The 57,671-nt window shown below is 34.0% G+C and carries 46 protein-coding genes (2 of these 46 only partly in view); 35 read left to right on the plus strand and 11 right to left on the minus strand.

What is annotated here, in order from left to right:
- The 7 genes from SOM12_RS05285 to argH all read left to right on the plus strand — a co-directional run.
- On the plus strand, window positions 1-871 hold the 3' portion of the coding sequence (locus tag SOM12_RS05285) for an aspartate aminotransferase family protein (RefSeq protein WP_320492659.1). The gene continues 269 nt to the left of window position 1, outside the view; only the last 871 of its 1,140 coding nucleotides appear in the window; its start codon lies beyond the left edge, outside the window; it ends in the stop codon at window positions 869-871.
- Window positions 872-956: 85 nt separating this feature from the next.
- Window positions 957-2,150, plus strand: coding sequence for a glutamate-5-semialdehyde dehydrogenase (locus SOM12_RS05290; protein WP_320492660.1), 1,194 nt, complete (start codon window positions 957-959; stop codon window positions 2,148-2,150).
- Window positions 2,151-2,248: 98 nt separating this feature from the next.
- Window positions 2,249-3,010 carry a glutamate 5-kinase gene (proB, locus tag SOM12_RS05295; protein WP_320492661.1) on the plus strand — a complete coding sequence of 254 codons (762 nt, stop codon included), beginning with the start codon at window positions 2,249-2,251 and terminating at the stop codon, window positions 3,008-3,010.
- 84 nt (window positions 3,011-3,094) lie between these two features.
- On the plus strand, window positions 3,095-4,042 hold the full coding sequence (locus SOM12_RS05300) for an N-acetylornithine carbamoyltransferase (protein WP_320492662.1): 948 nt from the start codon (window positions 3,095-3,097) through the stop codon (window positions 4,040-4,042).
- Between the two features lie 96 nt (window positions 4,043-4,138).
- A complete protein-coding gene (argB, locus tag SOM12_RS05305) occupies window positions 4,139-4,912 on the plus strand; it encodes an acetylglutamate kinase (protein WP_320492663.1) in 774 nt (257 codons plus the stop codon).
- Window positions 4,913-5,197: 285 nt separating this feature from the next.
- Window positions 5,198-6,268, plus strand: a complete 1,071-nt coding sequence (locus tag SOM12_RS05310; RefSeq protein ID WP_320492664.1) for a M20 family metallo-hydrolase — start codon at window positions 5,198-5,200, stop codon at window positions 6,266-6,268.
- 91 nt (window positions 6,269-6,359) lie between these two features.
- Window positions 6,360-7,640, plus strand: coding sequence for an argininosuccinate lyase (gene argH / locus SOM12_RS05315; RefSeq protein ID WP_320492665.1), 1,281 nt, complete (start codon window positions 6,360-6,362; stop codon window positions 7,638-7,640).
- Between the two features lie 85 nt (window positions 7,641-7,725).
- On the opposite strand, the gene SOM12_RS05320 is transcribed toward argH, so the two are convergent.
- Window positions 7,726-9,042, minus strand: a complete 1,317-nt coding sequence (locus SOM12_RS05320; RefSeq protein ID WP_320492666.1) for a T9SS type A sorting domain-containing protein — start codon at window positions 9,040-9,042, stop codon at window positions 7,726-7,728.
- Between the two features lie 257 nt (window positions 9,043-9,299).
- Between SOM12_RS05320 and SOM12_RS05325 the strand changes: the two genes are divergently transcribed.
- Complete coding sequence (locus SOM12_RS05325) at window positions 9,300-10,301, plus strand: DUF2157 domain-containing protein (RefSeq protein WP_320492667.1); 1,002 nt, start codon at window positions 9,300-9,302, stop codon at window positions 10,299-10,301.
- Window positions 10,298-11,461, plus strand: a complete 1,164-nt coding sequence (locus tag SOM12_RS05330) for a hypothetical protein (RefSeq protein ID WP_320492668.1) — start codon at window positions 10,298-10,300, stop codon at window positions 11,459-11,461. Before SOM12_RS05325 ends, SOM12_RS05330 begins: the two co-directional genes overlap by 4 nt.
- Window positions 11,462-11,593: 132 nt before the next feature.
- Here SOM12_RS05330 and ytxJ read toward each other — a convergent pair whose 3' ends face one another.
- Entirely contained in the window at window positions 11,594-11,983 is a 390-nt protein-coding gene (gene ytxJ / locus SOM12_RS05335) for a bacillithiol system redox-active protein YtxJ (RefSeq protein ID WP_250835720.1), read from the minus strand.
- 203 nt (window positions 11,984-12,186) lie between these two features.
- On the opposite strand from ytxJ, the gene clpB reads away from it, so the two are divergent.
- From clpB to SOM12_RS05355, 4 genes are all read left to right on the plus strand, one after another.
- Entirely contained in the window at window positions 12,187-14,784 is a 2,598-nt protein-coding gene (gene clpB, locus SOM12_RS05340; RefSeq protein WP_320492669.1) for an ATP-dependent chaperone ClpB, read from the plus strand.
- A 397-nt stretch (window positions 14,785-15,181) separates the two neighbouring features.
- Window positions 15,182-16,066, plus strand: a complete 885-nt coding sequence (locus SOM12_RS05345; RefSeq protein WP_320492670.1) for a DUF808 domain-containing protein — start codon at window positions 15,182-15,184, stop codon at window positions 16,064-16,066.
- A 353-nt stretch (window positions 16,067-16,419) separates the two neighbouring features.
- Window positions 16,420-16,830, plus strand: a complete 411-nt coding sequence (locus SOM12_RS05350) for a hypothetical protein (protein ID WP_320492671.1) — start codon at window positions 16,420-16,422, stop codon at window positions 16,828-16,830.
- Between the two features lie 233 nt (window positions 16,831-17,063).
- On the plus strand, window positions 17,064-17,954 hold the full coding sequence (locus SOM12_RS05355) for a carbon-nitrogen hydrolase (protein WP_095927649.1): 891 nt from the start codon (window positions 17,064-17,066) through the stop codon (window positions 17,952-17,954).
- Window positions 17,955-18,233: 279 nt separating this feature from the next.
- Here SOM12_RS05355 and SOM12_RS05360 read toward each other — a convergent pair whose 3' ends face one another.
- Together SOM12_RS05360 and SOM12_RS05365 are read right to left on the minus strand one after the other, a co-directional pair.
- Window positions 18,234-19,493 carry an OmpA family protein gene (locus SOM12_RS05360; protein WP_320492672.1) on the minus strand — a complete coding sequence of 420 codons (1,260 nt, stop codon included), beginning with the start codon at window positions 19,491-19,493 and terminating at the stop codon, window positions 18,234-18,236.
- 201 nt (window positions 19,494-19,694) lie between these two features.
- Window positions 19,695-21,212, minus strand: a complete 1,518-nt coding sequence (locus tag SOM12_RS05365; RefSeq protein WP_320492673.1) for a choice-of-anchor I family protein — start codon at window positions 21,210-21,212, stop codon at window positions 19,695-19,697.
- Between the two features lie 184 nt (window positions 21,213-21,396).
- Between SOM12_RS05365 and SOM12_RS05370 the strand changes: the two genes are divergently transcribed.
- Window positions 21,397-22,437, plus strand: coding sequence for an agmatine deiminase family protein (locus tag SOM12_RS05370; RefSeq protein ID WP_320492674.1), 1,041 nt, complete (start codon window positions 21,397-21,399; stop codon window positions 22,435-22,437).
- Between the two features lie 214 nt (window positions 22,438-22,651).
- The gene (locus SOM12_RS05375; RefSeq protein WP_320492675.1) at window positions 22,652-23,836 is read left to right on the plus strand and encodes an endonuclease/exonuclease/phosphatase family protein; all 1,185 of its coding nucleotides are present in this window, start codon (window positions 22,652-22,654) and stop codon (window positions 23,834-23,836) included.
- Between the two features lie 104 nt (window positions 23,837-23,940).
- On the opposite strand, the gene fahA is transcribed toward SOM12_RS05375, so the two are convergent.
- On the minus strand, window positions 23,941-25,227 hold the full coding sequence (gene fahA, locus SOM12_RS05380; protein WP_320492676.1) for a fumarylacetoacetase: 1,287 nt from the start codon (window positions 25,225-25,227) through the stop codon (window positions 23,941-23,943).
- A 109-nt stretch (window positions 25,228-25,336) separates the two neighbouring features.
- Between fahA and glyA the strand changes: the two genes are divergently transcribed.
- The 6 genes from glyA (at window position 25,337) to SOM12_RS05410 (ending at window position 31,174) form a co-directional block, all read left to right on the plus strand.
- The gene (gene glyA, locus SOM12_RS05385; protein WP_248726427.1) at window positions 25,337-26,611 is read left to right on the plus strand and encodes a serine hydroxymethyltransferase; all 1,275 of its coding nucleotides are present in this window, start codon (window positions 25,337-25,339) and stop codon (window positions 26,609-26,611) included.
- Between the two features lie 137 nt (window positions 26,612-26,748).
- On the plus strand, window positions 26,749-27,342 hold the full coding sequence (locus SOM12_RS05390) for a tRNA-(ms[2]io[6]A)-hydroxylase (protein ID WP_095927642.1): 594 nt from the start codon (window positions 26,749-26,751) through the stop codon (window positions 27,340-27,342).
- Between the two features lie 171 nt (window positions 27,343-27,513).
- Window positions 27,514-28,554: a GMP reductase gene (locus tag SOM12_RS05395; RefSeq protein WP_320492679.1), complete on the plus strand. Its 1,041-nt coding sequence runs from the start codon at window positions 27,514-27,516 to the stop codon at window positions 28,552-28,554.
- Window positions 28,555-28,556: 2 nt separating this feature from the next.
- Window positions 28,557-29,054, plus strand: coding sequence for a GNAT family N-acetyltransferase (locus SOM12_RS05400; protein ID WP_320492680.1), 498 nt, complete (start codon window positions 28,557-28,559; stop codon window positions 29,052-29,054).
- 106 nt (window positions 29,055-29,160) lie between these two features.
- Window positions 29,161-29,727 carry a TetR/AcrR family transcriptional regulator gene (locus SOM12_RS05405; protein ID WP_320492681.1) on the plus strand — a complete coding sequence of 189 codons (567 nt, stop codon included), beginning with the start codon at window positions 29,161-29,163 and terminating at the stop codon, window positions 29,725-29,727.
- A gap of 40 nt (window positions 29,728-29,767) precedes the next feature.
- Window positions 29,768-31,174, plus strand: coding sequence for an MFS transporter (locus tag SOM12_RS05410; RefSeq protein ID WP_320492682.1), 1,407 nt, complete (start codon window positions 29,768-29,770; stop codon window positions 31,172-31,174).
- 22 nt (window positions 31,175-31,196) lie between these two features.
- Here the strand turns inward: SOM12_RS05410 and SOM12_RS05415 are convergent, their stop codons facing one another.
- Window positions 31,197-31,775: a pentapeptide repeat-containing protein gene (locus tag SOM12_RS05415; protein ID WP_320492683.1), complete on the minus strand. Its 579-nt coding sequence runs from the start codon at window positions 31,773-31,775 to the stop codon at window positions 31,197-31,199.
- 158 nt (window positions 31,776-31,933) lie between these two features.
- Between SOM12_RS05415 and aspA the strand changes: the two genes are divergently transcribed.
- From aspA to SOM12_RS05445, 6 genes are all read left to right on the plus strand, one after another.
- Window positions 31,934-33,343, plus strand: coding sequence for an aspartate ammonia-lyase (aspA, locus tag SOM12_RS05420; protein ID WP_320492684.1), 1,410 nt, complete (start codon window positions 31,934-31,936; stop codon window positions 33,341-33,343).
- Window positions 33,344-33,499: 156 nt separating this feature from the next.
- Window positions 33,500-34,786 carry a BamA/TamA family outer membrane protein gene (locus SOM12_RS05425; RefSeq protein WP_095927635.1) on the plus strand — a complete coding sequence of 429 codons (1,287 nt, stop codon included), beginning with the start codon at window positions 33,500-33,502 and terminating at the stop codon, window positions 34,784-34,786.
- A gap of 164 nt (window positions 34,787-34,950) precedes the next feature.
- Window positions 34,951-35,625, plus strand: a complete 675-nt coding sequence (locus tag SOM12_RS05430) for a response regulator transcription factor (RefSeq protein ID WP_250835739.1) — start codon at window positions 34,951-34,953, stop codon at window positions 35,623-35,625.
- A 1-nt stretch (window position 35,626) separates the two neighbouring features.
- Complete coding sequence (locus tag SOM12_RS05435) at window positions 35,627-37,009, plus strand: HAMP domain-containing sensor histidine kinase (RefSeq protein WP_320492685.1); 1,383 nt, start codon at window positions 35,627-35,629, stop codon at window positions 37,007-37,009.
- 82 nt (window positions 37,010-37,091) lie between these two features.
- Window positions 37,092-37,814, plus strand: a complete 723-nt coding sequence (locus SOM12_RS05440) for a hypothetical protein (RefSeq protein ID WP_095927632.1) — start codon at window positions 37,092-37,094, stop codon at window positions 37,812-37,814.
- A gap of 117 nt (window positions 37,815-37,931) precedes the next feature.
- Window positions 37,932-38,879 (plus strand): bestrophin family protein, encoded by a 948-nt coding sequence (locus SOM12_RS05445; protein WP_095927631.1) that lies wholly within the window; start codon window positions 37,932-37,934, stop codon window positions 38,877-38,879.
- Between the two features lie 280 nt (window positions 38,880-39,159).
- On the opposite strand, the gene SOM12_RS05450 is transcribed toward SOM12_RS05445, so the two are convergent.
- A complete protein-coding gene (locus SOM12_RS05450; protein ID WP_320492686.1) occupies window positions 39,160-40,581 on the minus strand; it encodes a PLP-dependent aminotransferase family protein in 1,422 nt (473 codons plus the stop codon).
- A 107-nt stretch (window positions 40,582-40,688) separates the two neighbouring features.
- On the opposite strand from SOM12_RS05450, the gene SOM12_RS05455 reads away from it, so the two are divergent.
- The 6 genes from SOM12_RS05455 (at window position 40,689) to SOM12_RS05480 (ending at window position 50,520) form a co-directional block, all read left to right on the plus strand.
- Window positions 40,689-41,603: an EamA family transporter gene (locus SOM12_RS05455; protein ID WP_320492687.1), complete on the plus strand. Its 915-nt coding sequence runs from the start codon at window positions 40,689-40,691 to the stop codon at window positions 41,601-41,603.
- 333 nt (window positions 41,604-41,936) lie between these two features.
- Window positions 41,937-44,195 (plus strand): acyl-CoA dehydrogenase, encoded by a 2,259-nt coding sequence (locus SOM12_RS05460; RefSeq protein ID WP_320492688.1) that lies wholly within the window; start codon window positions 41,937-41,939, stop codon window positions 44,193-44,195.
- Between the two features lie 219 nt (window positions 44,196-44,414).
- Window positions 44,415-46,055: a DUF6377 domain-containing protein gene (locus tag SOM12_RS05465; protein WP_095927630.1), complete on the plus strand. Its 1,641-nt coding sequence runs from the start codon at window positions 44,415-44,417 to the stop codon at window positions 46,053-46,055.
- A 204-nt stretch (window positions 46,056-46,259) separates the two neighbouring features.
- On the plus strand, window positions 46,260-48,476 hold the full coding sequence (locus SOM12_RS05470; protein WP_095927629.1) for a glycoside hydrolase family 3 C-terminal domain-containing protein: 2,217 nt from the start codon (window positions 46,260-46,262) through the stop codon (window positions 48,474-48,476).
- A gap of 134 nt (window positions 48,477-48,610) precedes the next feature.
- Window positions 48,611-49,258 (plus strand): DUF1349 domain-containing protein, encoded by a 648-nt coding sequence (locus SOM12_RS05475; protein ID WP_095927628.1) that lies wholly within the window; start codon window positions 48,611-48,613, stop codon window positions 49,256-49,258.
- Window positions 49,259-49,377: 119 nt separating this feature from the next.
- A complete protein-coding gene (locus tag SOM12_RS05480; protein WP_095927627.1) occupies window positions 49,378-50,520 on the plus strand; it encodes an acyltransferase family protein in 1,143 nt (380 codons plus the stop codon).
- Between the two features lie 104 nt (window positions 50,521-50,624).
- On the opposite strand, the gene tyrS is transcribed toward SOM12_RS05480, so the two are convergent.
- The 3 genes from tyrS to SOM12_RS05495 all read right to left on the minus strand — a co-directional run bounded on the left by tyrS (window position 50,625) and on the right by SOM12_RS05495 (window position 53,634).
- On the minus strand, window positions 50,625-51,827 hold the full coding sequence (gene tyrS, locus SOM12_RS05485; protein ID WP_320492689.1) for a tyrosine--tRNA ligase: 1,203 nt from the start codon (window positions 51,825-51,827) through the stop codon (window positions 50,625-50,627).
- 390 nt (window positions 51,828-52,217) lie between these two features.
- On the minus strand, window positions 52,218-53,324 hold the full coding sequence (locus tag SOM12_RS05490) for an NADH:flavin oxidoreductase (RefSeq protein WP_320492690.1): 1,107 nt from the start codon (window positions 53,322-53,324) through the stop codon (window positions 52,218-52,220).
- A 7-nt stretch (window positions 53,325-53,331) separates the two neighbouring features.
- On the minus strand, window positions 53,332-53,634 hold the full coding sequence (locus tag SOM12_RS05495) for an ArsR/SmtB family transcription factor (RefSeq protein ID WP_091496855.1): 303 nt from the start codon (window positions 53,632-53,634) through the stop codon (window positions 53,332-53,334).
- A 307-nt stretch (window positions 53,635-53,941) separates the two neighbouring features.
- Here SOM12_RS05495 and SOM12_RS05500 point away from each other — a divergent pair, with 307 nt between their 5' ends.
- Window positions 53,942-54,436 (plus strand): TlpA disulfide reductase family protein, encoded by a 495-nt coding sequence (locus SOM12_RS05500; RefSeq protein WP_320492691.1) that lies wholly within the window; start codon window positions 53,942-53,944, stop codon window positions 54,434-54,436.
- A gap of 197 nt (window positions 54,437-54,633) precedes the next feature.
- Here the strand turns inward: SOM12_RS05500 and SOM12_RS05505 are convergent, their stop codons facing one another.
- Complete coding sequence (locus SOM12_RS05505) at window positions 54,634-55,014, minus strand: hypothetical protein (protein WP_095927623.1); 381 nt, start codon at window positions 55,012-55,014, stop codon at window positions 54,634-54,636.
- Between the two features lie 213 nt (window positions 55,015-55,227).
- Here SOM12_RS05505 and galA point away from each other — a divergent pair, with 213 nt between their 5' ends.
- Window positions 55,228-57,671, plus strand: the 5' portion of a protein-coding gene (galA, locus tag SOM12_RS05510; RefSeq protein ID WP_320492692.1) for a beta-galactosidase GalA. It continues 379 nt past the right edge of the window; the window shows 2,444 of its 2,823 coding nt (coding positions 1-2,444); it begins with the start codon at window positions 55,228-55,230; its stop codon lies off the right edge, out of view.

A 57,671-nucleotide genomic window follows, 5' to 3' on the forward strand; every position in this document is an offset into this window, starting at 1 on the left:
GTTTTTATGCAGTTCTGGTGCTGAAGCCAATGAAAATGCTTTAAAACTAGCTTCTTTCCACAACGGAAAATCGAGAGTTGTGGCTTTTGATAATTCTTTCCACGGAAGAACTTCTGCAGCAGTTGCGGTTACTGATAATAAGAAAATTGTTGCGCCAATAAATGCCCAGCAAGTTGTTACTTTTTTACCTCTTAATCAAATCGAATTAGTTGAAGCTGAATTGGCTAAAGGAGATGTTACAGCAGTGATTATTGAAGGAATTCAAGGAGTTGGAGGTTTAGACCAAGGAACGACTGAGTTTTTTCAGGCTTTAGAAAAAGCTTGTAAAAAACACGATGTTGTTTTAATTTTAGATGAAGTGCAGTCAGGATACGGAAGAAGCGGGAAATTCTTCGCTTTTCAACATCACGGAATTAACGCTGATATTATTTCAGTAGCAAAAGGAATGGGGAACGGATTTCCTGTTGGAGCGATCTTAATTTCTCCAAAATTCGAAGCAAGTTTCGGATTATTAGGAACGACTTTCGGCGGAAGCCATTTGTCTTGTGCAGCGGGAATTGCGGTTTTAGATGTAATCGAAAAACTAGATTTACAGAAAAATGTAAACGAAGTTTATGAATATTTCTTAGAGAAAATCAAAGAAGTTGAAGGCATCAAACAAGTAAAAGGAAAAGGATTAATGCTTGGAGTTGAGTTTGATTTTGATGTAGCTGCTTTAAGAAAGAAATTAATCATCGAAAAACACATTTTTACAGGAAGTGCCAACAATAAAAATCTATTAAGAATTTTACCGCCATTAACTGTGAAAAAAGCTGATATTGATACGTTTGTAAAAGCTTTAAAAGAAAGTTTAGAAGAACTTAAAAAATAAGTTTGCCTATAACTGTTAACTCGTTTAATCGTTTAACTGGTTAATCGATTAAACGAATTAACGATTAACCAATTAAACCAAAAAAATGAAACCATTATCAATTGAAACACGCAATGCAGTTTTGCGCTCTATGGCAAAGCTGGTCGAGCAGGAGCGGAATGAGATAATCTTGACCAATCAGGAAGATCTTGCAGATTATGACGGTTCAGATTTAGCGATGGAAGAACGCCTAAAAGTAGATGATAAAAAAGTTGACGAAATGATTTTATCATTAAACCAATTAGCTTCTCAAGAAGATCCCGTTGGTGTTGAGCGTTTTCATTTTACTCATGATAATGGAATAAAAGTCATTAATAAAACCGCTGCTTTCGGAACGATTTTAATCATTTACGAATCTCGTCCAGATGTTACAATAGAAGCGGGCGGAATTGCGTTTAAATCCGGAAATAAAATTTTATTAAAAGGAGGAAAAGAGTCTTTAAAATCAAATTTGAAAATTGTAAGTCTTTGGCACAAAGCTTTAGAAGAAAACGGAGTTTCGAAAGACTGGGTAGAATATTTGAATTACAACAGAACAGAAACTCAGGCGTTTTTAGAAAAACCAACTCAAAAAGTTGATTTAATTGTTCCAAGAGGAGGAGAAAAACTAATTGAGTTTGTAAAAGCGCATGCAACTTGTCCCGTAATCGTAAGCGGACGCGGAAATAATTTTGTTTACGTTAATGAAAAAGCAGATACAGATTTGGCTTTAAAAGTAATTTTAAATGCTAAAACAGCTAAAATTTCGGCTTGTAATGCTTTAGATAAAGTTTTAATAGATTCGAAACTTCCTAATTTTGAAGGCTTCACAGCAATGCTGATTGAGGCTTTAATAGAAGCAAAAGTAGAAGTTATTGTAGATAAATCATTAGAGAATTTCGAAAACACGAAAACACTTCAAAACGAAGATATTTGGTACGAAGAGTTTTTAGATTATAAAATTGTAATTGGAACCATCGATTCTCAGAATCATGCAATCGATATGATTAATAAATACTGTGGAGGACATTCTGCAGCAATTATAACAAGAGACGACGAAACGGCACAACAATTTATGGAAGCAATAGATGCTGCAGCAGTATATCAAAATGCTTCAACCCGTTTTACAGACGGAGGACAATTCGGACTTGGTGGCGAATTAGCAATAAGTACCGATAAACTTCACCAAAGAGGTCCAATTGGTCTTCAACATCTCGTAACAAACAAATGGTACGTGTATGGAGAAGGACAAATTAGGTAATTGAGATAATATGAAAATTGAGGCAATTAGATAATTAGATAATTCTAAAAAAAAACTTAGAATCTCAGCATCTTAGAACCTTAGTATCTTTAAATAAAATGACAAAAAAACGGATTTTATTAAAAATAGGAAGTAATACTTTAACCAAAGAAACCAATCATATTTCGCGGGGAAAGATTGAAGACCTCGGAATACAGATTGCGGCTTTAAATGACGAGTATGAATTTATCATAGTGAGTTCTGGAGCAATTGCGGCGGCAAAGCAGTTTGTGAAGCTGGATAATCAAGATAAAGATGTTTTTGTAAAACAAGCTTTAGCCTCCATAGGACAGCCTCATTTAATGCGGATTTACAATGAAAATTTCAAAGATTTAGGATTAAATACCTCACAGTGTTTACTTTCTTATTCTGATTTCGAAAAAGAACAGACCAAAAAGAATATTGTAAATACCATTAATGTATTAGTTAAAAATAATTACATTCCGATTATCAATGAAAATGATACCGTTGCAACAGATGAGATTCGATTTGGAGATAATGATAAATTAGCAGCTTTAACAGCGGTTCTTTTAAATGTTGATATTCTGATAATAGCCACTAATACAAATGGAATTTATACGAAAGATTCTATTCACGATGAAAATCCAGAAACAATCAAATTGGTAAATGATTTGAAGTCGTTAGAAAAGGAAATCGGAGAATCGAAATCATCACACGGAACAGGAGGAATGCAGTCCAAAATAGAAGCGGCTGCAATTTCAAAAGCAGCGAATATCGAAACCTGGATTGTCAATGGATTAAATGATAATTTTATTTTAAAGGCATTAAAAGACGAAATTCCGTTTACTAAAATAATCTAATGAATTAATTAGAAAATTAGTTAATTAGATAAAGCACAATTATCCAATTTTTTAATTATCACATTATCTAAATTAAAAAAACAAATGAACTATATCTCAATAAAAGACATCAACTCATTATCAAAATGGGTAAAACAAGCGATTAAAATCAAAAAGAATCCGCTTAAAAATCAAAGTTTAGGAAAAAATAAAACTCTTGGAATGTTATTCTTCAATCCAAGTTTAAGAACGCGTTTGAGCACACAAAAAGCGGCAATGAACTTAGGAATGAACGTTATGGTAATGAATTTTACTAACGAAGGATGGACTTTAGAATTTGAAGACGGAGCGGTAATGAATTCTGGTGCTTCAGAACATATTAAAGAAGCTGCAGAAGTAGTTTCTCAATATTGTGATATTATCGCAATTCGTGCTTTTGCAGGTTTAGCAGATAAAGAAAAAGATTATCAGGAAACTGTAATTTCAGGATTTTTGAAGTATGCAACTGTTCCAATTGTAAATATGGAAAGTGCTGTGCGTCACCCGTTACAGTCTTTGGCAGATGCGATTACAATGGAAGAGTTCAAAACCAAACACAAACCAAAAGTAGTGCTTTCATGGGCGCCACATCCAAAAGCGTTGCCTCAGGCAGTTGCCAATTCATTCGTAGAAATGATGCAGATGCAAAAAGATATGGATTTTGTAATCACACATCCAGAAGGTTACGAATTAAGCCCAGAAATTACAAAAGACTGCACAATCGAATACAACCAAGATAAGGCTTTTGAAAATGCTGATTTTGTTTACGTAAAAAACTGGAGTAATTTTAACGATTACGGAAAAGTAACCAATAGCGATCCAAACTGGACTGTGACAGCCGAAAAAATGGCTTTAACCAACAACGGAAAATTCATGCACTGTCTTCCTGTTCGTCGTAATGTAATTGTAAGCGACGAAGTTTTAGACGGAGAAAATTCAATCGTAATCGAACAAGCGAATAACAGAACGTATTCTGCACAATTAGTTTTACAAAAGATTTTGAAGAAAATGTAATTTTTTAAAGTTGCTAAGATTCTAAGCTACTAAGATGCTAAGAAACTTTGCGCAGAAAAAACTTAGTATCTTAGAATCTCAGAACCTTAGAATCTTATGAAAGTTACCGTAATAAAAATAGGTGGAAACATCATCGACAATCCAGCAGAATTAGAGCAATTCTTAACCGATTTTTCTAAAATTGAAGGCTATAAAGTTTTAGTTCACGGCGGTGGAAAATCGGCTACAAAAATGGCTCAGAGTATTGGTTTGGTTCCGCAAATGATTGACGGACGTCGAATTACAGATGCTCCAATGCTTGATGTCGTCGTAATGATTTATGCCGGACAAATCAATAAACATATTGTGGCGCAATTGCAGGCAAAAGGCAATAACGCAATTGGTTTTTCTGGTGCTGATGGAAATTTAATTCAATCGGTAAAAAGAAATCATCCAACAATTGATTACGGATTTGTAGGCGATGTAAAACAAGTCAACACCAAATTACTGGCAACTTTATTAGAAGCTGGAGTTGTTCCTGTTTTCTGTGCCATCACACACGATAAAAACGGACAATTACTAAACACAAATGCCGATACTATTGCAAGCGAATTATCAATTGCATTATCTGAAGTTTTTGATGTGACGCTGATCTATTGTTTTGAAAAACAAGGTGTTTTGCAAGATTCAGAAGACGATTCATCTGTGATAACTGAGATTAACGAAACATTATACAATAATTTAAAAGAAGAAAAAGTAATCCATTCCGGAATGATTCCAAAATTGGACAATTGCTTCAATAGTTTATCAAGAGGTGTACAGAAAATCAAAATTGGACACCATAAAATGCTTCAAAATTCAGATATTCCACATACAACGATTATATTATAAAAAATGTTGCCACGAATTGACTCTAATTTTTCTGTTAAAAGAGAAAATAATTTTAGACGTACATCAAAAAGTTTATTTTGATTTTAATTCTCTCACAAAAAGGTAATTTGTGAAAATTCGTGCAATTAGTGGCAAAAAAACAGGACTGCGCAGTGCTTTTAAATAATAATTTAAGAAATTTGCGCCAATTAATTTTCTGGCTAAGATTTAGTAAAGTCATTGCTTAAAAAAAACTTAGAATCTCAGTCCCGATAGCTATCGGGATAGCCTCAGAACCTAACAAAAATGAAAAATATAGATACGCTTACCCAAGAAGCAATTAGTTTATTAAAGAGCTTGATCGAAACCCCTTCATTTTCAAGTGAAGAAGATCAGACGGCACTTTTAATAGAAAATTGGTTCAATCAGAATGAAATTCCTTTCAAGAGAGAAAACAATAATGTGTGGGCTTTCAACAAGTATTTCGACGAAAACAAACCAACACTTTTACTTAACTCACATCACGATACGGTACCTCCTAATCAGGCATATACAAACGATCCGTTTAAAGCAATAGAAAAAGACGGAAAACTATTTGGTTTGGGAAGTAATGACGCAGGCGGATGCTTGGTTTCGTTATTAGCAACTTTTGTTCATTTTTACGAAAATCAAAATCTGTCACATAATATTGTAATTGTGGCTTCCGCCGAAGAAGAAAGCAGCGGAAAAAACGGTTTAAATAGTGTTTTAAAACATTTGCCAGAATTAGATTGCGCGATTGTAGGAGAGCCAACTTTAATGCAATTAGCCGTTGCAGAAAAAGGTTTACTAGTTTTGGATGTAAAAGTAAAAGGAACCGCAAGCCACGCTGCACATCAAAATGATGATAATGCTTTATATAAATCAATTCCAGTAATGGAATGGTTTAAAAACTATAAATTCGATAAAATCTCAGATGTTTTAGGTCCAGTAAAAATGACTGTAACACAAATCAACGCAGGGAAACAACATAATGTTGTACCATCAGAATGTGATTTGGTTGTAGACATTCGTGTAACAGACCGTTATACAAACGCTGAAATTTTGGAAGTTGTTAAAGCAAATGTAAATGCCGAAGTAACGCCAAGATCAATGCATTTAAACGCATCGTCTATTCCAATTGAACACGGTTTGGTTCAGGCTGGAATTGCGTTAGGAAGAACAACCTATGGTTCGCCAACACTTTCAGATCAATCTGTTTTAAGCTGTCAGTCTTTAAAACTAGGACCAGGAGAAACGTTGCGTTCGCATTCAGCAGACGAATTTATTTTTGTAAATGAAATTGAAGAAGGAGTTGACCTGTATATCAAAATACTAACAGATTTCTTTAAATTATAAGAAAAGAAAAACCGCCACGAATTCACGAATTTGTATGTTCAAAGATTATCAAAAATAATTCGTGAATTAGCGGCGAAAAAAAACATGACCTATGAAACTTTGGGAAAAAGGAATACCAACAGATAAACAAATCGAACAATTTACCGTTGGAAACGATCGTGAACTGGATTTAGTTTTAGCAAAATACGATGCTTTAGGTTCAATTGCTCACGCCAAAATGTTGGGACAGATTGGTTTATTAACTCAGGAAGAAACAACTTCTTTGGTTGATGCCTTAAACGAAATCATTGCAGATATTGTAGTTGGAAATTTCGAAATCGAAGACAGTTTTGAAGATGTACATTCTAAAATCGAATATCTTCTAACCGTAAAACTAGGCGATGCAGGAAAGAAGATCCATACCGCACGTTCTCGTAACGATCAGGTTTTGGTAGATGTTCATTTGTATTTAAAAGACGAATTAAAAGCAATAAAAGAGCAAGTAAAAACATTGTTTGATTTATTGATGGAATCGGCAGAGAAACATCAGAACGTTTTATTACCAGGTTATACGCATTTGCAAATTGCCATGCCATCGTCATTCGGAATGTGGTTTTCGGCTTACGCCGAAAGTTTGATTGATGATATCACAATGTTGAACGCCGCTTCTAAAATTGTAGATCAGAATCCGTTAGGTTCTGCTGCAGGTTACGGAAGTTCATTCCCAATCAATAGAACATTTACAACACAGGAATTAGGTTTTGAAACCTTAAAATACAATGCTGTAGCAGCACAAATGAGCCGTGGAAAAGCAGAGAAAACAGTTGCTTTTGCCATGACAAGCGTAGCGGGAACTTTATCAAAATTTGCCATGGATGTTTGTTTGTATATGAGCCAAAACTTTGACTTTATTGGTCTTCCGGCGCATCTTACAACAGGTTCTAGCATTATGCCTCATAAAAAGAATCCAGATGTTTTCGAATTGATTAGAGGAAAATGCAATAAAATCCAGGCGCTTCCATACGAAATAACTTTAATTACAAATAATCTTCCAAGCGGTTATCACAGAGATCTGCAGCTTTTAAAAGAAGGTTTGTTTCCAGCGATTCAAAACCTAAAAGCTTGTTTGGATATTGCAATATTTTCTATAAAAGATATTACGGTGAAAGATCATATTCTGGAAGATAAAAAATACGATTATTTGTTTACGGTAGATACTTTAAACGAAATGGTAGTAGAAGGAATGCCTTTTAGAGATGCTTACAAGGCTGTCGCAGAACAATTGGAAGCTGGAACGTACAAATCTCCAAAAGAAACAAAACACACGCACGAAGGAAGTATCAATAATTTATGTCTTGATGCAATTAAAGATAAAATGAAAGCAGCTTTTTAATTTCTTTGTTAAATGTGAAAAGTGAGCAATAAAAAGAAAAAAAGGTCATTGATTTGTTTCAATGACCTTTTTTTATGGAGTAAATTTAGTTTTTTACCAGTTTAAAAGTTTTGCTTCGATTTTCGATTTGAACTTTGCATACATAAATACCTTTTGAAAGATTTCCAACGTTTAATTCTAATTTTTCATCTGGAGAAACATTTTTAGAATGAGAATATACTTTTGATCCATTTGAAGAAAATAAATCTACTTCCGCTAAACCATTGTCCGAACTTGAAAAATCAATATTCAAAAGACGATTGATAACCGATGGGTAATATTTTAAATCCAGATTGTTTACATTATCATTTAAGCCCAAATTGTTGCAGCTCGTAGATACAGCGCCTTGAGCATTAACCTGAAGTGTTGCGCCAGCTCCACAAGAAGTGTTTGAAATAAATCCAGCAACATTTGCAATTGGCAAAACACTATAGGTGTAGGAAGGTTTTGATGCCGTAGTTCCTGAATTTGCAGACGCATTTAAGCAATCTGTAAAAGCAATTCCAATTGTTCCGCCATCTGTGCTCACATAGTTTTTAAAAGCCGTTCCGATTTTGGCAAAATCAGTTCCTTCTACATAACATGTTGTGTTGTTGCTTCCGCCGCCTAAACCAATTGCAAGTGAACCCGAAACGGATGTGTTGTAGTAACAGTTTAAAATATGAAGTTCGGCATTTCTTGCTCTTGGCATTCTTTCTTTACAGCCTTCAGCCCAATAACAGTTTTTAAAAGTAATGCTATAATGTCCGTCAGAAGGAGCGTCGGTTTTAGAAGAACCAACTAAATCAGAAAAACGGTGATCATCTGCTCCGCCAGAGCCTCCAGCTTTCGGTGCTTTCAAATAAATAAATTTACACCAAGAAACCGTTATATTATCCGCTGCGCCTTTATTATCAAAATTTCCATCCATTCCGTCTTGAAATTCGCAATGATCTACCCAAAGATTAGTAGCTTCTGAGGTAAGATTGTCACGTCCGTCCACATCATACGCACCAGGGCCTTCAAAAATTAGATTTCTAATAATAATATTATTGGAGCCAGGTTTTAAACTTAAAATTCCAGAACCCGTAGCAGTTTGATCCAGATTGACTAATCTAGCACCAGGAAGACCGATAATGGTTTTGTCATTCACAAGCAGACTAGTGTAGGTACAATTTATAATTCCAGAAACTAAAATAACCTGCGGAGTAGTCAGTTTTAATTTTGCTGTTAAGTCGGTTAAAGTTGTCACAGTTACAGGAGTTGCATTTCCGCCTCCAGTTGCTGAAGCTCCAAATCCTTCTGGTGCGCTCATAAAATAGTTTTGTGCAAACAGAAAGGAGCAAGGCAAAAGTAATGCCAATGCAATAAGTTTTGTTTTCATTTAAGTGTGGTTTTTTGTGGTTTAATAGTCAATGTAATCGATTGCACAAATGTAAAAGAATAAAAATAATTTCAAATTAATTTTTCAAATATTTATGTTTTAAAGTTTTGATTTATAGATTTATAAATGTTGTTTTTACACTATTTAATTGTGACACGATCTGGAGATATTTTTTAGAAAACAGTAAAGGTTTTAAAGTAAAAGGAGAAAATTCATGCTAAATACATATATTTGATGTACCAGTTTAAAACGTACCAATGGAAAAATTTAAAGATCAATCTACGCTTCATCTTTTCGAGAAGGGTTTAATTACACAAAACCAGTTGGAAGAAGTGAAAACCTATCGAAGCCTACATATCTTTTCATTAAATGCAGAATTAAAGCTATTCCTTTATTTATCAGTATTGTTATTTACTTCCGGAATTGGAATTTTGATTTATGAAAATATTGATACTATAGGACACATCGCTATTCTATCGTTGCTTTTAATTGTGATTGCAGTCTGCTTTTTTTATTGTTTCAAGCATTCTAAAGGTTTTCAGAAAGCAGAAACAACTTTTGAGCATCCTGTTTTAGAATATCTGGTTTTGGCGGGCAATATCTTGACTTGTATTTTTATCGGATATCTTCAGTTTCAATATAAACCTTTTGGAGAACATTACGGATTAGCGACTTTAGTGCCAACTGTTGTAAGTTTCTTTTGTGCTTACTATTTTGACAATAGAAGTGTTTTAACGATTGCAATTACGGGTCTGGCCGCTTATGTGGGACTTTCGGTTACGCCACAAGAAATATTTAACGACAGTAATAATTTGTATGCAAGCCAAAGTTTAAGCTATTCAGCAGTAATGTTGGGAGTTTTACTGATTTTATGGACGATCTACAGTAGTCGAATTTCGCTTAAAACCCATTTTGGTTTAGTTTTTCTCACTTTTGCATTGCACATTGTAAGTATCGCCGCAATTAGTAACTTAACAGGTTATGATACCTTAATATGGGTAATATTTGCTTTCGTTTTAGCTGGTTCAACCTATTATTTTTATAAAGCGAGCTACCAATATAAAGCAATGTCGCTATATGTATTTATGATTGTTTATGCTTATATCGGTGGAAATATTGTTTTGTTTAGAATTTTTGAAAATGTTGATTTCTCTGATATTTGGGAATTATTAGTTTTCTTACTGCCAGCTTATTTTGTTGGTTCGATTGTAATGTTCATTAAATTGATTAAAAAATTTCATAAAGAGATAGCAGAATGATAGTATACAGCAAACAATTATTAGATAATGAAATTTTGGTCGATGAAGCAGATTCTTTGTACAAAGGAGGTTTTATTAGTAAAGAACAGAAGAAATTTATAGAAAAAGAACTGCCCGTTTTAAAAAGTCAGAGTAATATTCTGGTTAGAATAGGCTTCTTTTTGCTTGGTTGCTTATTGTATGGTTCAATTTGTGGAGCAATTTCTTTATTTGGATTAAGCGCAGAAAATGTGTTTTTTCAAATCTGCTGCTATATTTTTACTATAGTTGGATTTGCAGGAGTAGAATTGCTTGCAAATCAAAATTATCATAATCATGGCTTAGATGATGCTTTTATATTAAATGCGCTTTTATGTTTGGGCGTAGCAATAGCAATAACAACTGAAGGTCATGAAATAGTAATTGCTTTTTTTGTAGCAATGGGATCGCTTTTTATGTTTTTAAGGTATCTGCACGTATTGTCAATGCTTGTATTTTGCATTTCAGCAACCGCCTTTTTGTTTTTCGGAATGTTTAAATTTGGAGATATTGGAAAAGCTATTTTGCCATTTGTAGCAATGATTTTTGCAGGATTGTTTTATTTTTTGACCAAAAAGAGGATGAATCATCTAAGTAAAAGTTATTATTATAACGGATTATTACTAGCAAATAGTTTTTGCTTGGTTTTATTTTATCTTTCTTGTAATTATTTGGTTGTAAGAGAACTTTCTGCAGAACTTTTAGGAACAGAAGTAAAACCTGGAACAGATATTCCGTTTGCATTTTTCTTTTATGGTTTTACTTTTATGGTGCCGATTGTTTATTTGGTGCAAGCTTTAAAAACAAAAGACAGAATAATGCTTTGGTTGAGCTTTTTGGCAATTGCATTTTCAATCTATACCATTCGATTTTACCATTCGGTTTTACCAATTGAAGTAGCGCTTACGCTTGGCGGTGTAGTTTTATTTGCTATAGCTTATTTTTCAATTAGAAAATTAAAGGAAAAAGAAAGCGGTCTGACTTTTAAACCAGATAGAATAAACCATTCAGACAGTTTGTTAAATGCAGAAGCTTTAGTTGTAGCCTCAACTTTTGGAATGAAACCAGAAGTTAAGACAGCTTCTCCAATGGAATTTGGAGGAGGAGGTTTCAGCGGTGGAGGGTCAGACGGAAGTTTTTAAGTTTAATTATGAATTATGAGTTGAGCGCTAATTTGGATTGAAATTTAGAGTTGACATAAAAAATTAAAAGCCTGAAATTATACAAATAATTTCAGGCTTTTAATTTTGTTGTAGTCTAAGTTGACTCATAACTTAGATCTTACTCTTCAATGCTTCTGCATCAATATCGCTGTGCGAAACATCGTAAACTGCTTTTCCGTTTTTGATTAATATCAACTGTGGAGATTCATGATAAACTCCAAATTTGCTTGCAATTTCATTTGAGATATCTCTGTGTGCTATTAAGTCTAAAAAATAAGCGTCAACAACACCTTCAAGATCATATTCTCTTTCAAATTGTTTTAGAGCCATTCGGCTGATGCTGCATCTTGTGCTATGCTTAAAAATGACAACTGGTTTTTCATTTGAGATCGCTTCTATTTCCATTAATTGAAGCATATCTGTTAATTCAGTCCAGTTTACTTTACTTTTTGCTGCTTCTGAGTTCTCTGAACTTCCGAAGATTGAATTAAAAAAACTCATATTTGGTTTGTTTTATGACTTTTTGACGTGTTAAAAGCGTTAAAAACTGATTTTAACTGTCTTTTTGTCTGTTTTTTTACTGTGGAATATAATTTGTCTATTCGAATACAAAGTTAAATTATTTGAGCGAACTATTTACCTCAATAAATCGTAACTTTAATCCTATATATTTTAAACAGTTAAATCAATCAAGATCAAAAGATATGAATATAAATAAATTTACAATCAAATCACAGGAAGCCATTCAGTTGTCGCAGCAATTAGCGCAACGAAATGGACAGCAACAAATTGAAAATGAACACATTTTTAAAGCTATTTTTGAAGTTGACGAAAACGTAGCGCCATTTATTTTGAAAAAATTAAATGTAAATGTGCCGTTGTTTTTACAAATTTTAGATAGCACAATTCAAAGTTTTCCAAAAGTTTCTGGAGGAGATGTTATGCTTTCTAGAGACGCAAACAAAGCTTTGAATGAAGCAGAAATCATTGCACAAAAAATGAACGACGAATACGTTTCGATCGAGCATTTAATTTTAGCCATTTTTGACTCAAAAAGTAAAGTCTCTCAGATTTTAAAAGATCAAGGAGTTACAGGAAAAGGTCTGAAAGCTGCTATTGAGGAACTAAGAAAAGGCGAAAGAGTAACTTCGGCTTCGGCAGAAGAAACCTATAATTCGCTAAATAAATTTGCTAAAAACTTAAACGAATTAGCTAGAACAGGAAAATTAGATCCAGTTATTGGGCGTGATGAAGAAATTCGTCGTGTATTGCAGATTCTAACTCGTAGAACCAAAAACAACCCAATGCTTATTGGTGAACCTGGAGTTGGTAAAACCGCTATTGCAGAAGGATTAGCACATAGAATTGTGGACGGAGACGTTCCCGAAAACTTAAAAGATAAAATCGTTTTCTCTCTTGATATGGGAGCTTTGATTGCCGGAGCGAAGTATAAAGGAGAATTTGAAGAACGTTTAAAATCGGTTGTGAAAGAAGTTACAGCTGCAGACGGAGATATTGTTTTGTTTATTGATGAAATTCATACGCTTGTTGGAGCGGGTGGAGGTGAAGGCGCGATGGATGCGGCTAACATCTTGAAACCAGCTTTGGCTCGTGGAGAATTAAGAGCAATTGGTGCTACGACTTTGGATGAATATCAAAAATATTTCGAAAAGGACAAAGCACTTGAAAGACGTTTCCAAAAAGTTCTTATTGATGAACCAGATACAGAAAGTGCGGTTTCGATTCTTCGTGGAATTAAAGAAAAATATGAAACGCATCATAAAGTTCAAATTAAAGATGAGGCAATTATTGCAGCGGTTGAACTTTCACAACGTTACATTACCAATCGTTTCTTACCAGATAAAGCGATTGACTTAATGGACGAAGCGGCTTCTAAATTGCGTATGGAAATCAATTCAAAACCTGAAGAATTAGATGTTTTGGATCGTAAAATCATGCAGTTAGAAATTGAGATTGAAGCTATTAAACGTGAAAAAGAAGAAAGCAAGCTGAAAATTTTGGGTATGGAATTGGCCAACCTGAAAGAAGAACGAAACGAAATCTATGCGAAATGGAAACAGGAAAAAGATATCGTTGACGGAATTCAGGCTGTAAAACATGAAATAGAAGACTTTAAATACGAAGCAGAACGTGCAGAACGTGATGGTGATTACGGAAAAGTAGCTGAGATACGTTACGGAAAAATAAAAGAAGCGCAGGAACGTCAGGAAACTTTGCAAAAACAATTGCAGGAATTTCAATCTGGAAATTCTTTAATTAAAGAAGAAGTTACCAGAGAAGACATTGCAGAAGTTGTAGCAAAATGGACTGGAATTCCAGTAACCAAAATGCTTCAGACAGAAAGAGAAAAACTATTGCATTTAGAAGATGAACTGCACAAACGTGTAGTAGGTCAGGAAGAAGCGATAGAAGCCGTGAGTGATGCTGTTCGTCGAAGCCGTGCCGGTTTGCAGGATATGAAGAAACCTGTTGGATCATTCTTATTCTTAGGAACAACCGGAGTTGGTAAAACCGAATTGGCAAAAGCTTTGGCCGAATATCTTTTTGATGACGAAAATGCAATGACGCGTATTGATATGAGTGAGTATCAAGAACGTCACAGTGTGAGCCGTCTAGTTGGTGCACCTCCAGGATATGTAGGTTATGATGAAGGAGGTCAGTTAACAGAAGCTGTTCGTAGAAAACCATATTCTGTTGTGCTGTTAGATGAGATCGAAAAAGCACATCCAGATACGTTTAATATCTTATTACAGGTTTTAGACGAAGGTCGATTGACGGATAATAAAGGACGTTTGGCCGATTTTAGAAATACAATTATTATTATGACCTCAAATATGGGAAGTAATATTATTCAGGAGAAATTTGAAAATCTAAAAGGTGGAGTAGAAGCAGCAACAGAAGCGGCAAAAAACGAAGTTTTAGGATTATTGAAGCAAACTGTCCGTCCGGAGTTTATCAACCGTATTGACGAAATTGTAATGTTTACGCCCCTTACGGTAGAGAACATCTCAAGAATTGTAGGCCTGCAGTTAAAAAGCGTTACAAAAATGCTGGCATTGCAAGGTATTACAATGGATGCAACACCAGAAGCAATTGCTTATTTGGCAGACAAAGGTTATGATCCTCATTTTGGAGCAAGACCTGTAAAACGTGTCGTGCAGAGAGAAGTTTTAAATCAACTGTCAAAAGAAATTCTGGCAGGAAATATAACAACAGATAGCATCATTTTGTTAGATGCTTTCGATGGCCAATTGGTTTTTAGAAACCAGACCGCTAATTAATTTTTTTAATGTTAATCTTAAAAAAGCATCAGTTTTTTAACTGGTGCTTTTTTTTGCCTGAAATTTTGAAACTTTTCATCTAATTCATATAACAATATATTTCTAAAAAAGGATGAATTTTAAATAAATAAAAATCAGCAAATTATTAATTAAAATTAGAAATTATGAACAATATATTTAGAGGATTATTGGCAGGTTACGGAGCTAAAAAGCTTGGTGGAGGATGTTTTGGAACAATTATCGTTTTTATTATTTTGTGGGTTCTTTTAGGACAATGTAACTAAAACCACAATACAGAAAATTACGAATAAAAACACAAATTTTGGTGTAAGATTATTGGGCAGATTAAGTCAAAATGTCTAGATTCGCATCACTAAAAATAAAAATAAATTTAAAAATGGCTTCAGGTTTTTTTGTTCTATTAGATGATATCGCAGCAATTATGGATGATGTTGCAGTAATGAGTAAAGTTGCTGCAAAAAAAACAGCTGGAATTCTAGGAGATGATTTGGCAGTAAATGCCGAAAAAGCTTCTGGATTTGCGTCTTCAAGAGAATTACCGGTTTTATGGGCAATAAGTAAAGGCTCTTTATTGAATAAAATTATTATTCTTCCAATTGCATTTTTACTAAGTGCTTTTTTGCCAATTGCAATTATAATAATTTTGGTACTTGGAGGATTGTTTTTAGCTTACGAAGGAGCCGAAAAAATTTACGAATTTGTCTTTCCTCACAAGCACGATGAATCAGAAGGAATTACCAATGAGGATTTAACAGAAGAACAAATTCTAGTAATTGAAAAAGGAAAAATAAAATCAGCAATCATTACCGATTTTATATTATCTGTAGAAATAGTAATTATAGCATTGGGAACTGTAATAGAAGAACCGCTGACACAGCAGATAATTGTAACTTCGATAATCGCATTAGTTGCGACAATAGGAGTGTACGGAATTGTAGCGCTTATTGTTCGTATGGACGAAGCAGGTTATAAGCTTATAAAATATAGCAAAAGCGAAAAAAGTCCATCACGATTTATTGGAAATTTATTAGTAAAAGCGTTACCGCTTGTTATAAAAGGTCTAACTGTAATTGGTACAATTGCATTGCTTTTAGTGGCAGGAGGAATATTTGTGCATTATATTCCATTTTTTCATCATCTGTCAGAAGAAATTAAAATCCCTTCTATCATTAAAGAATTTACAGTGGGATTAACTCTAGGGTTTGTTGTTTTAGTTTTTGTAAATCTATTCAAAAAGATTTTTAAGAAGAAAACAGCTTAATAAAAATCAAGAACATACATTAAAGGAAACATCAGTTAGCACTGGTGTTTTTTTTATTTTTAGGGGCAGATCAAATCATTTCTGAAGAATATTTTGTCCGCCCGATAGCAATCGGGACTATCTTTTCTGCAACTACTAGCAGGAAAAATGATATCGCTTTGATTGTGCATAACTATCCTAGGGATTTTTATTTTCATAAGAAATAACGTTTTTTTTTTTAATCTTTTTTAGATGAATAATTTTTTGATTTACAATGTTTTAATGTTTTGTTGAGAATTTTTAACATTTTATCAAAGCAACCAAAGCAACCTTGTCACGTCTTCATAGTAATTAACAATTAATTATTATTTTATATGAAAAGTTCTAGATTAAAATCAGTTTTAGTAGTATTATTTTTATCAATTGGATTTGTTTCATGCAGTAGCGATGATGATAACAACACACCAGCTCCAACAACAAAAGCAGCTTTGGTAACCGAAATTAAAGGGCCGGCAACAGGGAAAGTAAACGATGAATTAAGCTACGATGTAACGTATGTAGTAGATAACGCTTGTGCTGAATTTGATAAGATCTCGGAAGTAACTATCGGATCTGAAAAAGGTCTTCAAGTAATTGCAAAATACCCATCAGAAGTTTGCACGCAACAAGTTCCAGATTCTAAGAAAACAGTTTACAAATTTTCATCTAAAGTAAAAGGAACTTTCGAAATCAAATTTAAAAAATCAGAAACAGAATTCCTTACTCAAAAAGTAGTGATTGAATAACAACAAGCTTAGTTGAATTTTTTTAGGTTGAAAGCCATTTTGCAAAGATTTAGTTTTTTGTAAATGGCTTTTTTTTTTAATGCAGTATTAGACGTAGTATTATGTTGTAATTTATTATTTTATAATCTTAAAAACTGGCATATTTATGATGATTTTAATTTCATGTTACCCTTGATTGCTTCATTTTGCCATTCCTTTAAAAAGTATTATTTTTGCACTCTAAATTTTATGTCATGGCGAAAAGAAAGTATAAAATATCGGTTATTCAGTTAAATCTGAATGATGTTGCCGAAAACAATCTTAAAAAATGTATCAGCTGGGTAAGAGATGCTGCAAGTCAAGGTGCTGAGGTAATCTTACTTCCTGAATTATATAGCAGTCATTATTTCTGCCAAAGCGAAGATGTAGATAATTTTGCATTAGCAGAGCCACTTTACAGTACTTCATTTATTGCATTCAGCGAATTGGCAAAAGAATTAGGAGTAGTAATTATTGTTCCTTTCTTTGAGAAAAGAATGGCAGGGATCTATCATAACAGTGCTTACATCATTGATACTGATGGAACAGAAGCTGGTTTGTATCGTAAAATGCATATTCCAGATGATCCTCATTTTTACGAAAAATTCTATTTCACTCCAGGTGATTTAGGTTTCCAAGCAATCGAAACTAAAAAAGGTACTGTTGGAACTTTAATTTGCTGGGATCAATGGTATCCAGAAGCAGCTCGTATTACAGCTCTTAAAGGTGCTGAGGTTTTATTTTACCCAACAGCAATTGGGTGGCATCCTAAAGAAAAAGAACAATACGGAGAAAACCAATATGGTGCTTGGATGAACGTTATGAAAGGACATGCAGTAGCAAATGGTGTTTTCGTGGCAGCAGCAAACCGAATTGGTTTAGAAAAATATCTTGAAGGAACAGAAGGAATTCAGTTCTGGGGAGCTTCTTTCATTGCAGGACCACAAGGAGAAATTTTAGCTCAAGCTTCTCATGATAAAGAAGAAATTTTAATTGCTGAAGTTGATTTGGACTTGCAAGAAAACGTTCGTCAAAACTGGCCGTTCTTCAGAGACAGAAGAATCGATGCTTTTGGAGATATTACAAAAAGAGCAATTGATAAATAATTAGATTTTTTTTAAATATATAAAAAGGGCAAAATATCATTTTGCCCTTTTTTTTGTGAGCATCGGAGAAGCGAAATATTAAAGAATGAGCTCCGGAGGAGCAAAACATTTATAGAATTTCACTACGACCCATAAAAAAGCTCCAGCGGAGCGACATGTACTAAATTGTAAAAAAATATGTTATAAAAAACTTTGTAAGGAGTTCTTCTAAAATAATGAAAAAGAGCTGTCTCAAAAAATGAAACAGCTCCTTTTCTTGTTTTTAGCTTTATATAAAGATTACTTCACTTGGAAAGTAACTCGTCTCACGATCTGACGTGCTTCTTTAGATTTTTTGTTAACAGAGGTATCTTCTCCGTTAGCAATTACATTTAATCTAGATGCATCGATTCCTGCATTTACGGCTACTTTTTTCACAGCTTCTGCTCGTTTTCTAGATAATTCGGTATTGTAGTTTGAATTTCCAATTTCATCAGCATAACCAATAATATCAGCCGATTTTCCTGGATTGTTTTTCAAGTATTTCACTAAGAAATCTACACCAGATAAAGAAGCGTTGGTTGGTTTAGAAGAGTTGAAATCGAAGTAAACATTTACATAACCACCATTGATTAATTCTTCAACCGTATTGTTTGTAGCTGTTCCAGCGCCTTTTTTCTCGTATGTTTTATCTAAATAGCTTTCTAACTCATCTGGCACACCATTTTGATTAGTATCAATAGATTGCCCTTTTGTATTAACAGCAACTCCTGCAATACTATTTGGTTCTAAATCATATAAATCAGCAACTCCATCTTTGTCTGAATCGATAAGACCAGTTTCGATTAAGTCCACTCTTTTTTCCAATTCACCAATTCTATCTTCTTCGCCAACCCAGTCAGCATGTTTCTGGTTTTTACCTAGATAGAAAGTTAAACCTACAGAAGCATTTAGTAAAACGCCGTCAAAAGAACCTGTGGTAGTGTTACCCATTCCGTCAAAATTCCAGTTTTGTCTTCCGTTCACAATTCCGGTAAGGTCACCCGTCAAAGCTACTCTGTCGCTTAATCTAATTTGTCCAGTTAAACCAGCAATTCCGTGAGCCATGTAATCCTGGCCTCCAAATCCAGTTTCGGTGCTAATTTGTGAAACCCCAAAACCACCATGAGCTAAAAGACCAATTGTGTTTGTCCAAGTTTCAAAATTTAAAGCACGTCCAACATTGATAACCCCTTGTAAACTTGCTCTAACATAGCGGCTTTCAAAATCTGGAGTGTCTTTTTTCTCTTTAAATTGGTCGTAACCAACGTCTAACTTTACCCCAAATTTTGGACTAAACATATATCTTACACCCAAATCTCCGTGAAAAAAGTTTGCAGATTCTGTTGTATAACCTGGAGTCATTGTTCTGGTTGGTTTATTAACACCGCCATTAAGTTCGATCGACCATTTGTTGTATTCTTGATCTACGTTTGGTTTTGTAGAAGTGGTAGCCATATTTTGAGCGCCTGCAGCAAATGATAGTAATAATAAGGATACTGATACTAATTTCTTTTTCATGATATCAAAAATTAAATTGTTTTTATTTAAACTCTGAAACAAAATTAGAAGTCGAATCTTAGAATGTGTTGTATATACCCTTACATAATTCCCATATTTTGGCATTTAATTGTGTAAATACGTTAAAATAAGTACAATAGAATGCATAAAAAAAGGACAAAATTCACATTTTGTCCTTTTGCTATCCTTAAAAAAGAGTTGTTATTTTAAATCTGGCTGGTAAATTTTAACAGATCCATCTCCTTCGCTGCTTACTACCAGTAAGCTTCTTTTTGTTGGACTTTTTGAAGCTGGAATAAAAAGAATTCCTTCTGGAGCATCTCCTGTTTTTACAGTTTGTAAATACTGTGGAGAAGTCGGATTAGTCGCATCGTAAACCATAAAAGCATCAGATCTTTCAAGTCCTACAAATAAAATATTTTGATTTCCCATTTTAGTTGCAACTACAGCTTCTGGTTCAGAACCCTTATCATCACTTCTTTTATCGTCGTATGTGCCTAATTCGTTTGTTTTTTTATCAACATCATTTTTGCTGTCAAAGACAATTTTTCCTGTATTTCCGTTCCAAATAGAGAAAGAACGAGCGCCAAAACTTACCATTTGGTCTAAATCGCCATCTCCGTCAGTATCTCCCATATCTGTAATAAGGTTTAATCTTCCTAAATTAACATCTAATTTTAGAGTAGCGGCATCAGGGAAAGCTGTTGCATCAAGTGACATGCTTTTCATACGCTTCACATCAGTGTAAGCTGTGTATTCTCTTGCATCACCTTCATTTGCAGTAACAAAATAAGGAATGTTATTTACTGTGAAATGGCTAATTGCATCTGGCATATAAAGCCCTTTTACTTTCCAAGGGTTAAAAGCAATTTTACTGTCGCTATCGCTTACATCAATTGCATTTTCGGCAGTATTATAATCTTTTAATCCTAATGGATAAATAGATGTAATGGTTTTAGAAGTTAAATCAACTTTTGCAACACCATTATTTTCTTGTAAAGTTACCCAAGCAGTTTTAGAATCATCAGAAATTGTAATGTATTCTGGCTCGATATCCTGCGCAAAACTTTTAGCAAATTTTGAAACTCTAAAACCATCTTTTTTCAAAGCTTCTGCTTGAGTTGCAAATGAAGCGAAATCTAAAGTTGTCACGTTATGAGTGCTAGTTTCAATAATAGAAATAGTTCCGTTTGGATCCTGTGAATAATCTGTATTTGGCTCGCCTTCATTAGCAGTCATGATATATTTTCCATCTGGAGAAAAAGTAATCATATCTGGTAACGCACCAACAGTCACTTGTTTGATTAAGCTATAATCTGAAGTATTAAAAACAACTACTTTTCCATTTCCTTGTTTGTTTGCTGTAGATTCTAAAGCCACAGCAAGTTTTCCGTCAAAAACAGAAACACTGTTTGCAGCGCCTTCATAAGCAACTAAATCAATTTTTCCGACTTTAAGAGGTTTTGTTGGATCAGCGATATCGATAACGTCAATTTGGTTTACACCGCTGTTGTTTACAGTAAAAAGTCTTTTTGTTTTCTCGCAGTAAGCAGAGATTTCTGCAGCAGCTTCTCCGCCAATTGTAATAGAGCCAATTTCTTTAAAAGTTCCAGGGTTTTCGTTTACAACAACTTCTGGTTCGTTGTTCGAATTTTCATCATTGTTACAGCTTGCTAATATAAAAAGAACAGCTAATAATGAGATTGATAAATTTTTCATGTGTTAGTTTTTAGTTTTTGCAAAAGTAATTCTGGCCTCTCTGTTAAATATTAAGGATGTATTATTTAATCTTTAACTTAATTTTTGCAGGATATTTTTTGTGAAATAACACACGATTTTGGTTCAAATGTTTTAAAATCCTAACGAATGCTTATCTTTGCACTTTCTAAATTAGAACGTATTTATGTCAACAGATAATAGAAGATTTCCAGCAGAATGGGAAAAGCAACAAGGAATTGTATTGTGTTTTCCGCACAATGGTAACGATTGGCCAGGAAAATACGAAGCTGTTCAATGGGCTTTTGTAGAGTTTATTAAAAAAGTAGCGGCTTTTGAAACTGTTTTTTTAGTGGTTGCCGATGAAAAGCTAAAAGAAAAAGTAGCCGATATGCTTGAAAGAGCTCATGTAAACCTTAAAAACGTTTCTTATATTATTCATAAAACCAATAGAAGCTGGATGCGTGACTCGGGACCAATTATCGTAAAAAACGGTTCGAAAAGAGAAGCATTGAATTTTAATTTTAACGGCTGGGCAAAATATAAAAACTATCAGTTAGATAAGTTTGTTCCTGGTAAAGTGGCAGATTTTATTGATGTTCCTTTAACTCAGGTGATGTACAAAGGAAAACCCGTAATTGTTGAAGGAGGAGCAATTGATGTAAACGGAAAAGGAACTTTACTAACTTCTGAAGAGTGTTTAATGCATCCAACAATTCAGGTGAGAAATCCTGGCTTTACTAAAGAAGATTATGAAGCCGTTTTTAAAGAATATCTTGGAGTTACCAATGTAATTTGGTTAGGAGATGGAATTGAAGGCGATGATACACATGGTCATATTGACGATTTATGCCGATTTGTAAATGAAGATACCATTGTTACAATTGTAGAAACAGATAAAAACGATTCAAACTACAAACCTTTGCAGGATAATTTGAAACGTTTGCAAAATGCAAAATTAGAAAACGGAAAAGCGCCAGTAATTGTTGCGTTACCAATGCCAAAACGTGTAGATTTTGAAGATTTACGTTTACCAGCAAGTTACGCAAACTTCTTGATCTTGAATAATTGTGTTTTAGTGCCGACATTCAACGATAGTAATGATCGAGTAGCTTTAAATATATTGGCAGAATGTTTCCCTGATCGCGAAGTAATCGGTATAAGTTGTATTGATTTTATTTGGGGATTTGGAACATTGCATTGTTTAAGTCAGCAGATTCCTGCATAAAAATAGTAGCCATAGATTAAAAAAAATCACTTTTGATCTTTTTAATCTGTGATAAAATTATCAGATACAGAGAGACTTTCTTATATTATTTGAGCTGTCACCAAAAGTGGCAGCTTTTTTTTGTTGTATATTTAACAGACAGATTTGCCGTGTGTCCCCGTATCCTTCTTATATTCGTATGTTCAATAATGCAGAAATGCAGATTTAATTTTATATGAAGAAAATATTTTTTATCCTTTCCGTGCTTTCTTCCGGAGTTCTTTTTTCGCAGTCTGATTCACAAGACAAAAATGAACTTACATTTGCTACCTACAATGTGAGTATGGAATCTGATAATTATTCTCCCAAAGGCGCAATGGGAAAATCGGAGCAGATATTGATTTATCAACTTAATTCAGGGCATAATACCCAAATCAGAAATATCGCCCAGATTATTCAGACCGTTAGGCCAGACGTTATTCTGCTAAACGAATTTGATTATATTAAAGACCCTGAACTTGGTGTAAAGGCGTTTATTAAAAATTATTTGAATGTGAGCCAAGGTGGAGCAACCGCTATAGATTATCCCTACTACTATTATTCGACAGTGAATACGGGCCAGCCAAGTCCTTACGATTTGAACAATGATGGAAAGTTGGATAGTTTTGGAAATGATGCATGGGCATTTGGTATGTATCCTGGTCAATATGGGATGATGCTTTTGTCTAAATATCCTATTGATGTTAAGGCGGTTCGTACTTTTCAACATTTTAAATGGAAAGATATGCCAGGAGCATTGCTGACCAAAAAAGCAGATGGATCGGATTGGTATAGCAAGAAAGCATGGAAGGAATTTCCATTATCTTCAAAATCTCACTGGGATGTTCCTGTAGAGATTGGCAATGAAACGGTTCATGTTTTAGTCAGTCATCCAACTCCTCCTACTTTTGACGGTGCTGAAGATCGCAATGGAAAAAGAAATCATGATGAAATTCGATTCTGGAGAGATTATATTTCAGATAATTCAGCTTCGTACATTTATGATGATAAAGGCGTTAAAGGCGGTTTATCTCCTAATTCTCGATTTGTTATAATGGGGGATCAAAACGCTTCACCAGTTGAAGGGGATGCTATTAGAGAAGGTATAAAGTCTTTAGTTGAGAGTCCGAAAATTAATAATGACTTTACGCCTGCTAGTAAAGGTGGTGCTGAATTTAGTCCTGAAAATCCTTTTGGAGTTAATCATACAGCCTTTTGGAGAATGCGTGCAGATTATGTATTGCCATCCAGACTTGGATTTAGGGTTCTCAACAGCGGTGTATTCTGGCCTGCCAAAGGCGAATCAATGTCGGAATTGGTTGAAAAACGCGAATCAAGTTCAGATCATCGTTTGGTTTGGGTAAAGGTGGTTTTGGAATAAATAAACTTTGCCTTTTAATTTTACGCGATTAAATTAAAGCATAAAAAAACCTTGGCATAACCAAGGTTTTTTATTTTCTATATCTCTTCAGTTTTATCTGCTCTTCATTGTTTAATGAAAGGAGGTAGCAATTGGCTAGAAACTTCTCCAAAACCAATTCTTACTTCCGTATTTTCACAGAATCCACGAATAATTACAGTATCATTATCTTCAATAAATTTACGTTCGCTTCCGTCTTTTAACTTCAATGGATTTTTTCCTCCCCAAGTTAATTCTAGCATAGAACCAAAACTATCAGGAGTTGGACCAGAAATTGTTCCAGAACCCATCATGTCGCCAGAGTTTACACGGCATCCATTAGAAGTATGATGCGCTAACTGCTGACTCATTGACCAGTATAAATATTTGAAGTTAGATCTTGAAACAATAGTTTCTTCTTCTTGATTTTCAGGTTTTAAAGAAACTTCCAAATGAATGTCAAAAGCTTTTTTTCCTTTGGTCTGCAAATACGGAAGTGGTGTTGGATCTTGTTTAGGACCCTTTGTTCTAAAAGGTTCCAAGGCATCCATAGTCACAATCCAAGGTGAAATAGAAGTCGCAAAGTTCTTAGCTAAGAATGGCCCAAGTGGCACATATTCCCATTTCTGAATGTCGCGAGCACTCCAGTCATTTAGTAAAACCATTCCGAAAATATAATCTTCAGCTTCATAAGTTGAAATATTTTCGCCCATTACATTTACATCTGTTGTAATAAAAGCAGTCTCTAATTCAAAATCTACTAAACGTGAAGCACCGAAAACAGGCGTGTCGTGTCCAGCTGGCAAAGTTTGTCCCATCGGTCTGTGAACTGGAATTCCAGATGGTACAATGGTAGAACTTCTTCCATGATATCCAACCGGAATATGAAGCCAGTTTGGCAACAAAGCATTGTCTGGATCTCGGAACATTTTACCCACGTTTGTAGCGTGCTCTCTACTAGAATAAAAGTCGGTGTAATCACCAATTAAAACAGGAAGTTGCATCTCTACATCTTCAATTTTAAATATAACAATATCTCTATGTTTTGTTGAATCTCTTAATTGTGAATTAGTTTCGTCGAATATATCTGCAATACGATTTCGAACTAAACGCCATGTTTTTTTTCCGTCAGAAATAAAATCATTTAGCGTATCCTGCATAAACATATCATCGGTTAATTCTATTCCTTCAAAATAGTTTAATTGCTGTAAAGCACCCAAATCTATGGCGTAATCGCCAATTCGCGTTCCTACGGTAACGACATTTTCTTTAGTAAGAAATACACCGAAAGGAATATTCTGAATGGGGAAGTCGCTATTTTCTGGCACTTCTAACCATGATTTTCTACTGGTATCGTTGGCAGTTATTGGCATGTTTAATGTTAATTATTTGTTGAAAAATTACTTGTCAAATATATCATAATCTAGCAGTTTGACAAACGTTTTTTTGTATTTTTGCGTGAAATTAACGAAAAACAAAAAAATGCAACGCGACGAACAAATTTTTGATCTTATCCAAGAGGAGAAAGAAAGACAAATTCACGGACTAGAGCTTATTGCTTCTGAGAATTTTGTAAGTGATGAAGTAATGGCAGCAGCAGGGTCTGTTTTAACTAATAAATATGCAGAGGGTTATCCTGGTAAAAGATACTACGGCGGTTGTGAAGTAGTTGACGTTATTGAGCAAATTGCTATTGACAGAGCTAAAGAATTATTTGGCGCTGAATATGCAAACGTACAGCCTCACTCAGGTTCTCAAGCAAATACAGCTGTTTATCACGCTTGTTTAAATCCTGGTGATACTATTTTAGGTTTTGACTTATCTCATGGTGGTCACTTAACTCATGGTTCTCCAGTAAACTTCTCAGGACGTTTATACCGTCCAGTTTTCTACGGTGTAGATGCTGAAACTGGTCGTTTAGATTATGATAAAATTCAAGAAATTGCAACCAAAGAACAGCCAAAATTAATCATTGCTGGAGCTTCGGCTTATTCTCGTGATATGGATTTTGCTCGTTTCAGACAAATTGCTGACAGCGTAGGAGCGATCTTATTTGCTGATATTTCTCACCCAGCTGGTCTTATCGCAAAAGGATTGTTAAACGATCCAATTCCACATTGTCATATTGTTTCTACAACAACTCACAAAACATTAAGAGGACCACGTGGAGGTCTTATTTTAATGGGGAAAGATTTCCCAAATCCACAAGGGTTAACAACTCCAAAAGGAGAAATCAGAATGATGTCTTCATTATTAGATTTAGCTGTTTTTCCAGGAAATCAAGGTGGACCTTTAATGCACATTATCGCTGCTAAAGCGGTTGCTTTTGGTGAAGCTCTTAAAGATGAGTTCTTTACTTATGCAATGCAATTACAAAAAAATGCAAATGCAATGGCTGATGCTTTCGTAAAAAGAGGTTATAACATTATCTCTGGTGGAACTGACAACCATATGATGCTTATTGACTTAAGAAATAAAAATATTTCTGGTAAAGAAGCTGAAAACGCATTAGTGAAAGCTGAAATTACAGTAAACAAAAACATGGTTCCTTTTGACGACAAATCTCCATTTATCACGTCTGGAATTCGTGTTGGAACAGCTGCAATCACAACTCGTGGTTTAGTTGAAAAAGATATGGAAACTATCGTAGCTTTAATCGATAAAGTTCTTACTGATCATACAAATGAGGATGTTATCGAAGAAGTTGCTGAAGAAGTAAACGAATTAATGAGCGAAAGACCAATTTTTGCGTATTAATTAGTTTAAAGTTTAAGGTTTCAAGTTTAAAGTTTTGTAATGCGTAAATAAACGTATTATGAAACTTTAAACTTTTTTTCGTTTAGAAAAGAAACTTGAAACCTGAAACAAAATAAACCTGAAACAAATTAAAAGAAATGGGCGTATTAAGATTACAATTGCCAACCGACCCAAGATGGGTAAATATTGTTGAGAAAAACATTGAAGAAATCTTGACAGATCACGCTTGGTGCGAACAGAAAGCAGCAACAAACGCGATTACGATTATTACGAATAATTCGGAGCATCAAGATTTAGTAAAAGATTTATTGGCTTTAGCCAAAGAAGAAATAGATCATTTTGAACAGGTTCATAATATCATCATCAAAAGAGGACTAAAACTAGGGCGTGAGCGTAAAGATGATTATGTAAACGAACTATATCAATACATGAAAAGAAGCGGTGACGGAAGTCGTGTTTCTGGACTTGTAGAAAGATTATTATTCTCAGCAATGATCGAAGCTAGAAGCTGTGAACGCTTTAAAGTGCTTTCTGAGAATATTAAAGATGAAGAATTAGCTGTTTTCTACAGAGAATTAATGGAAAGCGAAGCAGGACATTATACCACTTTTATCACATACGCTCGTAAATACGGCAAAGGAATAGACGTTGAAAAACGCTGGAGAGAATGGTTAGAATTTGAAGAATCAATCATTACCAATTACGGAAAAGGAGAAACGATTCACGGGTAGTTTTTTAAGTTTTCAGTCGCAGTTTTCAGTTTTCACGTTTGTCAGGCTGAGCGAAGTCGAAGCCCACGCAAAGTAAATCAATTGTTCAAAAGTTCAAGTTTTTGTTAATCTAAAATCTAAAGTCTACAATATAAAATTCCTTACATTTGAGAGTAATCAAAATCTCGAACTATGAGAATAGAAATGGACCTGAAATTAGGATTCAAGGATGTAATGTTTAGACCTAAGAGATCAACGCTCAAAAGCAGATCTGAAGTTTCACTAGAACAAAATTTCAAATTTTTGCACAGTACAGCAAGCTGGACAGGAATTCCAATAATGGCTGCCAATATGGATACGGTTGGAACTTTTGAAATAGCGAAAGTTTTAGCAAAAGAAAAACTCTTTACAGCCATTCATAAACATTACACTTTAGAAGAATGGAATGCATTTCTAAAGAACGTAACTCTTGATTTTTACGATTATATTGCTGTAAGCACAGGAACAGGAAAAGAAGATTTTGATAAAATAGGTGCAATAATTTCTGCAAATCCGTTGCTGAAATTTATCTGCATTGATGTTGCCAACGGTTATTCGGAACATTTTGTTCAATTTTTAAAGAAAACTAGAAAACAATATCCAGATAAAATCATTATTGCAGGAAACGTAGTTACTGGCGAAATGACCGAAGAACTTCTATTAGCTGGTGCTGATATCGTAAAAGTTGGAATTGGTCCTGGTTCTGTTTGTACAACTCGCGTTAAAACAGGCGTTGGTTATCCGCAATTATCTGCAATTATCGAATGTGCCGATGCCGCTCACGGTTTAGGTGGCCATATTATCAGCGATGGCGGCTGTTCAACTCCGGGTGATGTTGCCAAAGCTTTTGGTGCTGGAGCAGACTTTGTAATGTTGGGAGGAATGCTCGCAGGACACACAGAAAGCGGCGGTGAATTAATAGAAGTAAAAGGAGAAAAATTCAAACAATTTTACGGAATGAGTTCTAAAACTGCCATGGATAAACATTCTGGAGGCGTTGCAGAATACAGAGCAAGCGAAGGAAAAACAGTTCAGGTGCCGTTTAAAGGAGATGTGATTCACACTGTTTTAGATATATTAGGCGGAATAAGAAGTACTTGCACTTATGTAGGAGCTTCAAGATTAAAAGAATTGACTAAACGAACGACTTTCATCCGCGTAAGCGAGCAAGAAAATCAAGTTTTTACAAAATAAATATGATTAAAATTACCGAAGCATTTGTTGAAGATATTGCTAAAATTCAAGAAATAGCGAACATAACTTGGCCGATTACGTATGGCGAAATTTTAACAAAAGAGCAGCTGGATTATATGTTGGATTTGATTTATTCTGATAAAGCATTATCAAAACAAATCCAGAATAAAGAACAGCTTTTTTATTTGATTTCAGATTCTAATGCTGTAATCGGATTTATTGGAATTGAGCATAATTATAAAAGCGAAGCGATTACCAAAATCCATAAAATTTACCTTTTACCAGAAACGCAAGGAAAAGGTTATGGTAAAATTGTTTTTGAAGAAATTGCAATAATGGCTTTAGAGAATAATTCAAAAGAGCTTTTATTAAACGTAAATCGCTTTAATACCGCATTAAATTTCTATAAAAAGCTAGGTTTTGATATCAAAGAAACGGTTGATATAGAAATTGGGAATGGATATTTAATGGAAGATTATGTGATGGGGAAAGCTCTGTAAATAATTCATAATCAATGAAATTTAAAATCACAACTTTTGTGATTTTTTTTATTTTGAAATAAAATAGATAACTCTATCTATTTTTATTTTATCTTTGACAAAAAAAATGAAACAGAAAAGCAGTGTAAAAGAACGAATACTTGATACAGCGTCTCGTCTGTTTTATCATCAGGGATTTAATAGTACAGGAATTAACCAGATTATTGCTGAGGCAGATATTGCTATTGGTTCGCTCTATAAGCATTATCAATCTAAAAGTGATTTATTATACCATTATTTGGAGCAGCAGGAAACAGAATATTTTGCCAATCTAGATGACTATTTGAAAGACGAGAAACAGCCGTTAAAAAAGCTTTTAAAATTGATAGATTACCGTATTAAACTTCAGGAAGAATCAAATTTTTCCGGATGCCATTTCATAAAAATAAATGCTGAAATAGGTAGAGAAGATAAAAAAATAGAACAGTTTGTTCTGGCACATAAAGAGCGCCAGCGTGAGTATATTAATGGATTAGTTGATGAAATTAGTACAGTAAAAACGCTTTTAATAGAAAAAAATGTATTGCAAAATAGTATTTTTTTAATGATAGAAGGCGCTGTAGTTTCGGCAAGTATAAACGGTAATACTAATGATCTAAAAGAAGTAAAAAAAGCCATAAATCAGTTTTTCTGATTTTTTTTTAACTAAAAATAGATAGACTATTCTATATATTATGAAAAATAGAAAATACATTTCGCTCCTTATATTGCTACTTGCACATTTGCTTACCATTTTGGATATATTTATTGTAAACGTTGCTATTTCGTCTATTCAACGTGGGCTTGGTTCAAGTAATGGAAAAATTCAGTTAGTTGTAGCCATGTATATGGTTGGATTTGCTTCTTTCCTTATAATTGGTGGTAAGACTGGAGATTATTTCGGCAGAAAGAGAATTTTTGTTTTAGGAATGCTCTTATTTATGATTAGCTCTGCAGGCTGTGGTTTTGCATATTCAACTGACCAGCTTATTATTTTGAGGTTTTTTCAGGGAATAAGTGCAGGATTGATGTCTCCTCAGGTTTTGTCTTATATACAAGTTCTTTTTAAAGATCATAAAGAGCGCACTTATGCGATGGGCTGGTATGGAATTGCGATTGGAATTGGCACTATGCTGGGGCAGTTTCTGGGTGGTTTTCTGGTAGAACTCAAACCGTTTTTAATTGATCAATCCTGGAGGTATATATTTCTTATTAATATTCCTATTTGTGCTTCAGGGATTTTGCTGGCCATTCGTTATCTTAATCCGTCCCGAGATTATTCTTCTTTACAAATGGATTATTTGAGTGCTTTTATATTATGTATTGGACTAGCATTATTGGTTTTTTCCATGGCTGTTGGTTTAGAACAAAACGGTTTCGTTAAAATTACATTGCCAGTATCAATCGTATTTATTTGTGTTTTTATATTCAGGCAGATAAAAAGGAAATCAAATAAAAGAGAACCTTTATTAAACCTTGAGCTGTTTAAGAACCGGAATTTCAATATGGCGGTTTCAGCGTCTGCTCTTTTTATGTTAATGCTTGATGCCTACTTTTTTGTACTTGCTGTTTTTTTACAAGAAGGGATTCAGCTTTCTCCCATGCAGGCGGGATATTTTATTGTATTTCAGGGAAGCGGATTTATTCTGGCGTCATTTTTATCAGCTAGACTAGTACTGCGTTTTGGTAAATCAGTATTAATTTTTGGTGTGCTGCTTCTCATTTCAGCAATCATTTTGCAGCTTTTTCTTTTTTATTATCCAATAGTTAATTTTAGAGGATATTTAATAATGTTTCTGCATGGTATTGGCGTAGCGCTGGTTTTACCCTCATTCGCTAATATTGCCTTGAAAGATCTGCCTCAAAATATGATTGGAAATGCATCAGGTGTTTATTCTACGGTACAACAATTGTTTGGTGCATTGGGAATTACATTGACAGGAAGTGTATTCTACTATTTTGTAAAAGGAAATACAGATTTCAAGCATTTTTATAACGCTTTTTTCTATGGCACATTTATTCATTTGTTTTGTTTAATAAGTGTACTTCTGATTTTATTTTTGCTGCCAAAATCGGCTCTTCCAAAAAAAAGAAAAGAATAGTGAAAAATAAATAGGATTATGATTAAGTCACAATCACATCATGCTTAAATAATAATCCTTTCACTTCATTCAAAGAAAAAACAGCTTTTTTCAATTTAGTTTTAGAAGGATCGATAGTATAATTATAACTCGTTTTAAAATCGGCTTTGTTGGCAATGGCTTTGTTGAATTCAGAACGATATAAATCGCAATTATCGAAAATTACGCTGGTTAAATCAGCGGCCATAAAATCTACCGCTATTAAACTGCAATTGGAAAACGGAGTTCCTTTTAATTTTAAAGTATAAAACTTAGAAAAGTCAAGGATGCAATCATTAAAGCGAACTTCAAAAATAAGCTTGTCACACATGGCAAAATTCACTTCTTTAATTTCGCAACGATTAAAAGTTACGGTTCTAAAAGCGACATAATTAATTTTTGCTTCACTAAAAATACAGTCATTAAAAACACAATCGATAAAAGTAACAGCCAAAAAAGTGCAAGCAGAGAAGTTGCAATTGTTAAAAACACAGCATTCGAAGTCTTTAAAATTAAGATCATCTTTGGCGTAAACAATCGTATTGTATTCTTTATCAAGAAAATATTCGCTTTCTTTTTTCAACCTTTTTCGATAATTATTTGAAGGTGAAAAGGTAATAATTTACCATAGAAAAATGCGAACAAATTATAAATGATTTTGATTCCATTCCCATTTTTAATCCATAAAATGCTGTAGCTTTACACTTATTTTTTAAGTTAAAACATATCAATTTTTATTATATGGAACCAACAAGAAAGGAACATGATTTTTTAGGGGAATTAGAAATTCCGAATCATTTATACTACGGAATCCAGACTTTTAGAGCTGTAGAGAATTTTAATATTACAGGCATTCCAATTTCAAAAGAACCTTTATTTATCAAAGCTTTAGGTTATGTAAAAAAAGCGGCAGCTTTAGCCAACAAAGATTGTGGTGCTATTGATGCAAAAATAGCAGAAGCAATTTGTTACGGAAGCGATCGAGTTATTGCTGGTAAATTTGATCAGGAATTTGTGAGTGATTTAATTCAGGGTGGCGCGGGAACTTCTGTAAACATGAATGCGAACGAAGTTATTGCCAATATCGGACTAGAATATTTAGGTCATAAAAAAGGAGAATACAATTTCCTTCATCCCAATAATCATGTAAACTGTTCTCAGTCTACAAACGATGCATATCCATCGGCGTTTAGAATTGCGTTGTACCTGAAGATGGAAACTTTCATTAAAACTTTAGCGGGTCTAGAAGTTGCTTTCGCTAAAAAAGGCGAGGAGTTTAAAGAAGTTTTAAAAATGGGAAGAACGCAGCTTCAAGATGCGGTTCCAATGACTTTAGGCCAAGAGTTTAAAGCTTACGCGACAACAATTGGCGAAGATATTCAGCGTTTGAAAAATGCTCAGGAATTATTGTTGGAAATTAATATGGGCGCAACAGCAATTGGAACAAAAGTAAATGCTCCAGAAGGTTATCCAGAAATCTGTGTAAAATATTTGGCAGATGAGGTTGGAATTCCTTTAACGCTTTCGCCAGATTTGATTGAAGCAACGGTAGACACAGGGGCTTACGTTCAGATTATGGGAACATTAAAACGTTCTGCGGTTAAGATTTCTAAAATCTGTAATGATTTACGTTTATTAAGTTCAGGCCCAAGAACGGGTTTAAACGAGATTAATCTTCCTGCCCGTCAACCCGGCTCGTCTATTATGCCAGGAAAAGTAAATCCGGTAATTCCAGAAGTGGTCAATCAGACTTGTTTTTATGTGATTGGGCAAGATTTAACGGTTACAATGGCAGCAGAAGCAGGACAATTGCAATTGAATGTAATGGAGCCTGTTATTGCTTTTGCGATGTTTACTTCGTTAGATTATCTTTCAAATGCCATTCAGACTTTAATTGATAAATGTATCAACGGAATCACTGCAAATGTGGATCATTGCTATAATATGGTTATGAATAGTATCGGAATTGTAACCCAATTGAATCCGATTATTGGTTACGAAGAAAGTGCAAGTATTGCTGGAGAAGCGTTAAAAACGGGTAAAAGCGTGCATCAAATTGCTGTTTTAGAACGAAAACTAATTACACAGGAAAAATGGGATGAGATTTATTCTTTAGAAAATCTAATTCATCCAAAATTTATCACTAAATAAAAATAACAATAGTATAAATTAAAGCCGTCAATTTTTTTTGACGGCTTTTTTTGTTAAAATGTTTTTTAAATTATTTTGTTTCATTGCTTAAGATGTTGAAAATAAGACTTATATTTACAATGAGCTTGATTTTATTTTTAAAACAAAACTTTGTAAATGGTACTTTTTTTTCAAAATAATGCCGTTAAGTACAAGTCTAAAATCTTAGGATTATTACTTCTTATTTCTTTTAATTTATCTGCTCAAGAGGAAATTAAAAATTCTGAAATTGAAACTCCAACAATCTGTCCTCCTAAAACATTATTTGATCTTTTTAAGAAAAAAGACGATGCTTTGGTTGTTAAACCCACAAAGAACAATTTCTTTTTATTAATTCCCGCAATTGGTTCACAGCCTGCAACGGGTTTCTTTTTTGGTGCTGTGGCTCAGTATACCTTTAAAGGAAAAGAAGAAAAAGATAAATACTCAATTGCCAACATAGGGATTACTTATACGGTAAAAAATCAGTGGCTGGTTAACATTAAAAACAATATTCTGCTGAAAAATAATAAAATCTTTTTGAGTGGAGATTATCGATTATATTTGTTTTCGCAACCTAATTATGGTTTAGGAACCGATATTATTCCGCCCAGACGTGACCGTCCACCAGGGTTTAGTGTAGATTCTCTTGCTCAGGCAATGGACTATAATTATTTGAAGTTCCATCAAACGGTTTCTTTTGAGGTTAAAGAGAACTACTATGTCGGAGGGGGTATTAATATTGACTGGTACTCAAGGATACAAGATGAGGAATTGGATGTTGCAAACGGAAAATATACCTATCATTACAATTACAGCCAAAAATACGGATTTGATAATTCTGAATATTTTTTAAATGGAGTTAGCCTGAATCTGGTTCATGATTCTCGTGATAATCAAGTAAATGCGTCAAAAGGTTGGTTTGCCAATATAAATTATAGATTTAATCCTGTTCTGTTTAATAATCAGGATTATAGCAATGTTCTATTTGCAGAATACCGCCATTTTATTCCTGTTTCTCATAAAAATCCGCATTATATTTTAGCTATTTGGACCTACGGGCAATTTGTGACTAGAGGAAAAGTTCCGTATTTAAATCTTCCTGCAATTGGCTGGGATCAGCGCAGCAGGAGCGGAGAAGGGTATACACAGGGATTATTTAGAGGAAATGGGTTGGTTTATTTGTCTACAGAATTTAGGTTTCCCATTACATGCAATCAATTGTTAAGCGGTACGGTTTTTACCAATTTTGTAACCGCCAGTAATTCTGATAATGATTTAAAATTATTTAAATCAATACAACCAGCGGCTGGTGTTGGTTTGAGAATCTTAATTGATAAAGCTTCCAAAACAAATTTGATTTTGGATTATGCGTGGGGGAACAATTCTAAAGGATTCTATTTGAATGCTGGAGAGACTTTTTAATCTCAAAAATTAGGAATCAGAAACTTTAAGTGCAAAATAATATCAAAAAGCAGGCTATCGTGTCTGCTTTTTTGATTCTTCATAATTAAATCATAATTTGTATTGATGTGCCAAATTATGTTAAATTGTATCCTTATTTTTGTTGTATATACAAACTTCTTAAGATGAAATTACTTATAGTTGAAGACGAACCAAATCTATTATCAATATTAAGAAAAGGATTTGCAGAAAATAATAATGAAGTAAGCGTTGCAATGGACGGTAAAACGGCTATGGAGATGATTCATAATTATACCTTCGATGTAGTGATTTTGGATGTTATGCTTCCTGATGTTAATGGAATTGAAATTTGCAGAAGACTTCGCGCAGCAAAAAACTTTGTGCCAATTTTACTTTTAACAGCTTTAGGGACTTCAGAAAACATTGTAACAGGATTAAATGCTGGTGCCGATGATTATTTGGTTAAGCCTTTTAAATTTGGCGAATTAGATGCCAGAGTAAATGCGCTGTACAGAAGATCGCAACAGGAAACAGAAAAAATAGATACCATCACAATTGCTGATTTAGAAATAAACGGACGAGCTAAAACCGTTAAAAGAGATGGGGAAAACATCATTTTAACCGCCAAAGAATTCAAACTTTTATATTATTTGGCTAAAAACACAGGCAGAATCGTATCGCGCGATCAGATTTTGGATAATGTTTGGGATATTAATTTTGATATGAATACCAACGTTGTTGATGTCTATATTACATACTTAAGAAGAAAGATAGATAAGCCTTATTCGTCTAAACTTATTCATACTATGAAAGGTTTGGGGTATGTTATAAAACCATAATATGGATATTAGAAAAAAAATTACTTTTAATTACGTTGCCCTTTCTACCTTCAGTACTTCGCTATTGTGTATCATCGTGTTTTTCTTATTTAGAGAAAACAATCGATATCATTTTTTGAAGCGTCTGGATGATAGAGCAAAAATTGTTTCTTCTATTCATTTTCAAAAAGACCCAGAAAAGATCAAATATTACAAGAACCTTAAAAAGAATGGTCTTGAAGAATTGATCGAGGAAGAAGAATATGTATTGAAAATAAACAGCCACAATAGTTTTGATTACAATACCAATCTAAATCTTCCAAATTCTTTTTATACCAATATTTTAAGAACAGGAAAAGATTCTTTTGAAAGAGATAACAAATATTATTTGGGACAGATTTTTCAAGAAAACAATCAAAAATATATTGTAATTGTTGGCGCGAGAGATCGAAAAGGAAAAGATACGACCATTTATATTGTTAAAATTATGCTTTTTGGCGGAATCGGTTTTGTGATTCTGGCTTTTCTTTTAGGACGATTTTTAGCAAAACGCGTTGTCGATCCAGTGGCAAGGATTACGAAAGAAGTAAAAAGAATTAGTGCTTCTAATCTTCATAATCGTTTGCCTGAGGTTAAAAATTCTGATGAAATTTCAGATTTGACCAATACTTTTAATAATATGCTGGATCGTTTGGAAACGTCTTTCGAGATCCAAGCCAACTTTATTAATAATGCATCTCACGAATTAAAAACGCCAATTACAACTATTATTGCCGAAGCAGAAATTATGCTGCTGAAGGAAAGAGAGCAACAAGAATATATAGAATCGCTACAAAATATCTACAGTCAGGCTTCAAGATTAGGAAACTTAACGGAAAGCTTGCTGAAATTGACTCAAACGGGTTATGACGGACAAAAGCAAGTGTCTGATATTGCTCGAATGGACGAATTGTTATTGGATGTAAAATCAGATTTAGATAAAATTTATCCAGACAATCGCGTAAGCATTAGACTTAATTTTGCTCCAGAAGATTCTAATCTATTATTGCTGCCATGCAATAAACCACTTTTAGAATTGGCAATTAATAATATTATTACCAACGGAGTAAAGTATTCTGATAACAATGAAGTCTTTGTAAGTCTTTCTGCTAATAAAGAAATGATTAAAATATCGATTAATGATATCGGAATCGGAATTCCGCCTGAGGATATTCCGCATTTGTACGAGCCTTTCTTTAGGGGTAAAATCGCTGCCAAGTATATAGGATATGGTTTGGGACTTCCATTAGCTTCTAAAATCATTAGAATGCATGATGGCGAACTTCAAGTGCAATCGGAGCAAAATAAAGGAACAATCGTTACCATTATCTTTAAAAAAGGCAACATTAAAAAATCTAATGTTTAATTTTAGAAAATTCTAATTTTAGATTAATTAAGGTCTAATTTGCGGACAGTTATTTTGTAAGTATAAACTAAAAGATGTACTTATGAAAAACTTTCTTATACCTACGACTTTAAAAGATGATACAATCTCTGCTGTTAAATCTGCGGTGAATCAGTCCAAAAATACGGAATCAGAAATTATTTTAGTATTAGTTTCAGAAGCGCCCGATACGTTTTCTTCTTCTGGTTTTTTGAGAGAAATGAAATCTGGACTTACCAGAAGTCAGGAAGAAGTTCTAGAAACCTGCCGATATATTGTTGAACACACTTCAAACATAAAATTAAAAGTTCACAACCAATACGGACTTTCAGCACCAATTTTTAAAAGGCTAATTGAAGCTTTTTCAGTCAAATTGGTCATTCTTACCCATTCTTATAAACAAGAAACCAAAAGAATTCATCAGTATTTGGTGCAATTGGCAGGAAATCAAAAATGCCCAATTCTACATTTAAGCACAGAGATTAATAAAGAAGTTTTCCATAAAGCACTTTACGTAGAAAATTCTAGTATGAACATTCATGTAAAAGATGTTCAAGATTTTTTGAGCGCCAATTTCTCTTTTGAAATTGTAAGTCAAACTGCCAGTTTTGAAGACGACTATGAAAAAGTCGCTCCATTCTTATCTGAAGCCATTTCAAAACATAATATTGATATGTTGGTAGAAACCAGAAAAGGCGAAAAAATCAAATTTAAAAAATCGAAAAAAGAAAATGTCAATGAAAAACTAGGCCTTCCTGTTCTTTCATTGTACGAAGAGATGGTTTGATTTCTGAGATTCTAAGTTCCTAAGACACTAAGTCTCTAAGCTTTTTAATTCTTAGCATCTTAGAAACTTAGAATCTTAGCCTCTTAAAAAATATTAATTTAATTTAAAACCGAAAATATGTTATTAAAGAAAAGAATACCAATGAAGTACGTTCTCGGGAAAATTAAAGTAGAAATTGTATTGGTATTAGCATATACCATACTATTTGAGATTTTTCATCATTATTTCATCAATCTTCCTGTAGATATCCCGATTGCCATTCCGACCATGATCGGAACCATAATTTCATTACTGTTAGCTTTTAAATCAAATCAGGCTTATGACAGATGGTGGGAAGCACGAATTGTTTGGGGAGCTGTTGTAAACGACTCCAGAACTTTGATTCGTCAGGTTTTAACGTTTTACGAAGATCCAGATTTCTCTGTTGAAGCAAGCGAATTCAAAGAAAATTTTGCTAAAAGACAAATTGCTTGGTGTTACAGTTTAGGTCAGTCGCTTAGAAATAGAGATGCGATAAAACCGATTGAAGGCTTAATTAGCGAAGAAGAAATCAGATACATCAAAAATCATCAAAACGTTCCAAATGCAATTTTGATGCTGCATGCAAGAGATTTACGAACTGCTAAAAACGAAAAGAAAATCAACATGTATCAGCAGGTTGAAATCGATAACACTCTGTCTAGATTATGTGATGAAATGGGGAAATGTGAGCGAATTAAAAATACAATTTTCCCAACAACATACAGTATGTACATTAGATTGACTTTGTGTTTGTTCATTTTCCTATTGCCTTTCGGATTAACGAGCGTTTTAAGCTGGTTTGCAATTCCGTTGATTACTGCTATTGGAGCTGCTTTCTTTTTGATCGAAAGAATGGCGATTCATTTGCAAGATCCGTTTGAAAACAGACCAACAGATACTCCAGTTACCGCAATTGCAAATACAATTGAAAAAAATATTAAACAAATGCTAAACGAATATCAAAGCGAATTTGATATCCTGAAAGAATTTGATTTAAAAGACGAGCCTAAGAAAGTCGAAAAAGACGCTTATTTTGTCTTATAACTAATTAATTTTGGTCTGCTTTTAATTGTTGGCTGGACAGTGTGTAGTTGCGCTGTCCAGTTTTTTTGTAAAAAAAATATTCTTACAGTCTTGTCATTTCGACGGAGGAGAAATCTTCGCAAGAAACTCCGCGAAGTAAATAGATACAGAAATAACCCAAAGTTTTGTCATTTCGACGTAAGGAGAAATCACACTAGAAATTCCATAAAGAAAATCACCAATCTTTGTAGAGCTTCTCGCGAAGATTTCTCCTTACGTCGAAATGACAAAAAATTGGCGATTACAACTGTTTCGCCAATCTCCCCAATGTCTGAATAGCAGTTCTCAACTCATTAGACCAAGGCAATCCAAAACTCAATCGCATGCAATTTGAAAATTGATTCTGAAAGGAAAAAATCCTCCCTGGCGCAATACTAATATTATGTTTAAGCGCTAAATGATAAAAAGCAGCGGTATCGATTTTTTTATCCAATTCTACCCAAAGAAAGAAACCGCCTTGAGGCTGGCTCACTTTTGTTCCCGCTGGAAAAGATTCCAAAACGGTATTGATGTAATTGGTACAATTTCGATTTAAAATCTGTCGAATTTTTCTCAGATGATTCTCATAACGGCCATTTTTCAAGAAATCTCCAACCACTTCATGTGTAATAGTGGTGTTAGAAATAGTATGATATAATTTCGTTCTTAAAACTTCTTTTTTAAATTTTCCTGGCGAAACCCAACCCACTCGATAACCTGGCGCTAAAGTTTTAGAAACAGAACTGCAGCACAAAACAATGCCGCTTTCATCATAAGTTTTGCAATTAGTTGGCCGACTTGTACCAAAGTATAGATCGCCATGAATATCGTCTTCAATTAGCGGAACATTGTAGAAATCCATCAAACGAACAATTTCTTTTTTATGTTCATTTGGCAGCATGCTTCCCGACGGATTACTAAAATTACTCATCAAAACGCAAGCTTTTACCTTATTGGTAGAAAGTGTTTTTTTGACCGCTTCCAATTCGATTCCCGTAGTCATATTGGTAGGAAGTTCCATTACGTATAAGCCTAGAGATCGCGCCAATTGCAGGATTCCAAAATAAACTGGACTTTCTGTAATAATCGTATCTCCCGGCTTTGTCAGTGTTAATAAGCAATCTGAAATAGCAGAAATACATCCTGGAGTAGTTATAATATCCTCTTCAGTTAGAGAGCCGCCCCATGTAAAAGACCATCGTGCAATTTCTTTTCTTAAATTGCTATTTCCTTGAATTTCCTCATAACTCGTTCCGCTGTTTGGTAATTGTCGCATTGCCTGAACCATTCCTTTATTCAGTTTAGCAATCGGAAGTAATTCATTGGACGGAAAACCTAGCGAAAGCATTGTAACATCTTTAGTTCGCATATCACCGTAAACCAAATCGATTAAATCTTCGCGTTCAATGTTTTCTAGGCTTAATTGCGGTTTGCTTGCCGAAGGTTCTGCAATTACGCGAGCAGAAATATTACTCACATAATAGCCAGATTGCGGTCGAGATTCGATAAGAGAACGGCTTTCAATTTCATAATAGGCTTTACTTACGGTACTCATGCTGTAACCCGTTTCGGCGCAGACTTCGCGTATAGAAGGCAGTTTGTCGCCAACGTTTAAAACGCCCGATTTAATCTGTTTCTCGATTCGGTCAGCAAATTGAAGATATAAGTAATTCGAATTTTTCATAAAATAAAAACTGTTATGCTGCAATTTACAAAAACTGTATCTGTATTGCTGTTTTATTTTTAAGAAATTTGCCAAATCAAAACAGAACAATTTCAAAAAGCAAGTTTGTGAAGACAACAAAGTATTATATCGCGGCGATTTCAGCCTTTATTATATGGGGACTTTTTAGTTTGGTCTTAAAGCCAATACATGAATATCCGTCATTAGATATTTTGTTTTTTCGTGTTTTTAGTTGTGCGGGTTTAATGCTTTTAATTGCTTTTTTGTTTAAAAGAAAACAAATAAGAGAAACCGTTCAGATTTTTAAAGCTTTACCAAAATCAGAAAAAAGAAAATCGATTCTTCTGAATATTGGTGGAAGCGCATTTTTAATGGCCAATTGGTTTACTTTTATCTATGTAGTAAATCATGTAAGCGTAAAAGCGGCTTCTCTTGCTTATTTGGTTTGTCCCATTTTAACGACTTTATTGGCTTATTTTATATTGAAAGAAAAACTGCTTAAAACACAATGGCTTTCTGTAGGATTAAGCATTTCAGGATGTATATTGCTTTCTTACAGTGATATAATGGATATGCTGTTCAGTATTATTATTGGTTTAACCTATGCGGCTTATTTAGTAAGTCAGCGTGCCAACAGAGGGTTTGATAAGTTTATTGTTTTAACTTTTCATATAACTTTATCAGCATTATGTTTATTGCCATTTTATCCGAGTTACGGAGGACCAGTTCCAACAGAGTTTAAATTCTATTTCTGTATCGAGACAATTGCAATTTTGTTTACAATTATTCCGCTTTTCCTGAATTTATATGCGCTTTCTGGAATCAACTCTTCAACAGTTGGAATGTTATTAAACATCAATCCGATGATTGCATTTGGTTTGGCGGCCTTCTTTTTCAGAGAAAACATTACACCTTTACAAATTACAGCATATGGTATCATTTTTACCGCAGTGTTAGTTTTTAATTCACATCATATTTTTGCGATTAAGCAAAAAATGACCTCAATATCCAAAGGTTCATAAGGGTTAGTTTTCATATTTTTTATTGGTTTAAAATCGAAAATTATAAGAACCTTAACAGGATGTTTAAACAGGAATGAGTATTTTTCATTCCTGTTTTTTTATGCGATAAGCCGAAAAAAATATTTAGCCACAGATTTTACAGATTAAAAGGATTACAGTCTTTGTGCAAAAAATTGTTGCCACAAATTCCACTAATTTTCGCGAATTAAATTATTTTTAGAATAGAGAATAAAATTGGTGAAAATTAGTGGAATTCGTGGCGAAGAAAGAATCATTTTAATCTGTAAAATCTGTGGCTAAAAAAAAACTATTTCTAAACCGAATACTATTGATATGAAAAATACCAAACTTCAAGCCTTTACTCCGTTGTTTTATTTAGTGTGGTCAGATGATTTATTGACTCAGAAAGAATTTGCAACTTTAAAAGAGTTTATAAATTCCCTAACTGTTTTATCAGAAGAAGAAAAAGAATTTCTGCTTTCTAAACTAGATATTTCGAATCCGCCTTCGCGAAATGAACTCACACAATGGAAATTGGATATTGAAACAAGTATTCAGGACAAATCTTCGATCAAGTCGATTTTTGATATTGCAAAAGCGCTTTCAGGAAACGATTTGGATTTAACGCCAATCGAATCAGATTTCAAAAAACTAGAAAATGATTTAGGAATTTTAGGTGAAGAAGCGCTTCAAAACTTCAAAACAAAAGCAGGTTCTTTTACAGCCAATTCTCATACCGACGCAAGTTTTGATATTCAGAAAATCACTCAAATTTTAGATGGAAAAGAAGCGGCCATAATCAAAAGAGTAAAATCGGTGATTTCAAGACCTGAGTTTGCCTATGAAACTTCGACTGATATTAATGTTTTTAGGCAAACCGTTTACAAATGGTGTAAAATTCTGGCCGATGAAAACCTCGGAAATATGGCGTACCCAAAACAGTATGGAGGAGGAGAAAACATAGCCGATTATTTTGCTATTATGGAAACTTTGAGCTATCATGATTTGAGCTTGGTAATTAAATTTGGTGTTCAGTTTGGACTTTGGGGAATGAGCGTCCAATCGTTAGGAACAGAAAAACATTATGCTAAATATTTAAAAGATATTGGTTCGCTGAAACTTCCAGGTTGTTTTGCCATGACTGAAACACATCACGGATCGAACGTAAAAGGTTTGGAAACTACAGCAACTTACAATCATAACAATCAGACTTTTACCATTCATACACCAAATAAAAACGCTCAAAAAGAATATATCGGAAATGCAGCTGTTCATGGACAAATGGCAACTGTTTTTGCTAAATTAATTATTGACGATCATGATTATGGTGTAAATGCTTTTGTGGTTCCGTTGCGCGATCCAAACGGAAATGTGGTAAATGGAGTAACAATTGGCGATTGTGGTCATAAAATGGGATTAAACGGCGTTGATAACGGAACCATCAGTTTTGATAACGTTGTGATTCCGAAAGAAAATATGTTGGATCGTTTTGCTTCTGTAAATGATAAAGGCGAATTCGAAAGTCCGATTCCGAGTGATAACAGACGATTTTTTACCATGTTAGGAACTTTGGTTGGAGGAAGAATTGGGATTCCACGTTCGGCTTTAGCCGCAGCAAAATCTGGACTGACCATTGCCATTCGCTACAGCGATCAAAGAAGACAATTTGGACCAGAAGGAGGTTCTGAAGTTCCAATTTTAAACTATAGAATGCACCAACGCAGGTTATTGCCACATTTGGCTAAAACGTATGCAGTTCATTTTGCATTGCAATATTTAACCAACAGATTTTTAAATAGAACTGAAGCCGAAATGCAAGAAATTGAAGCTTTAGCAGCGGGAATGAAATCGTATTCTACTTGGAGTACTAGAGATATTCTGCAAGAATGCAGAGAAGCATGCGGAGGAAAAGGTTATTTGTCTGAAAACAGAATTGATGCGCTTAAAAACGATACCGAAATTTACACGACTTTTGAAGGAGATAATACTGTATTGATGCAATTAGTGGCTAAAAACCGTTTAGCCGAATTTAGAAAATCATTTGGAGAAATGGGGTCGTTAGGAATTATTAATTATGTGTATGAAAACGCAAAAACGGCTATTTCAGAGAAAAACCCAATAGCTACACGAAGAACAGACGAGGAGCATTTGTTAGATAGTGAATTTCATCTTCAGGCATTTGTTCACAGAGAGAAAACAATTTTGGCTTCTGCAACGCGACGTATCAAGAAATTAATCGATGGCGGATTAGAACCTTACGATGCATTTAATGTCGTTCAGCACCAAATGATTGATGTAGCTGAAGCCTATTTAGAAAGAATAGTTTTAGAGCAGTTTCAACTTGCCATAAAAGCAGTTGAAGATGAATCGTCAAAAGCCATTTTGACGAAATTGAATCAATTGTATGCTCTTTCGCAAATCGAAAAAAATAAAGCTTGGTATCTGGAAGACGGTTATATGGAAGCAGTTAAAACCAAAGCAGTTCGTAAAATTGTAAATCAGCTTTGTTGGGATATTCGTCCCGATGCTGTGGCTCTTGTAAATGCTTTTGATATTCCAGAAAGCTGTTTAGCGGCGCCGATTGCGCTTTAGATTTTTATATAATTTTAGAGGAGCTTTGTCAAAGTTTTAAGCTTTGATAAAGCTCTTCTTTTATAAATTTATTTATAGGATTGATATTCTGTTTGCTGAATTATTTATAACATAAAAGGATATAATTCCATTTTTGGTTAATTATAACCACTACTAAAATAATTCATTTTTTATATTTTCGCTTTGCTATATTTGTAATTCCTTTATATTAAAATCGCTTTGAAAAAATATTACTTATTTCTATTTCTTATCCTAAACTTTCCTCTTTTTGCATCGGAAAGTACAGATATTATTTTAAAAGAATTAAACAAAGCGATTAAAAACAAACAGCATTACGTAAAGATTAAAGAAGAACGAATTGCGAACTTCAAGAAAATAAAATCTGATAATCTGACGAAAGAGCAGGAGTACAATTATAATAAAACATTGTATTTTGAGTATCAGAAATTAAATTCAGATTCGGCTATTCAATATGTAAAAAAGAACCTCAAGATTGCCGAAGAACTTCAGAATAAAGACCTTTTTAATTTAGCGCAATTGCAATTAGTAACGCTTTATTCTTCTTCTGGAAAATACCGTGAATCTGAAGCAATTTTAAAAAGTATCAACAAGAAGAATCTAGCGCCTTCTTTGATTCCAATTTATTATTTTTCCTATCGCGAGTTTTTCGAGCATTATGCCGCAAACAGTTATAGCCCGGAATACAGAAATCAGATTGGCAAATATCGAGATTCGTTAGTGGGTGTTTTAAATCCGAATACTTTAGAATATCAGATTAACAGAATCCAGCACGACATTTTCAATAAAAAATTTGATGAACCTAAAAAACAATTATTAGCTTTATTAGGAAAAACAAAAGAAGAAAGTCCGCAATATGCAATGATTACTTATTTATTAGGTAAAATTGCAGAAGCTACACATGATTTAGAATCGAGAAAAAAATATTACGCACTTTCTGCCACTTCAGACATTAAAAATGCCAATAAAGACAATGCTTCATTGCAAGAATTGGCATTGGTTTTTTACGAAATTGGCGATGTCGATATGGCTTATAAACTCACACAATCTGCTATTGAAGATGCATTGTACTGCAATGTACAGTTTAGAACTTTATTGATGTCAGAAGTGTATTCTATCATCAATACCGTTTATCAGGAGCGCGAAGCGCAGAGAAAAAGCGAATTGCAGATTTATTTACTCTGCATCAGTTTGCTTTCTCTGTTTTTGATCGTTGCGGTTATTTATGTGTATGTACAGATGAAAAAGGTTTCCAGAATTAAATCGGAACTTTTTGAAACCAGTCAGAAATTGGCAGAATTAAACAAAGATATTACCGAAACAAACAGTCAGCTTCAGGAAAGTAACCTGCAATTGTCTGAATCTAATTTGGTTAAAGAAGAATATATTGCGCATTTCTTCAATCTTTGTTCGACTTATATCAATAAGTTGGAGAATTATCGCATTATTTTAAACAAGAAGGCAACCGCAAAACAATTCGATGAAATTTATAAAATTCTAAAGTCAACTACTTTGGTTGATAATGAGTTAGAAGAATTATACAAGAATTTTGATATTATCTTTCTGAATTTATATCCAACATTCGTTAAAGATTTTAATGCTTTATTGATTCCAGAAGAACAGATTGTTTTAAAACAAAATGAATTGCTAAACACAGAACTTCGAATTTTTGCTTTAATCAGACTTGGAATTACCGACAGTGTTAAAATTGCAGCATTTTTACGTTATTCTTTAAGCACAATTTACAACTACCGCACACGAGCTCGAAATAAGGCTGCAGTTTCGCGAAATGATTTCGAAGAAATGGTCATGAAAATTGGTTCGATGGCTTTGAAAGCATAAATATTTATTTTAAAACCACTACTTTTTTTACTATAGTTTTTGTTTTAAATATTTGTAAATCAGTTTTTTAATTTTTTAAACCACTACTTTTTTCTATCTAAAAATGTAACTTGTACGATAACGTTTTAGTTTTACAATATGATAGAGAAAGTTTTTATAATAGACTTTATAATATTATCTAACTAATGCTTAATTATTACTGTTATGTTAAAAAACGTTAAAACAATTGTTGTTTTACTTTTACTAAGTTCTTTGGGAGCTAATGCCCAAAACAAAGTTCCAGTTTATCTAGACGATAAAAAACCGATTGAAGAGCGTGTAGAAGATGCGCTTAAACGAATGACAACCGATGAGAAAATTGCCATGATTCATGCGCAGTCTAAATTTAGTTCTCCTGGTGTAAAACGTCTTGGAATTCCAGAAAACTGGATGACCGATGGACCACACGGAATTCGTGCAGAGGTAAAATGGGACGAATGGGATCAGGCGGGATGGACAAACGACTCTTGTATTGCTTTTCCAGCGCTAACAGCACTTTCATCAACATGGAACAAAGAATTGGCTTCTTTATATGGTAAATCTATTGGAGAAGAAGCACGTTACCGTAACAAAAACGTATTATTAGGGCCAGGTGTAAACATTTACAGAAGTCCATTAAACGGACGTAACTTCGAGTACATGGGAGAAGATCCGTTTTTAGCTTCAAAAATGGTTGTTCCTTATATTAAGGGAGTTCAGTCCAATGGAGTTGCTGCCTGCGTGAAGCATTTCGCATTAAATAATCAAGAAACCAATCGTAACTCGGTTGACGTAATTGTTGACGATCGTGCATTGTACGAAATTTATCTTCCGGCTTTTAAAGCTGCAGTTCAAGAAGGTGATGTTTGGTCGATTATGGGCGCTTACAATAAATACAAAGGTCAGCAATGCTGCCATAACGAATATTTGTTAAACGATATTCTTCGCGGAGAATGGGGCTTCAAAGGTGTTGTAGTTTCAGACTGGGGTGGTGTTAACGATACTAAACAAGCTATTCACAATGGTTTGGATATGGAATTTGGTTCTTGGACAAATGGTTTGTCTTGGGGAACAAGTAATGCTTATGACAATTATTACTTAGCAAAACCATATTCTGAAATGATCAGGAAAGGAGAAATTGGAACAAAAGAATTAGACGAAAAAGTACGCCGTATTCTACGTTTGTCTTTCTTGACTACAATGGATAGAAATCGTCCTTTCGGATCTTTTGGAACAGAAGAACATGCTATTGCTGGACGCAAAATTGCAGAAGAGGGAATTGTTTTATTGCAAAACAACAATAACATTCTTCCAATCAATCTTTCTAAAACCAAAAAGATTGCTGTAATTGGAGAAAATGCTATCAAAATGATGACTGTAGGTGGAGGAAGTTCTTCGCTTAAAGCAAGATACGAAATCACTCCGCTAGAAGGTTTAAAGAAAAGAATCGGAAATCAAGCTGAAATTGTATACGCAAGAGGTTATGTGGGAGATCCTACAAGTAACTATAACGGAGTTGTTGCTAAAGTAAGTTTAGAAGACAAACGTTCTCCAGCAGAATTGACTGCAGAAGCTTTAAAAGTAGCTAAAGATGCAGATATTGTTCTTTTCATTGGTGGATTAAACAAAAGTCCAAATCAAGATGACGAAGGACATGATCGTAATGAATTGAATTTATCTTATGGTCAGGATAAATTAATTAGCGATTTAGCGAAAGTTAACAAGAATATTGTTTTCGTAAATATTTCTGGAAATGCAATTGCAATGCCTTGGATTAAAGAAGTTCCAGGAATTGTTCAGGGATGGTTTTTAGGAACTGAGGCAGGAAATGCTTTAGCAAATGTTTTGGTTGGAGATGTGAATCCGTCAGGAAAATTATCTTTTACTTTCCCAGTAAAATTAGCAGATAATGGAGCTCACGCTTTAGGCGAATTCCCAGGAGGCGATTCAGTAAAATATAATGAAGGAATTTTTGTAGGTTACCGTTGGGCAGATAAAAACAAAATCAAACCATTGTTCTCTTTTGGACACGGTTTAAGCTACACGACTTTTGCTTACGGAAAAGTAACAGCAGATAAAAAACAAATGAACGCTGGAGATAAAATTACATTCTCAGTTAATGTTAAAAACACAGGAAGCAGAGAAGGTTCTGAAGTAGTGCAATTGTACATCACAGATGTGAAATCTTCATTGCCACGTCCAGTAAAAGAATTAAAAGGTTTTGAGAAAGTAGCTCTTAAAGCTGGAGAAGAAAAAACAGTAACGTTTACAATTGATAAAACGGCTTTAAGTTTCTTTGACGATAAAAAACATGACTGGGTTGCAGAACCTGGTGATTTCGAAGCGATTATTGGCGCTTCATCTACAGATATAAAATCTAAAGTGAATTTCTCACTTAAATAAGTTTTTTTATTTCTAAAAATTGGTTGGTTTGTAAAGCTGCAAGTGTAAAAATTTGCAGCTTTGCTTTTGTCTTAAAAAAGTTAAAAGTAAAACGTTAGAAGTTTTGCTTTTTATTAATAAAGAATCAAATTATAATGAAACGAATACTACTATTTACGATTGGATTTGTTCTATTTCAAAACCTTTCGGCTCAAAGTCTGAATAAAATGCAATGGTTTAATGAACCTGAAAAATGGGAAATTAAAAACAATACTTTGATTATGAATGTGACAGCAAACAGCGATTATTGGAGAATCTCGCACTACGGATTCACAGTTGATGATGCACCTTTTTATTATGCTAATTATGGGGGCGAATTTGAAGCAAAAGTAAAATTGACTGGAAACTACATTGCGCGTTTTGACCAAATGGGATTAATGATTCGCATTGACGAAAAAAATTATATTAAAACAGGAGTAGAGTTTGTTGACGGAAAATTTAATGTAAGTACCGTTGTAACACATGATAAAAGTGATTGGAGCGTAACAACTTTAGAAAAAGTGCCTCCTTTTATTTGGATTAAAGCCGTGCGACGATTAGATGCTGTCGAAATATTCTATTCTTTTGATGATAAAAATTATATCTTGACTAGAAATGCGCCTTTGCAAGACAACACGCCAGTTATGGTTGGTTTAATGGCCGCTTCTCCAGACGGAAAAGGTTTTGAAGCCAAATTTGAGAACTTTACGGTAAAACATTTACCAGATCAGAGAAGAGCGGAATGGCTGAAAAACCACCAGTAGATTAAATTTCAATTTAAAAATTCCAAATTCCAAACTTAATTTTTGAATTTTAAGATTGCAGAAAATCTAAATTCTGCTATCTACAATTAAAACCTAACCTAACTTAAACCAAAAAACAAATGAGTTCAATTTCATCTGATATTAAACCAAAAAAACATTACGAAATTCTTGATGGACTTCGTGGAGTGGCGGCTATTTTAGTAGTTGCTTTTCATATTTTTGAAGCTTTCGCAGGCGGAAATCGTTTTGTACAAATTATAAATCACGGATATCTTGCTGTTGATTTCTTTTTCCTTTTATCTGGATTTGTTGTCGCATATGCGTATGATGATCGTTGGGGGAAAATGGGACAATGGGAGTTTTACAAACGCCGATTAATCCGTTTACAGCCCATGGTAATTCTTGGAATGATCATTGGAGCCATATTCTATTATTTTCAAGCTTCAGATATATTGTTTCCAATGATTGGAGGTATGGAAGTTTGGAAAGTTATTTTGACAATGGTAATAGGGTTTACATTATTGCCAATTCCGCCTTCATTAGAAATTAGAGGTTGGGGAGAAATGCATCCTTTAAATGGTCCGGCATGGTCGCTTTTTTTCGAATATATTGCAAACATCTTGTACGCCTTAATCTTTCGTAAATTTTCGAATAAAGTAATGTCAGTTTTTGTATTGATATTTGCCGGACTGTTAATTAATTATACTGTTTTTGGACCCAAAGGAGATGTAATCGGCGGCTGGTCATTGAATTGGGAACAAATGAATGTTGGTTTCACAAGATTACTTTATCCATTTTTTGCTGGAGTTTTATTATGCCGTTTAGGAAAATTAATTCATATTAAAAATGCTTTTTGGGTTTGCAGTATTTTAATCACAATTGTTTTAGCATTGCCAAGATTGGGAGACGAAAATAGTCTTTGGATCAACGGTTTATACGAATCTTTCTGCATCATTGTAATGTTTCCAATTATTGTAGCAATCGGAGCAGGAGGAGAGATCAAAAATGAATTCTCACTTAAGATTTGTAAACTTCTTGGAGATATTTCATACCCAATTTATATTACGCATTATCCATTAATTTATTGGTTTACAGCTTGGGTTGTAGATAATAAAGTTTCGATGGAAAATGGCTATTTGGAAGGAATCGGCGTATTAATCGTAAGTATCATTCTAGCTTTTGTATGTTTAAAATTATACGATGAGCCAGTTAGAAATTGGCTTGTAAATAAGTTTCAAAAGAAAAAGCCAATCGAGGCATAATGAGTTTTTTTAGAGTTTGTAATTTTTGTTAGTTGCAAATGTAGAAAGGGATAAAACGATTTGTTTTATCCCTTTTTTATTGATGATTGAAATGAAAGAATCAATTATTGTAACTCATAAAAACTCCTTTTTCCGATTTTAATCTTTGTTTCTTTTCGTAACTGAATTAATTTAAATGGATCGATAATTTTTTCATTATTAATCTGAACCGCACCACTTTCAATCAATCTTCTGTTTGCTGATTTTGTAATATCATTTTTTATAAAGGCACAAAGGTCAATTAATGCAATTTCATTGGTTTTGCTTTCTAAAGAAGAAATGGAAACAGGAACAAATGATTTGGTTTCCGCATTTTTACTTTGAAATTGATTAATAAAAAATTGTTCTGCTTGTTCCGCTTCCGTTTGATTATGGTATTGGCAAATGATATTTTTGGCAATCAGTTTTTTAATATTCATCGGATTTTCATCCTCTAATCTTTTCTTGATTTTTTCTTTTTCTTCAAATGAAAAATCGGTTGTCAATTCTAAAAATTCAAGAATAAGAGCGTCAGGAATCGACATGGTTTTGCCAAACATTTCATTCGGTTCATCAATCAATCCGATTGTATTATGAAGCGATTTACTCATTTTTTCTTTTCCATCCAATCCTTTCAGTAAAGGCATACACATCACAATTTGTCCTGAAAGTTTAAAACTCTCCTGCAATTGCCTTCCCATTGTACAGTTGAACAATTGATCTGTTCCGCCCATTTCGATATCAGCATTAATTTTAACCGAATCAAAACCTTGTAAAATTGGGTAAACCAGTTCGTGCATGGCAATTGGGGTGTTTTCTGTAAATCGTTTATTAAAATCATTTCTATGCATCAATTGAGCGACCGTCACATTGGACATGATCTGAATCACTTCAGAAAAAGAAAGTTCATCGAGCCATTCTGAATTAAAAACAATTTTAGCTTTTTCAATATTAATAATTTTAGATAATTGCGAAATGTAGGTTTCTGCATTATGCTGAACTTCTTCAATGCTAAGAGGTTTTCGACTTTTATTTTTTCCCGTCGGATCACCAATTCTTGCGGTAAAACTTCCCACAACGATTACGATTTGATGCCCTAAATCTTGAAATTGTTTCAACTTTTTCAAGACAACTGCATGTCCCAAATGCAAATCTGGAGCAGTTGGGTCAAAACCTAGTTTGATAATTAGTTTTCTGTTTTCTTTTTCAGCCTGATTGATTTTTTCTTCTAAGCCATTTTCGGGAAGAAAGATGGCGGCATTTTGTTTTAATTTTTCAATTGTTTCCATTTTTTGAAAATAAAAAAGCCCGGACGCAATGCCCGGGCTTTAAGGTTTATATAATTTATCTATTTAATTTATAGTCGTGAATACGTTGAATTATATGCATAGCCTATCCGAGCAGATATTATTGCATAATAATAAGTGCTGAAAAAAGGAAGGCGTAATATGCTGTTCAAGAATTTCATATCGATTGCAAAGATAAATTTTATGTATTAAAATGGCATCATATTTTATCATTTTAAACAAAATAGGATTAAATACTTGAAATGGATAAGTCTCAGCAGAGAAAGAAAAGATAAATTATTATATTTATCCCTTAATATTTTAGAAAATAAAAAAGGTTCAAAGGAAAAACTTTGTCCCTTTGAACCTTTGTAACTTTGTATCTTAAAAAAATTATTCTAAAACCAATTGGCTTAGAGCTTCTTTAGTAAAGCCTTTTAATTCTTCAGTTTTTCCTGCTTTGATTTTAGCAACCCAATTCGGATCTGATAAAAGAGGTCTTCCAACGGCAACCAAATCAAAATCGCCTCTGTCGAAACGTCTGTTTAATTCTTCTAAAGAAGTCGGTTGCGAACTTTCTCCTGCAAATGCACCAAAGAAATCACCAGAAAGTCCAACAGAACCTACTGTAATAGTTGGCGCTCCAGTTACTTTTTTAGCCCATCCAGCAAAGTTTAAATCAGAACCTTCAAATTCAGGTTCCCAGAAACGACGTTGCGAAGCGTGAATGATATCAACACCAGCATCAACAAGAGGAGTAAGCCAAGCTTCTAATTCCTGTGGATTCTTAGCCAGTTTATAATTATAATCAGAAGGTTTAAATTGAGAAAAACGCATAATCACAGCAAAGTCGTTTCCAACTTGCTTTCTCACTTCTTTTACCACTTCAATAGCAAAACGGTTACGCTCAGGAAGTGTTTTTCCTCCATAAATATCTTCACGCAAGTTGGTTTCAGCTCTAAAGAATTGGTCAATTAAATAACCGTGTGCACCGTGAATTTCAACAGTGTCAAAGCCTAATCTTTTCGCATCAGCAGCAGCTTTTCCAAAAGCAAGAATAGTATCTTCAATATCTTTTTCAGTCATGGCAACACCATTTCTAAAGTCAGGACGGTTTAATCCAGACGGACCTTCAAAAGGAACTGGCGGAACCCATCCAGAATGGTGGTTGTCCATAATTCCCATGTGCCAAATTTGCGGACCCATTTTTCCACCCGCAGAGTGAACTTCGTTAATCACTTTTTTCCATCCGTTTAAAGCTAAATCGCCATAAAAGTGAGGAACATTCGCATCATTAGAAGAAGATTTTCTGTCAATAACAGTTCCTTCAGATAAAATTAAACCAACTTCGCCTTCAGCTCTTTTTTGGTAGTAAGCTGCGACTTCATCAGTTGGAACTCCGTTAGGAGAAAAAGAGCGCGTCATTGGCGCCATTACGATTCGGTTTTTCAGATTTAACGATTTTAGATTAAATTCTGAAAATAGGTTGTTTGTACTCATAGTAATTTTACAAATTAGATTGAATTAATTTACTGAGTGCTTCAAAGGCACCTTCGTTACGTTTATAATAAGTCCATTGTCCAACACGTTTGGCTTCAATAAAACCAGCGCGCTGTAAAATAGACAGGTATTCGGATACTGTGGATTGTGTCAAACCAGCTTTGGCCTGAATCTGCCCAACGCAGACACCATGCTCAAATCCGGCATGCTCAAGCTGTCCCGGAAAGTTAATTTCGGGCTCTTTTAACCATTCCAGCATTTGTAGTCTGGATTTGTTCGATAATGCTTTAAAAATTTCTATCGTTTCCATGGTGCAAATATATCGACTTTTCCCGATATATGGATTTAAAGAAAAATATTTAGGATAATTTTATGATTGGGAGCAGAATGGTAGGGAAGAACTATGCAAGGTTTGATAAAAAAATTATATTTGCTTTTCAGATAATGACGCAAACAATTTTACGTCATTTCTGTCATTCTGAGGAACGAAGAATCACACCAGAAACTCTACAAAGATTGGAGATTTTACATGTGGAATATCTAGTGTGATTCTTCGTTCCTCAGAATGACAAGTCAAATCGATAAAATGCCCCAAAACAAATAAAACTTAATCTATTATGAAAAAAACTTTACTTATCGTAGCGTTCTTGTGTTGTGTAATTACCAATTCTAAAGCTCAAGTTGTAGGTGTAGATATTGGAGATATTGCTCCAGAAATTGATCTTCCAGATACAAAAGGAGAGAAAGTTGCACTTTCTTCTTTAAGAGGAACTTTAGTTTTAATAGACTTTTGGGCTTCTTGGTGCGGACCTTGTATTAAAGAGCAGCCTCTATTAATAAAATTACACAATGCGTATCCAGACAAACTATCAATTTACGGAGTTTCTATGGATACCAAAAAGCCATTATGGATAGGAGCAATCGCAAAAGCAAAACTGCCTTGGACAAATGTGAGTGATTTAAAATACTGGCAATCTCCGGTTATTGGAGATTATATGTTGCAATCTATTCCATTGAATTTTTTAATTGATAAAAACGGAATTATTTTAGCAAAAAATATTCACGGACAGGCTTTAGAAGATAAAATTAGAGAGCTTTTAGAAGTACAATAGTTTTCCTTAACCTCAAAGTATTTCATCTAAAAGATTTTCTCTCGCAGATTTGGCAGATTGAGCAGATTTAATTTTTTTAAAGTAGCAGAAAAAATCTCCATAATCTGCCAAATCTGCGAGAGAAATAAAATTTAGCGTGTGTAGTTAAAAACATAAAAGCCCAATATCGATTGGGCTTTTAATTTTTAATTCTTTTTCTAAGACTCTTTAATCACTTTTTTTACACCTCCAAAACTCGTTTTCAGCATTTCTCTTATCTGAAACTGCGTTTTGTTTCCCGATGCGCTTTTCCAATCTTTGAGATCAAAAATGTGAATTTGATCTGCGTAAGGATTTGTTAAGAATGAAATTCGTGAAATGGTATATTTATAGTATTTCAGTTCGTGAGAAACATGTCGATTGGGAACCACAATTAATATATTTTCCCAGTTCAAAAAGTCCTTCGGAACGTCTTTTCTTTCTAATAATCCTAAAGATTCAAAAAAAGCCACAATCTTTTGATCATTAAGTTTGTTAATCTTATGATCAAGGTTTTTGAAAGTCGTTTGGAGTCTATTTTCATTCATAATAGTACTCATAGTAGAATTGCTTTTTAAGATTTCAATATAAAATTACATTAAAAGAAAATCATTTTTGAATCTGAAGCCATTAGATTCATTCTAAATTTTAAAAGCCTATTCTAGAAACATTTGTTATGAATGAGTTATCATATTTTGATAAAATACTATTAATGTTTCTTCTCTAAAAACTTTATTTTTATCGCTATTTGATTTTACTAACAAACCAAACTTATGAAAACCACTTTTGTTCAAAAAACAATTCTCTGTTTTTTTCTTGTCTGTTCATTCCATTTATTGGCTCAAAATAAATCGGGGAGAGCGCTTGTTTTAATCGATAAAGATTGGAGCTTTTCATTTGGTCATCAATACGATACCAAAAAAGATTTCGGTCACGCCGAAGGTTATTTTTCGTATTTAACCAAAACCGGCTTTGGTGATGGACCAGCGGCTTCTGGATTTGATGATCGCGCTTGGAGAAAAATGGATTTGCCGCATGACTGGGCAGTTGAACAGCCTTTTAGTGAAACCGCAAGTTTCAGTCACGGATTCAAATCAGCAGGCAAAAATTTCCCAGAGAAAAGTATTGGCTGGTACAGAAAAAAGATAAATATTCCGAATGAAGATTTAGGGAAAATTATTTCTCTAAAATTTGATGGCGTTTTTAGAAATTCAAAAGTCTTTTTCAACGGATTTTATTTAGGAACCGAAGAAAGTGGTTATAATGGTTTTGAATATGATGTATCGGCTTATGTTAATTATGGAGGCGAAAATACAATTGTAGTGCGTGTAGATGCTTCTATGGAAGAAGGCTGGTTTTATGAAGGTGCTGGAATTTATAGACATGTTTATTTACAAAAAACGAATCCGATTCACATAATTCAAAATGGAACTTATGTTACTTCTGAATTGGTAGGAAATGATGCTGCAGTTACGGCAGATGTAAAAATTAAAAACAACGGAAAGTTTAAAGGTTCGATAGAAGTTGTTCAAACCATTTTAAATAATAAAAACAAGCAGGTTGCAATTTCTTCTGAAAATGTATTGGCGCCAGAATTTTATCAAACTATAAATTATAGTTCAAAATTACGAGTAGAAAATCCGCTTTTGTGGGATATTGATTCTCCTAATTTATACCAGCTAATTACTGAAATAAAAAAGGATGGAGAAGTAATTGACAGCTATAAAACCTCTTTTGGGATTAGAACAATTGAATTTAATCCAGAAAAAGGTTTTTTCCTTAACGGAAAACATGTAAAACTGAAAGGAACAAACAACCATCAGGATCACGCGGGAATTGGAACAGCACTTCCAGATGAAATTCAGTATTATAGAATTGCAAAACTGAAAGAAATGGGTTCAAATGCTTATCGCTGTTCGCATCATCCGCCAACGCCTGAATTGCTGGATGCTTGCGATAAATTAGGAATGCTGGTTATTGACGAAACCCGTTTAATGGGAATCAATGAGTATCATTTGAATGATTTACAGCGAATGATGGAACGAGATCGTAATCATCCGAGTATTTTCTGCTGGTCAGTTGGAAATGAAGAATGGCAGATTGAGGGCGGAATTACGGGTGAAAGAATTACCAATATCATGCAGGATTTTAGTAAAAGCATCGATCGGACGAGACCTGTAACAGTAGGAATCAGCAGTGGATTTAAAAGCGGAATCTCTTCTGTTGTCGAAATTATGGGGTATAATTATCTCGGAAACGGAGATATTGATGCGCATAGAAATCAGTTTAAACAACAGCCAGGAATGGGAACCGAGGAAGGTTCGACTTTTGCAACCCGAGGCATTTATTTTACAGATGATGCCAAACATTATCAAAGCGCTTACGATAAAAAACCTCGACCAACTTTTTATAGTATAGAAGAAGGCTGGAAGTTTTATGCTGAACGACCTTATTTGGCAGGAATGTTTATCTGGACAGGTTTTGATTACCGCGGGGAGCCAACGCCGTATGGTTGGCCGTCTGTAACGTCTTATTTCGGAATGATGGATGTTTGCGGTTTCCCGAAAGACAATGTTTTCTACTTAAAATCTTGGTGGAGAAAAGAACCCGTTTTGCATGTATTGCCACATTGGAATTGGAGTGGAATGGAAGGCAAAGAAATTGATGTTTGGGCATATTCGAATTGTGATGAAGTGGAGCTTTTCCTTAACAAAAAGAGCTTGGGGAAAAAGAAAATGGAGCAAAATAGCCATTTGGAATGGAAAGTAAAGTATACTCCAGGAACTTTGAAGGCTGTTGGTTATAAAAACGGAAAAAAAGTACTTTCTGATGTTCAGAAAACTATTGGAAGAGCAGAAAATATCAAACTTTCCTTGGATAAAGAAAATGTATTGAAAGGAAATGTTTCTGTTTTAACGGTGGAAACCACAGATAAAAACGGTTTGCACATTCCGACAGCAAACGATGAAATTATGTTTGCTATTAAAGGCGGAAAAATTTTAGGAGTAGGAAACGGAGATCCAACTTCGCAAGAAAGCGATCAATTTATTGATAATATTGCTTTGGTTGCTATAAGTAATTTTATGGAACAAAAAGCAACAACTGCCTCTCTGCCTCAGGAATTGTCTAATTATTCAGAAAAAGAGTGGACAGAAGCTTTTAAAGACCGCGATTACAAAAAACAAGCGTCGTCGTATATTTATAAAGGAGAATTTGA

The organism is Flavobacterium sp. CFBP9031, assembly GCF_034044945.1.
GTDB lineage: Bacteria > Bacteroidota > Bacteroidia > Flavobacteriales > Flavobacteriaceae > Flavobacterium.

Excerpts from the sequence above, each read along its gene's own strand:
- SOM12_RS05290 (WP_320492660.1), top strand. The coding sequence starts at position 957 with ATGAAACCATTATCAATTGAAACACGCAATGCAGTTTTGCGCTCTATG.
- proB (WP_320492661.1), top strand. The coding sequence starts at position 2,249 with ATGACAAAAAAACGGATTTTATTAAAAATAGGAAGTAATACTTTAACC.
- SOM12_RS05300 (WP_320492662.1), top strand. The coding sequence starts at position 3,095 with ATGAACTATATCTCAATAAAAGACATCAACTCATTATCAAAATGGGTA.
- argB (WP_320492663.1), top strand. The coding sequence starts at position 4,139 with ATGAAAGTTACCGTAATAAAAATAGGTGGAAACATCATCGACAATCCA.
- SOM12_RS05310 (WP_320492664.1), top strand. The coding sequence starts at position 5,198 with ATGAAAAATATAGATACGCTTACCCAAGAAGCAATTAGTTTATTAAAG.
- argH (WP_320492665.1), top strand. The coding sequence starts at position 6,360 with ATGAAACTTTGGGAAAAAGGAATACCAACAGATAAACAAATCGAACAA.
- SOM12_RS05320 (WP_320492666.1), bottom strand. The coding sequence starts at position 9,042 with ATGAAAACAAAACTTATTGCATTGGCATTACTTTTGCCTTGCTCCTTT.
- SOM12_RS05325 (WP_320492667.1), top strand. The coding sequence starts at position 9,300 with ATGGAAAAATTTAAAGATCAATCTACGCTTCATCTTTTCGAGAAGGGT.
- SOM12_RS05330 (WP_320492668.1), top strand. The coding sequence starts at position 10,298 with ATGATAGTATACAGCAAACAATTATTAGATAATGAAATTTTGGTCGAT.
- ytxJ (WP_250835720.1), bottom strand. The coding sequence starts at position 11,983 with ATGAGTTTTTTTAATTCAATCTTCGGAAGTTCAGAGAACTCAGAAGCA.
- clpB (WP_320492669.1), top strand. The coding sequence starts at position 12,187 with ATGAATATAAATAAATTTACAATCAAATCACAGGAAGCCATTCAGTTG.
- SOM12_RS05345 (WP_320492670.1), top strand. The coding sequence starts at position 15,182 with ATGGCTTCAGGTTTTTTTGTTCTATTAGATGATATCGCAGCAATTATG.
- SOM12_RS05350 (WP_320492671.1), top strand. The coding sequence starts at position 16,420 with ATGAAAAGTTCTAGATTAAAATCAGTTTTAGTAGTATTATTTTTATCA.
- SOM12_RS05355 (WP_095927649.1), top strand. The coding sequence starts at position 17,064 with ATGGCGAAAAGAAAGTATAAAATATCGGTTATTCAGTTAAATCTGAAT.
- SOM12_RS05360 (WP_320492672.1), bottom strand. The coding sequence starts at position 19,493 with ATGAAAAAGAAATTAGTATCAGTATCCTTATTATTACTATCATTTGCT.
- SOM12_RS05365 (WP_320492673.1), bottom strand. The coding sequence starts at position 21,212 with ATGAAAAATTTATCAATCTCATTATTAGCTGTTCTTTTTATATTAGCA.
- SOM12_RS05370 (WP_320492674.1), top strand. The coding sequence starts at position 21,397 with ATGTCAACAGATAATAGAAGATTTCCAGCAGAATGGGAAAAGCAACAA.
- SOM12_RS05375 (WP_320492675.1), top strand. The coding sequence starts at position 22,652 with ATGAAGAAAATATTTTTTATCCTTTCCGTGCTTTCTTCCGGAGTTCTT.
- fahA (WP_320492676.1), bottom strand. The coding sequence starts at position 25,227 with ATGCCAATAACTGCCAACGATACCAGTAGAAAATCATGGTTAGAAGTG.
- glyA (WP_248726427.1), top strand. The coding sequence starts at position 25,337 with ATGCAACGCGACGAACAAATTTTTGATCTTATCCAAGAGGAGAAAGAA.
- SOM12_RS05390 (WP_095927642.1), top strand. The coding sequence starts at position 26,749 with ATGGGCGTATTAAGATTACAATTGCCAACCGACCCAAGATGGGTAAAT.
- SOM12_RS05395 (WP_320492679.1), top strand. The coding sequence starts at position 27,514 with ATGAGAATAGAAATGGACCTGAAATTAGGATTCAAGGATGTAATGTTT.
- SOM12_RS05400 (WP_320492680.1), top strand. The coding sequence starts at position 28,557 with ATGATTAAAATTACCGAAGCATTTGTTGAAGATATTGCTAAAATTCAA.
- SOM12_RS05405 (WP_320492681.1), top strand. The coding sequence starts at position 29,161 with ATGAAACAGAAAAGCAGTGTAAAAGAACGAATACTTGATACAGCGTCT.
- SOM12_RS05410 (WP_320492682.1), top strand. The coding sequence starts at position 29,768 with ATGAAAAATAGAAAATACATTTCGCTCCTTATATTGCTACTTGCACAT.
- aspA (WP_320492684.1), top strand. The coding sequence starts at position 31,934 with ATGGAACCAACAAGAAAGGAACATGATTTTTTAGGGGAATTAGAAATT.
- SOM12_RS05425 (WP_095927635.1), top strand. The coding sequence starts at position 33,500 with ATGGTACTTTTTTTTCAAAATAATGCCGTTAAGTACAAGTCTAAAATC.
- SOM12_RS05430 (WP_250835739.1), top strand. The coding sequence starts at position 34,951 with ATGAAATTACTTATAGTTGAAGACGAACCAAATCTATTATCAATATTA.
- SOM12_RS05435 (WP_320492685.1), top strand. The coding sequence starts at position 35,627 with ATGGATATTAGAAAAAAAATTACTTTTAATTACGTTGCCCTTTCTACC.
- SOM12_RS05440 (WP_095927632.1), top strand. The coding sequence starts at position 37,092 with ATGAAAAACTTTCTTATACCTACGACTTTAAAAGATGATACAATCTCT.
- SOM12_RS05445 (WP_095927631.1), top strand. The coding sequence starts at position 37,932 with ATGTTATTAAAGAAAAGAATACCAATGAAGTACGTTCTCGGGAAAATT.
- SOM12_RS05450 (WP_320492686.1), bottom strand. The coding sequence starts at position 40,581 with ATGAAAAATTCGAATTACTTATATCTTCAATTTGCTGACCGAATCGAG.
- SOM12_RS05460 (WP_320492688.1), top strand. The coding sequence starts at position 41,937 with ATGAAAAATACCAAACTTCAAGCCTTTACTCCGTTGTTTTATTTAGTG.
- SOM12_RS05470 (WP_095927629.1), top strand. The coding sequence starts at position 46,260 with ATGTTAAAAAACGTTAAAACAATTGTTGTTTTACTTTTACTAAGTTCT.
- SOM12_RS05475 (WP_095927628.1), top strand. The coding sequence starts at position 48,611 with ATGAAACGAATACTACTATTTACGATTGGATTTGTTCTATTTCAAAAC.
- SOM12_RS05480 (WP_095927627.1), top strand. The coding sequence starts at position 49,378 with ATGAGTTCAATTTCATCTGATATTAAACCAAAAAAACATTACGAAATT.
- tyrS (WP_320492689.1), bottom strand. The coding sequence starts at position 51,827 with ATGGAAACAATTGAAAAATTAAAACAAAATGCCGCCATCTTTCTTCCC.
- SOM12_RS05490 (WP_320492690.1), bottom strand. The coding sequence starts at position 53,324 with ATGAGTACAAACAACCTATTTTCAGAATTTAATCTAAAATCGTTAAAT.
- SOM12_RS05495 (WP_091496855.1), bottom strand. The coding sequence starts at position 53,634 with ATGGAAACGATAGAAATTTTTAAAGCATTATCGAACAAATCCAGACTA.
- SOM12_RS05500 (WP_320492691.1), top strand. The coding sequence starts at position 53,942 with ATGAAAAAAACTTTACTTATCGTAGCGTTCTTGTGTTGTGTAATTACC.
- SOM12_RS05505 (WP_095927623.1), bottom strand. The coding sequence starts at position 55,014 with ATGAGTACTATTATGAATGAAAATAGACTCCAAACGACTTTCAAAAAC.